The following is a 55893-nucleotide window of genomic DNA, read 5'->3' as shown; positions in this document are numbered from 1 at the left end:
CGCTCCCACAGGGTGGTGCGTCGTGCTCACATGCTGGGTACACCAGCAATTCTTGTGGGAGCGGGCTTGCTCGCGAAGAGGCCGGTGCATTCAACATCCTCTTTGCCTGACACTCCGCCATCGCGAGCAAGCCCGCTCCCACAGGGGGGGGTTACGCGTTAGAGGCGTAGCGTTCGCAATGGAAATCCCGATCGCCCAGGCTGCTCTGCGCCACGCGCACGCGCTTGAGATACAGGCCGACATCCAGTTCGTCGGTGACGCCAATGCCGCCGTGCATCTGCACCGCTTCGTTGGCGACCTTGATCGCCGTGTCGCCGGCCTTCCATTTCGCCAGGCTGACCAGTCGGGCGCGTGCCCCGGCGTCGAGGCTGGCGTCGTCCAGGGTCGCCAGCGCGGCCATCAGGGCGCTGCGGCTCAGCGCCAGGTCGACATAAAGTTGCGCGGCGCGGTGTTGCAGGACCTGGAAGGTGCCAATCGGCGTGTCGAATTGCACGCGGGTCTTGAGGTACTCCAGGGTGGTTTCGAACAGTTGCTCGGCCATACCCAACAGCTCTGCAGCCAGGCAGGTGCGACCACGGTCCAGCGCGGTTTCCAGCGCGGCCCAGCCTTCGCCCAAGGTCCCCAATAGCGCATCGCTGCCCAGTTGCACGCCGTCCAGTTGCAGGCGTGCGCTGTTGCGCGAATCGATCAGCGCCAGGGCGCTGACGGTCAAACCCTTCGCATCGGCCGGCACCAGGAACAGGCTGATGCCCTGGGTCTCACCCGACTGCCCGGACGTGCGCGCCGCCACCACATAGGCGTCGGCACCGAGGCCATCGACCACCCAGAACTTTTCTCCGTGCAGGCGATAGCCCTGCCCTTCGGCCTTGGCCTCGAGGGCAATACGACGCGGGTCGTGGCGCGACTGTTCGTCCACGGCCAGGGCCAGGCGCTGTTCGCCACCGATCAGCGCCGGTAACCACTGCGCCTGCTGCGCCGAATTGCCTGCAACTTGCACCAGCGAACCACCCAGTACCACGCTGGACAACAGCGGCGTGGCCGACAGGTTGCGGCCCATGGATTCGAAGATCGGCCCGAGGCCCTTGCAACCAAAATCCAGGCCACCGAACGTTTCGGGAAAGGCGATCGCGCTCCAGCCCAGCCCCACCGCGTCACGCCACAGTTGCGGGTCGAAACCCAGGGCTACTGCCTCATCGCGCAGTCGACGCTGGGCACTCACTGGGCTGCGGGCGGCGAGAAAGTCCCGGGCGCTGTCGGCCAGCAGGCGCTGGTCATCGTTATAACGCAGGCTCATGGGGTGACTCCTTTTTTTGCGTCGGGCAAGCCCAGCACACGCTTGGCGATGACGTTCAACTGGACCTCCGAAGACCCACCGGAAATGGTCAGCGCATAGCTGTTCAACCAGGAGCGGGTCACCGCCAGTTGCTGCTCGCTGAACGTCGCACTTTCCCAACCGAAGGCATGCCCGGCCATGGCATCGAGCAGCACTTCGAACTTGTCGCGCTCCTGTTCGGTGTGCGTAAGCTTCATGATCGACATCAGGCCGCCGATGTCATCGCCGGCCCGCGCCTCTTCACCCATGCGCTGTACAGTCAGGTTGTAGGCCTGCTCGTTCATCGCACAGGCCGTGGCCCGCGCCTGCAAAGCGTGCTCGCTCTGACTCTGTGGCGCCGGCACGTACTCGCGCATCAGGGCCAGCAGGTCGAAGTGCGACGGCAGGCTGAATTCGCCGAATTTCGACATCGCCTTGCGTTCGTGCTGCAGCAGGTACTTGGCCAGGTTCCAGCCACCGTTCAACGGCCCGATCAACTGGCTCTTGGGCACCTTCACGCTGTCGAAGAACACCTGGCAAAACGCCGACTTGCCGCTGATCAGATCGATCGGTTGCGGCTTGACGCCGGGACTGCGCATGTCCAGCACGATCAGGCTGATGCCCTCGTGTTTCGGCGCGCTGAAGTCGGTGCGTACCAGGGCGTACATCCAGTCGGACTTGTCGCCGTAGGAGGTCCAGATCTTGCTGCCGTCCACCACGAAATGGTCACCGGCATCGCGGGCGGCCATTTTCAGGCTGGCCAGGTCGGAGCCGGCGTTCGGCTCGGAGAAGCCCTGGCACCAGCGCACTTCACCGCGGGCAATCGGCGGCAGAAGATCGCGCTTCTGTTGCTCGCTGCCGTAAGCCAGCAGCACCGGACCGAGCATCCAGATGCCCAGGTTGATCTGCGGCGGTCGGCACTTGAGGCGGCGCATCTCGCTTTCCAGCACCGCCAGTTGTTCGTCACTCAGGCCGGCGCCGCCGTATTCCTCGGGCCACTCAGGGCAGAACCAGCGCTTGTCGCGCATGCGTTCAAACCAAAGGCGTGCGTCTTCACAGGGAAACTGCGGGTTCTGGCTGCCCCACACCACATCGCCTTCAGCCATGCCGGTGCGCATCGACGGCGGGCAGTTGGCCTCCAGCCAGGCACGAGTGTCCTGGCGAAATTGCTCGATAGTGCTCATGAAAGTCCCCTTCGACCCGCCCCGGATCCGGGGCGAGTGCGGTTCTTGTTGTTGATGGACGAGCGTCAGCGTTGGGTGCGCGGCATACCGAGGCCAAACTGGGCGATCAGTTCGCGCTGGATTTCATTGGTGCCGCCGCCAAAGGTCAGAGTCGTTGCAGAGCGCAATTCATACTCCAGGTCACCTTCCAACAGCGTCGCCGCCGAACCGCTGCGCATCGAGCCATTGGCACCGACGATCGCCGCCAGCTTGCGCAGGATCTCGATGGCCGACTCCGAGCCGAACACCTTGGTGGTCGAACTCAGCGCGACGCTCATGCGGTCGAGCTCAAGGTCGGCGGCAATGCGCATGTTGATCAGGCGCATCGCCTCCAGGCGCGCATAACACTCGGCCAGCGAGCTGCGCACCCAGGCCTTGTCCATCGCCCGACGGCCCTGTTCATCGCGAGCCCGCGCCCACAGGTAAACCCGGCGAAACAGCGCCACCACCTTGTCCGACCAGGTACCGAGGCCCAGGCGTTCGTGGTTTAACTGCGAGGTGATGAGTTTCCAGCCACCGTGCAACTCGCCCACCAGCATGTCGTTGGGCACCCGCACGTTGTCGTAGTAAGTGGCCGCCGTCGGATTGCCCACGGTGTGGATCAGGGTGTGGGAGAAACCCAGCGTCGTGGTATCGACGATCAGCAGCGAGATGCCTTTGTGCCGCGCCTGGGTCGGATCGGTACGGGCCGCCAGCCAGACGAAATCGGCCGATTCGGCTCCCGAGGTCCACAGCTTGTTGCCATTGACCACGAAGCCTTCTTCGTCCTGGCGCGCACTGGTTTTCAGCACCGCCAGATCGCTGCCGGCATCGGGTTCGGAATAACCGATGGCGAACATGATTTCGCCCGCGGCGATCCCGGGCAGGAAGCGCTCTTTCTGCAGCTCACTGCCATGGGCCATCAAGGCCGGGCCCACGGTGCTGATGGTCACGAACGGCAGCGGCGCGCCGGCGATGTTGGCTTCTTCGAAGAAGATCAACTGTTCGGTGGCGGCATAGCCCTGGCCGCCGTGGGCCTTGGGCCAGCCGACCGCGAGCCAGCCGTCGCGGCCCATCTGGCGGATGGTCTGGCGATACAGCTCGCCGCCTTCCTTGCCGCGCAGCTGCTCGCGCATGTCCTTGGTCATCAGGGCCTGGAAATAGTCCCGCACCTTGTGGCGCAGGGCATGTTGTTCGGGAGTGAGGTCGACGAACATCTGCTGCTCCTTAGGCTGCGCCGAGAATCAGGCCGCTGGTGGGTACGCCGGTGCCGGCGGTGACCAGCACGTTCTGCACATCTGCCACCTGGTTGACCGCCGTGCCACGCACCTGGCGCACCGCTTCGGCGATGCCGTTCATGCCGTGGATGTAGGCCTCGCCCAGTTGCCCGCCGTGGGTGTTGATCGGCAGTTTGCCGCCACGGGCGTGGTGCCCGGCGCGGATGAACTCCTTGGCTTCGCCGCGTTTGACGAAGCCGAACTCTTCCAGCTGCGGCAGCACGAACGGGGTGAAGTGGTCGTAGATGATCGCGGTCTGGAAAGATTCGGGACCTAGGCCCGACTGGCGATACAGCTCGCGGGCGACCACGCCCATTTCCGGCAGCCCGGTAATGTCGTCGCGGTAGAACGAAGTCATGCTCTGCTGGCCGTGGCTGATGCCCTGGGAACCGGCCTTGATGGTTACCGGTTTCTGCCGCAGGTCACGGGCGCGCTCGGCCGAGGTGATGACCATCGCTACCGCGCCATCGGACTCCTGGCAGCAATCGAGCAGGTGCAGCGGTTCGCAGATCCAGCGCGAGGCCTGGTGTTCTTCCAGGGTGATCGGCTTGCCGTGGAAAAACGCCTGGGGGTTGGTCGCGGCGAAATCCCGCGCGGCCACCGCGATCCGGCCGAAGTCTTCGCTGGTGGCGCCATAGGTGTGCATGTAGCGCTGGGCGAACATGCCGACCCAGGCGGCCGGCGTATGGAAGCCGTGGGGCATGTACCAGCCATAGTTGACGTTGTCGAAGATCGGCGAAGCCGCGAAGCCGTAGTTGCCGGTGCCGAAGCGGTACCAGGAACGCTCGTTCATGGCCCGGTACACCACCACTACTTTCGCCACGCCGGTGGCCACCGCCATCGCCGCGTGCATCACCGGCCCGCAGGCCGCGCCGCCGCCATGGGGCACCTGGGAGAAGAACTTGACGTCCTTGCAGCCGAGCAGGCGGGCAATTTCGTACTCCGGGACCTTGTCCACCGAGTAGGAGCTGAAGCCCTCTACTTCGGAGGGGTCGATGCCGGCATCCTTGAGCGCACTCAAGGTGGCCTCCATGGCCAGGCGCAATTCGGTGCGTCCGGAGTTCTTGGAAAATTCGGTCGCGCCGAGGCCAACGATCGCGGCGCGCCCGGAAATCGATGAATCAGTCATCTGTGTCTCTCCGGCTGTCAGGGCAGGATCAGCGCGACCGTGCCGGTCACGTGGTTGCCCATGGAATTTTTGCCGCTCAAGGTGATTTCCACCGAGCGGGTTTCGGCGTCGAGTGCGCTGACGCTGCCGTTGAAGGTCATGCAGTCGCCGGGATAATTCGGCGCGCCGAGCTTGATTTTCAGCGCGGTGAACTGCGCCAGTGGCCCGGCCCACTGCTCGATGAACCGCTGCACCAGCCCGTTGGTGGTGAGGATGTTCATGAACACGTGGGGCGAACCCAGGGCACGGGCCGCCTCGGCGTCGTGGTGACCGGGGAAGTAATCACGGGTGGCAATCGCGCCGCCGTTGATCAGGGTCACCGTGATCGGCACCGCAAGCTCCGGCAGTGCTTCGCCGGGGCGCACGTCTTCAAAGCGCTTTGTGTTCTTCGAGGTCATATTTCCATCCCAGCTTGTCGTTATCGTTGAGCCAGTCGCCCAGGCGTTCCAGGCTTGCCGCCGAGCCACCCAAGGCAAGGGACAGGCCGCGACTCCAGTAGAGAAAACGGTGGATCGGGTACGTCAGGTCGACGCCGATGCCGCCATGCACGTGTTGTGCGATATGGCCGATGCGGTGCCCCGCTTCACAGGCCAGCCAGGCCGTGGCCAGTGCCTCGCTGGGTGCCGTCAAGCCGGCATCGATGCGGTAGGCCAGTTGCCACAGCGTGGTGCGCAAGGCTTCGACGGCGATATGGGTGTCGGCCATGCTCATCTGCACCGCCTGGAAGCTGCCGATGACGCGCTCGAACTGCCGGCGCTCGCTGACATAGGCCACGGTGCGGCGGATCTGCTCTTCGCTGACCCCCAGTTGCAGGGCCGCCAATGCCGCTGTGCAACGCTGCTCCAGCCAGGCGACGGCCTCGGCCGGCAGTAGCGCGGTGGCGTTCACGGTCAAGCCTTCGATGTGCAGGTCCGTGGCGGCTTCGCCATGGGTCAGCACTGCCGACACCCGCCGAATTTCAGGCGCCGCCAAGTCGAGCAGGAGCAAGCGCGGCTGCCCTTCGGCCTGTACCAGCACCAGTGCGGCACTGGCCTGGTCACCCAGGGACAAGGCCGCGACCCGGCCACTGATCGACCAGCCCCCGGTGTTCGTCTGCGCCTGCAACTCAATGCCCCGAGCACTGCTCAAGCCATCCAAAGAAAGGCTTAGCAATGCCTCGCCGGAAGCCGCTTTGGCCACCCACCCGGCACTGTCGCCGGCGTCGAAACGGGCCAGGGTCGCGGCCGCCAATTGATGACGCCACAACGGCACCTGGGCCAGGGCCTTGCCTTGGGCCTGCAGCACCAGCATCAGTTCGGTCATGCCCAGGCCGCTGCCACCGTGCTCTTCGGGAATCGCCAGGGCGTGCAGCCCGGTCTCGATGCACAACGCCCACAGAGGCGCCATCATCGATTCGCCGCTGGTGTCCCACTGGCGCATGTACTCGTCATGGCAATGGTCGACAAACAGGCCGTCGGCCATCTGCGCAATGGCGCGCTGGTCTTCGCTCAATTCGAAATCCATGGGTGGCTCCTATGCCTCTACCGGCCGGAACATCGGCAGGGTCTGTTGGTCATCGAAGGTCTGGAACTCGACCTGCAGGCGCTGGCCGATCTGCAATTGCTCACGCTCGATACCCACCAGCCCGGCGATCAGGCGCACGCCCTCCGCAAGCTCGATCAGGCCGATCGGGTTGGGGTAATCGAACGGCGGCACTTCGGGGTAGTGCATCACCACGAACGAATACAAGGTGGCGCGGCCGCTGGCCTCAAGGGTGTCCCAGTCGAAGCTGTGGCACTCGATGCACACGGGCGCCGGTGGATGGCGCAGGGTCTGGCAGGCGGTGCAACGCTGGATCAGCAGCTGACCCTTGGCGCAGCCTTCCCAGAAGAACCGGGTGTCGTCGCTGATGCCTGGCAGCGGGCGCTTGGCCTTGACCGGCGCCGCTTCAACCTTGGTCGGTGCCTGGGCATTGGCCGCGCGGAACTTGAACACGCGAAACAGCAACTGACCCACCGGCTCGTCGCCGCCGGCTTTTTCGACGAAGTGGCTCATCACCAGGGTGACGAAAAAGCCGGTGCCCAGGGCGGTGGTTTTCTCATCGCCCACCGAATCCAGGCGCGTGGTGTAGTAGAGCTTTTCACCCAAACGCAGCGGGCGGGTGAAGCTCAGTTCGGAGTTCACCGCCACGGTGGAGGCATAGCCGTAGGCTTCCATTTCCTTGAGCACCTCGTACGGGTTCTCGTCGGTGGAGCCAGGCGGATAGTTGTTGGCGTGCAGGCCTTCCATGGTCCACACCTGCAGCATCGCAGGCGGCGCGATCAGGCCCTCGTGCCGGGTGCCCAGGGCAAATTCCGCGTCGGTGTACAGCGGGTTGTCCACGCCCATGACTTCGCACCACTGGCGAATCATCGGGGCATTGACCTCGTCCCAGGCGTACACGCGGCCGTACTCGCGCCCCACCAGGGCGCGCACATTGGATAGCAATTGTGGATCAGCCAAAGTCGTCTCCTTCACATTGAAGGCGGCCACCGAACCCGGTCGCCGCAATAGGTCGATCAGGTGGGCAGCACCTGCGCGGCGCCGAGAAATGCCGGGCGTTCACCACCGCCATGCAGCAACAGGTTGCAACCGCTGGCGTAACCGGCCAGCGGCGATGCGATATAGAGGCAGGCGTTGGCGATGTCTTCGGCCACCGCCATGCGGCCGGCCGGGATACCCGCAGCGACGGCGGCGATACCGGCCTCGGAGCCGTAGTGAAGATGCGCCTGATCGGTCAGCACCAGTCCCGGACTGACCGTGACCACCCGCACCTTGGGCCCCCACTCCACCGCCAGCGATTGCACCAGCGCCAGCACCCCGGCCTTGGCCGCGCCGTAAGCGGCGGTACCCGGCGATGAGCGCAGCGCACTGATGCTGCCAATGAAGACGATGCAACCGCCCTGGGTCTGTGCCTGCATCAGCCGGTTGGCGTGCTGGGCGACGTTGAGCGGCGCGATCAGGTTCAGGCCGATGATGCTTTCGTGGAACCTCGGCGAAGCTGTGGCCGCGTCGGTGGCAGGGCTGCCGCCGGCGTTGTTGATCACCACGTCGAGGCGCCCGAAGTCGCGCTCGATGGTGGCGAACAGGCGTTGCAGGGAATCGTGGTCGCGCACATCGGTGGCGATGAAGGTCGCGCGCTTGCCACCCACTGTCGGCACCTGTTCAGGTTCGCGCCGGGCACAGACGATCACCCGTGCGTTCGCGGCCAGAAATCCAAGCGCGATACCGGCGCCGATGCCCTTGGTGCCACCGGTGATCAGCACCACCTTGCCGCTGTAATCAAGACCCGAATGCAGCTCCATCATGTGCTCCTTTTCTACTGACAAGAGCCACTCTAGGGACGAACCGCGGGCCAAACTACGTCTGAACGGACGATGAAAATTCAACGCCGTGAACAGGACACTGGCGCCTTTCACACCTTGCCTGGTCTTCGAAGATGCCCATGTCCGACTCCTGCGCTGCACCGGTCCTGCTCGAACGCCCACTGCCCGGCGTGGCCCTGCTGCGGCTCAATCGCCCGCAGGCGACCAACGCCTTGAGCCTGGAATTACAGGCGCTGCTGTCGCGCTATTTCAGTGAGCTGGCGCTTGATCCCGAAGTGCGCTGCATCGTGCTGACGGGCGGCGACAAGGTGTTTGCCGCCGGTGGCGACATCAACAGCATGGCCGGGGTCGGCGCCATCGATATCTACAAGCGCCACACCGAACGGGTCTGGGGCCCGATCCAGCACTGTCCGAAACCAGTGATCGCGGCCGTCTGTGGCTACGCCTACGGCGGCGGTTGCGAACTGGCAATGCACGCCGACCTGATCGTCGCCGGGCGCAGCGCGCGCTTCTGCCAACCGGAAATCCGCATCGGCATCATGCCCGGCATCGGCGGCACCCAACGGCTGGTGCGGGCGGTGGGCAAGGTCAAGGCGATGCGCATGGCGCTCACCGGGCAACCGATCAGCGCCGAGGAGGCCTGGGTCGCCGGCTTGGTCAGCGACCTGGTGGACGACGACCAGGTCCAGGCCCACGCCCTGGAGCTGGCACGCGTCATCGCCGCGATGCCGGCCCTGGCCGCCGAGCAGATCAAGGAAGTGATCCTGGCCGGCATGGACGCCCCGCTGGAAGCCGGCCTGGCTTTGGAGCGCAAGGCCAATGCATTGCTGTTCGCGTCACGGGATCAGAAGGAAGGTATGCAGGCGTTTATCGAAAAGCGTCCGGCGCAGTTTGAGGGGTTTTAGCAAAATACCTGTGGGAGCGAGCCTGCTCACGATAGGGCCAGCCATTCAACTTCTCTGCTGACTGACCCGCCGCCATCGCGAGCAGGCTCGCTCCCACAGGGATTTCTACAGGTCTTGCGATCCCCTGTAGGAGCGAACATCAGAAGACGGTTTCAGGAGCCGCTAGATACTCATCACCATCTGCCCACTATCAACACGCAACTCAACACCATTGATCGCCCGCGCCTCGTCGCTGGCCAGGAACAGCACGCTGGCCGCCACATCCTCGGGGCGGCACATGCGGTTCATCGGATCGCTGTCGATGGTCAGGCGGTTGGGGTCGACGCCTTCGGGGAAGCCGCCGCGGGTCATGTTGGTGAGTACGCCGTCGGGGTGCAGGGTGTTGCAGCGGATGCGGTATTTGCGCCGCCGGCACATCACCGCCACCGAACGCGACAACGCCGCCACTGCGCCCTTGGAGGCGCTGTAGGCGAGGTAATCGTCGCGCCCGGCCAGGGCTGCGATGGACGACAGGTTGATGATCGAGCCACCGCTGTCCTTCATCAACGCGATGCCTTCGCGGCAGCCCAGGAACACGCTGTCGGCGTTCACGCGCATTACTTTGTGCCAATCAGCCAGGCTGGTTTCCTCGATCGAGCCGGCGATCAGGATGCCGGCGTTGTTGACCAGGATATCCAGGCGACCGTAGTGCTCGCGCACATGGTCGATGACCTGACGCCACTGGTCTTCGCTGCTGACGTCGTGGCGGATGAAAGCGGCGGTTGGCCCGATTTCAGCGGCCAGGGCCTGGCCGGCCTCGACGTCCAGGTCGCTGATCAGCACCTGGGCACCTTCGGCCGCCAGCAGGCGCGCGCTGGCAGCGCCGATGCCCCTGGCGCCGCCGGTGACCAGCGCAACCTTGCTGTGAACACGCCCGTTCTTCCTGGTTTGCTCGAGGGTCATCATGGGGTCTCCTGTGCGAGGGTTGTTTGCGATTGCTGGCTGCGGGCACGGGCGACGGCGGCACCGGCTCGACGGCCGGAGAACACGCAGTCGGCCAGGGACAGGCCACTGATGTACAGGTGCGAAGGGATGCCCAGGGCACTGCGTCCGGCGGCGTATAATCCAGTGATGGCCTGGCCTTGCTGGTCGAGCACCGCGCCGCTGCGCTCATCCACGCGTAAGCCGCCCAAGGTCAGGGCGCCCAGGGGGAATACTGGATTGGTCACCGAGATATCACAGGCATAGAACGGTCCTTGTTCAAGCACCTGGCGCCCGCCTTCGGACTTGCCGAACGGCTCCGGCGCCTCGCCACGGGCGGCGGCGTTGGCCGCCAGCACCGAGTCGCGCAGCACGGCGGGGGCCATGGACGTTGCACTGGCCAGCTCGGTCAGGCTCTTGCCCTTGCGCACCTTGAACAGCATCAGCGCCAGGGCCGGAAAGCTCTGGAACCACCAGTAGCCGCCGAACAGCGCTTCGCGGATGGCTTTCTTGCGCAGCGGCGCATCCAGCACCAGCCACGCCTTGCCGCCCTGTTCTTCCATCAAGGGTTGGCCGAGGGTGGCGCCGTAGACTTCTTCGTTGCAGAAGCGCCGACCCTCGCGATTGACCACGATGCCTTTGTGCCAACTGTACGGCGGGTTGATAAAGCGCCACGCGGATACCCGCTCAAGCCCCGCACCCTGGCCACCGACACTGGTGCCCAGGCGCAAGCCACTGCCATCGCAGCCGGTGGCGCCGACCTTGAAGTTGCGCCGGAACTTCGGCGCGTGCTGTTCGAGTAGCTGGCGATTGAAGATGAAACCGCCGGTGCTGAGGATCACACCATCGCGCGCCCGCACCCGGCGTGGCTGGGCGAAGTCCCGTTCCAGCTGGCAAACCTTCTTGCGCAGTTTGTTGCAATAGCCAGGGGCGAAGTTCTGCAAGCGTTCGGCGCGGGCCGCCAGTCGTGCATGCAGCTGTGCTTCCTTGCTGCCTTCGGGCATGCACCAGAACTCGGCGCCCAGTACCCGCCCCTGGCGATCGGTCACCAGTCGTCGCGCCGCCGCCTGCAACAGCGTCTTCGCTCCGGCCTTCAGGCACGCGGCCTTGAGGTGGGCAAACAGCACTGCGCCGCCCTGCCCTTTGCCCACGGTGCGATGCCCTCGTGGTGCAGGCGGCAAGGGACCGCCGTGATCAGGCACCAATTCGTTACCCGAGTAATAGAGGAAGTAGCCGTCGGGCGGGTATGAGGTCTTGCCCCCGCCCGGTGGCATCTGGTGGGCGTAGGGTGCGCCGTGGCTTTCCAGCCATTGCAGGTTGCTCACGCTGTCTGTGCAGAAGCGCCAGAGGGTGTCATCGCCGACCACGCCCCGGGTTTCGTGCTTGAGGTAATCGAACATGGCTTCGGGGCTATCGTTGAAACCCGCTGCCTGTTGATGGCGTGTGCCACCACCGGCGTACACCACCCCGCCGCTCTTGGCGCTGGCGCCGCCGCCGGTGAAGCGGTCGGCGATCAACACGTCGGCGCCCTGGGCCCGGGCTTCCAGCGCGGCGCAGGCACCGGCCGCGCCCCAGCCGACGATCACCACGTCGCATTGTTGGTCCCACGTCACACTGTTGCCATCGGCCACTTGCAAGGGTGGCAGCACGTCGGTGCTGGGGAGGTTATCGGACATTGGCATAACCCCTCCTAACGCTGGCTGGCCAGGTGATTGGCGGCGACATAACCGAAGGTCATCGCCGGTCCCAGGGTGCCGCCGGCGCCCGGATAGCTGGTGCCCATCACCGACGCCGAGCAGTTGCCGATGGCGTACAGGCCAGCGATGGTCGAACCGTCATCGCGTACCACCTGGGCATGTTCGTTGGTCAACAGGCCGCCCTTGGTGCCGATGTCCCCGGCGTCCAGGCGCATGGCGTAGTACGGGCCTTTTTTCAAGGGTGCCAGGCAAGGATTGGGCTTGATGTTGCAGTCGCCGTAATAGCGGTCGAAGACGTTGCCGCCACGGGCGAAGTCGAGGTCCACGCCGCTCTCGGCGTAGCCGTTGACCTTGCTGACGGTGGCTTCCAGGCCAGCGCTGTCGACGCCGATCTCCCGGGCCAGGCCGGTAAGTGTGTCGGCCTTCCAGTACAGGTTGTTGAGCCATTCCTTGCGCAGGCGGCTGTCGGGCATGATCTGGCCCGGCATCAGCGGGCCCATGGCGTAGTTGAAACGGAAATGCGCGTCGAAGATTACCCAGGCCGGCACCGATTTGCCGCCGGTTTTCTGGTTGTCCTGGTGCATGGCATCGACGAATTCCAGGTACGGCGCCGCTTCGTTGACAAAGCGTTGGCCCAGGCCGTTGACCACGATGGCACCGGGGAACGCACGCTCGGCGAAGATCCCCCGGGGCTTGTCTTCACCCGGCACGGCAATGGTAGGTGCCCACCAGGCCCAATCCATCAACGCGGTGGCCGCGCCCTGGGCCATGCCAGCTTCCAGGGCTGCGCCGGTGTTGTTGCCGGGAGGCGTCGCGCTCCAGGCCTTGCGGGTCGGCTTGGGCAGGTACTGGTCGCGCAGGACCTGATTTTGTTCGAAGCCTCCGGAGGCCAGGATCACCCCCAGGCGTGCATGCAGTTGCAGCTCGGCGCCGTCACGCCGCACGGTGACGCCGGTGACCCGACCGTTATCGGTGACCAGGCCGCAGAAATCGGTGTTGAGCCACAGCGGCACGTCGCGGTCCATCAGCGAGCGGCGCAGCGAGGCCACCAATGAGTTGCCCAGGGATGCGCGGCGATCCATCTTGCTCTTGCGCCGCCATTTGAAGTCCAGCTTGTAGCGCAGCATCAGCTTCATGATCAGCAGGCGCCAGCCGAAACTGCGGGCCATGGCCTTGTGCGCATCGCGCGCGGTCCAGGCGATGCGCCCCATCAGCAGGGTTGAAGGTGACGGCTTGCGCAGGTTCGCCAGTTCATCACCCAACAGGCTGGTGTCGAACATCTCCGGGTCGAGGGTCCGCCCGCCGGGCAGCGCCCCCGGCAGGTGCGGATAATAATCTGGGTATTTCGCTGCCACCGCGTAGCGCACCCGGCTGATACGGGTGAGCTGTTCGATCATCTTCGGCGCATTGTCGAGGTAGGCACGCAGGCGCGTTTCATCGACATGTTCGCCTGCCGCGGCCTTGAGATAAGTCAGCGCCGTGGCGTAGCTGTCGTTGCCGCGCTGGCGAGCGAAGTAGTGGTTGTTGGGGATCCAGATACCGCCCCCGGAGATCGCCGAAGTGCCGCCGTACTGGTCGCTTTTCTCCAGCACCAGCACGCGCATTCCCTGGTCGGCGAGGAACACCGCCGAAGTCATCGCACCTGCGCCCGAACCAACGACGATCACGTCGTAGTGGGTCTGAGACTGAACTTGAGCCGTCATTGTTGTTATGCCATTAGCTGAGGTCAGGAAGAAACCGCCGACCACGCAGGGTGCGCTGGCGGAGTGCAGCCCCATGATCGGGGCTGCGGGGGGATGGGCTCATCGTCAAAGTGGACTAGGGGCCTGGTCGTACACACCCCCTGTCATTCCATGTGCTCACCCTGTAGCTGCCTTGCCAGCGAAGAGGTCGGCAAATCCAGCATCTCAATCGGCTGACATATCGCCTTCGCCGGCAAGCCGGCTCCTACAAGGGAACCCAATCCCGGCAACACCCAATCACACTGTAGGAGCTGGCTTGCCAGCGATGAGGCCGGCACAGCTAACATCTCCATCGCCTGACACGCCGCCATCATGAGCAGGCCCCCACAGGTATGGGATTAAAGAGCGGCGCGTCTGGCGGCCCACGGATGCGCCTGCTCCAGCTGGCTGGCCAGGCGCAGCAGTACGTCTTCGCCGCCTAAACGCGCGGTGAACATCATGCCCACCGGCAGGCCGTTGTCGCTCTGGCCCAAAGGTAGCGAGATGGCCGGCTGGCCGCTGACGTTGGCCAGCACGGTGAAGCCGGCGCTGCCCATGGCATTGTGGGCGTAGCTGTCCCAGGGCTGGTCGAGGGACAGCAGGCCGAGCTTGGGCGTGAGGCTGCCGGTGACCGGCGACAGGATCACGTCGTAGCGTTCGAAGTGCTGCTCCATGGTCGCGCCGATGTTCTCGAACGATTGGCGGGCGCGGTACAGGTCCTCGCCGCTGGTGCCCTTGGAACGCTCCAGGTTGACCAGGGTGATCTTCTCCAGATCCTGCGCCGTGGCTGCGCGGCCGAGCACCTGTTCACGGTCGTGGATCAGGGTTCGCACCGCCGTCCCGATCACCGTGCCGTGGGCGCCGAACAACTGGCGAGGATCGACCCCGAGGGTCAACTCGTCGATCTCGTGCCCAAGGGCGAGCAGTTGCTTGATGGTCTGTTCCAGGGTGGCGGCAATCGCCGGTTCCAGCGGCGCACCGGTCAGCGATTGGCGCACCACGGCTACCCGCAACTTGCCCGGTTCGCGCTGCAGCTCTTGCACATAAGGTCGTACCAAGGGTGGGCTCCAATAGGCACTTCCCGCTTCATGGCCTTGCCCGACATCGAGGAACAGCGCGGTATCGCGGACCGTGCGCGAGACCACGTTACCCACGCTGGCGCCAAACCAGCCTTCGAAATGCAGCGGTCCGCTGGGGGTGCGATAGCGACTGGGCTTAAGCCCGACCAGGCCGCAATACGAAGCCGGAATGCGGATCGAGCCGCCGCCATCGGTGGCGTGGGCCACGGGCACGATCCCCGCTGCCACCGCCGCCGCCGCGCCACCGGAGGAGCCGCCCGCACTCATGGCCAGGTTCCAGGGGTTATGGGTCTGGCCCCAGGCCAGGGATTCGGTGGTGGTGGTCAGGCCGAACTCGGGGCATGTGGTCTTGCCGAACGGCACCGCGCCGGCCTGTTCATACCGGCTGATCAGGGTACTGGTGCGGGTGGCGGGCGGTGAGTCCTTGAACATCCGGCTTCCGTTGCTGGTGACGGTCCCTTGCAGCGAGGTATTGAGGTCCTTGATCAGCAGTGGCACGCCGGCCAGGGCGCCCTGGTTTAAGGTGCCGGCCGCGCGGCGCTGGGCAAGCATGGCGCGTGCGTAGGCTTCATGCAGCATGTTCACCGCATTGACCCGGGGGTTGACCTCGTTGTAACGGGCCAGTGTCGCCGCCAGCAGGTCCTCGGCACTCAGCTCGCCACTGCGGATCGCCTGGCTCATCGCCCAGGCGTCCATGGCCTGGTAGTCGCTGGCCGAAAGCCCCGCCGCGCGGGCGTCGGCAAACCGCCCAAGAAGGCCGACGCCGACCGCCACGGCACCGGCCTTGAGCACGCTGCGGCGCGGCCAGCCAGTGGCGGAGTTGAGTGGTGCGTTTTCGTGGTTATCCATTGTAGTGATCGCGCCCTGTTTGTGGGTTATTAGAGTGTTCAGGTCTTACGCCCTGTGGGATCGAGCCTGCTCGCGAAAGCGATGGATCAGTCAACATTGATGTTGATTATGCTGGCCTCTTCGCGAGCAGGCTCGCTCCCACAGTGAATGCAGTGTCTGCTCATGCAACATTGAATCGTGCCGACAACTGATCCAGTGCCCGCGCCAGTTGCTCCAGGTCCGCGGCGGCCACCGCGCTGCGCCCGGCATTGGCCGACAGCGCACCGGTGCCGCTGGAAACGCTCTCGACCCTGGCGACCATTTCCCGAGTGACCCGCACCTGTTCGGTGATCACCGTGGCGATGGTGTCCACGCTGCGGATCACATCATCGGTGCCGCTGCGAATCTGCGCCACCGAATCGCCGGCCTCATGGGCCAGGTTGACGCCGTCACGCACCCGGCTGACCACCCGCCCCATGCCGTCGACCACCGCCAGCGTGCCTTCCTGGATGCGCTGCACGGTGAGATCGATTTCGCCAATCGAGCTGGCGGTGCGTTGGGCCAACAGGCGAACTTCGTCGGCGACCACGGCAAACCCGCGCCCCGCCTCCCCTGCCCGCGCGGCCTCGATGGCGGCGTTCAACGCCAGCAGGTTGGTTTGCTCGGCAATGCTGCGAATAACCTTGAGCACGTGGCTGATCTCCCCGGAGAACCCTTCCAGCTGGCGAATGTGCACGGCAGTGTCACTGATCACGTCGCTGATGCGGTTCATCTCCTGGGCCATGTCGCGAATAAATTCCTCGCTCTTGCCCGAGCGCCGCGCCGAATGCTGGGTGATGTCGCGAGACACGCCGACATGGTTTTCCACTTCGCTGATCGACCCCGAGAGGTCCTCCACCGCCCGGGAAATCCCGCGCACCGCGTCCGCCTGTTGCTGGGTGGCCGTAGAAGCCGACTCCGCCGACTCAGCCATGTGCGCCGCTTCGTGACTGACCCGCTGCACCAGCTCGCGCATCTGTGAAATGAGCCCGTGCAGGCCGTCACGCATCAGCGCAATGTCGCGCAGCATCAGCGCGAACTCGTCGCCGCCCTTGATCTCGATTGGTTGCACCAGATCGCCACTGGCGATGGCCCGCACGCAGGCACCGGCCTGGGCAAAGGCACGCTTGAGCCGACGCAGCGTGGAAAACGCGGTGAGGCTGCCCACCAGGCCGCCTACCACCGCCAGTGCCAGGTAAGCCAGCAACGTCGAACGATAGCGGTACTGCGCCGCCTCGTAGGCCTGCGCAGCGCGCAGCTTCTGCAAGGCCTGCAGCTTGCTCAGCTCAGCCACGGCGGCATTGCCCCGGGGCTCGGCCATGCGCAGAAAGGACAGAATGCCCGGCAGGCGAAAATCGCCGACGCGAAAGGATTCCAGAAGGATGCCCAACTCGTCCTGCCATGCCCGGTAATGCTGGTCGAACGCATCAGCCGCCTGCTGCTCTTCGCCACTCAATGAGCGTTGGCGATAGCTCGCCCAAATCTTCGCCAGTGCCACATTGTTACTCTCGATGGCACTCAGGGTGGCTTCCACCGGACGGTCAAACGCCGCCACCAGCGAGCCTTCCGGGTCTTGCTGGATCGCCAGCAGAACCTGGCGACGACTTTCACCGAGGCGATATTCGATGTCACCAAACATCAACAAGGTCGCCAGGTTGTCCTCGTTGATGGCCCGCAGGCTGTCGCGCGCCTGCTGCAAACCGTAGGCGCCGAACAGTACCGCCAGGGCAAACAACAAGGTGGCCAACAGCGCCCAGAGCCACAGGCGCTGGGCGATCGTAATTGCCTTGAACATGATCAATGGCCTGTCCCCTGGAGCGGATGGGGCGCAAGGTACCCCAGCCTGGAATTAGTCGCGAGTGACCCCGGCCAGCATCGCCGCCAGAAAGTGCTCGCCATAGGGCGGCAACAGGCCCCATTCCCGGCGCGGGTCGTGGGCCGAGGCCTTGAACACCGTGCGCAGGTGACTGAATTCGAGAAAGCCTTCGCGGCCATGGTAATGGCCCATGCCCGAGGCACCGATACCACCGAACGGCGCATCGTGCAGGGCGGCATGCATCATCACATCGTTGATCGTGACCCCGCCGGACAGGGTGTGCTCGAGCACATGACGTTGCTCCTGTGCATCCTCGCCGAAGTAGTACAGCGCCAACGGACGTGGCCCTGCGTTGATTTGTGCGATGACCTGATCGAGCTCGTCATAACCCAGCACGACCATGGCCGGGCCAAAGATTTCCTCGTGCATGATCAGGCTGTCCTGGGCCGGATCCACCACCACCCGCAGCGGACGACGCCGATCCTGGGGATCCACCGCGAGGGGTTCGGGCAGGCACTCGATGCGAGTACCGCGCGATTGCGCATCCTCGACCAGGCCCTCGACCCGCTCCAGATGGCGCTGGTTGACCACTGCCACCACATCCGGGTTGCCAGCCACCGTCGGGATGAGATCGCGATAAGCGCCTCGCAATGCATCGAGGAAAGACTCGAGGCGGGCCTTGGGCACAAACACCAGGTCCGGGGTGATACAGATCTGTCCGCCATTGCCGGCCTTGCCTGCGGCGATGCTGAAGGCGGCCTTGTTCAGGTCGGCGCTGGACGAGACGATCACCGGCGACTTGCCACCCAGCTCCAGGGTCACCGGCACCAGGTTTTTCGCGGCATTGCCCATTACCCGCCGGCCAATCGCCGTGCTGCCGGTAAACACCAGATGATCAAAAGGCTGGCTGCTGAACGCCTCGCCCAACTCCGGGCCGCCATTGACCACGGCCACCACCAGCGGGTCGAGGTGTTCGGCGCACAGGCGCGCCACCAGTTCAGCGGTGCGCGGCACCACTTCCGACGGTTTGAGGATGGCCCGGTTGCCCGCTGCCAGCGCCGAGGCCAGAGGACTGAACAAGGTGTACAGCGGGGCGTTCCAGGTGCCGAGGATGCCCACCGTGCCTTTGGGCTGGTGCATGACCCAGGCCCTGGCGCCGAGCTGGTCATAGGGGGCAAACATTTCCCGCGGCTCGTCCTGCATCCACCCTTGCAGATGATCGCGGGCATATTTGAGCGAAGCCAGTGAACCCAGCACGTCATTCATCAGGGAAAAGCCGGCGGGCCGTCCGCCAAAGTCCTGGTCGATCGCCGTGGTCAATGCCCCGTGGTTGTCGACCAGCAGGTCGATCACTTGCTGCAGGCGCTGGCGGCGGGTGTCGACGCTGACACTGCCGGCGCCGGCAAAGGCTTCTTTCTGGCGCGCAAGCAGGCTGGAAAGGTCGTCCGAAGACGTGGCTGAACTCATTGTTATCCCCTTGCAGGTTGGCTCGATGGCCGGTGAGCGCCCGATGCGCCTGGCGCCACCCTAGCCTCGCACACGCCTGCGCCGCCTCGTCCAATCGGACGAGGCGGTGCATTAGCGTTAGTCCGTTGAGACGATGTTCAAGGCCTGCAAACGTCCAATACTGGCCATACGAAAACCTCCACCCCATGAGGCCAGTCATGGCAATGCAAAATATCAGCTTCGATCCCCAGGCATTTCGCGCCGCGCTCGGCACGTTCACCACCGGGGTCACGATCATCACCACCCAGACCGAAGACGGCTCGCCCGTGGGCATCACCGCCAACAGTTTCAACTCGGTGTCGCTCAACCCGCCGCTGGTGCTCTGGAGCCTGTCCAAGCAAGCGCGCAGCCTGCCGATCTTCAGCAGCGGCAAGCACTGGAACGTGCACGTGCTGTCCACGGAGCAGGAGACCCTGTCGGGACGATTCGCCACCCAGGGCGAGGACAAGTTCGCCGAGATCCAACTGGACAATGGCATCAGCGAGGCACCGTTGCTGCAGGATTGCACGGCGCGCTTCCAGTGCCGCACCGCGTTCCAGTACGAAGGTGGCGACCATGTGATTTTCGTCGGCGAAGTCCTCGCCTTCGATCACAGCGACCGCGCGCCGTTGGCGTTCCAGAGCGGCCAATATGCCCTGGCCACGCGCAAGCCCCGCAGCGAACTGCGCCTGGCGACCACGCCGCCACCGCCCGAGTGCAGCTACACAGAGGACTTGCTCGGCTACCTGCTGGGGCGCGGCCATTACCAGGCGCTCAATGCCCTGCGCCAACTGCTGAACAGCCAGCAGCTGGACGAACAGACGTTCTTCGTCCTGTCGATCCTGTGTATCCGCGACAACATGACGCTGGAGGAGATCAACACCTTCGTCACCTACACCGGCCGCGAAGTGACGCTGGCCAGCATGCGTTTTCTCGAGCGCCAGCGCCTGGTGGCCTTCGAAGGGCCGGCACAAGCGCCGCGTTTTGTCCTCACCGCCCAGGGCCGCGAAGTTTCGTTGCATCAGCTGGCGCTGGCCAAGGCCGTGGAAGAAGACCTGTCGGCCAAGCTCGGCGCCGCCGATGCCCAAGCCTTGAAGGTGTTGCTCAAGCGCCTGATTCACGTGAGCGACCCGGGCCTGCCTGACCTGTGGGCGCCGCGATGACCGCTCGCGCAAGTACGCTGCCGGCCGCCACGGTCGGCTGGGGCAGCCATGGCCTGCTGTTGCTGCTGGCCATGGTGTTTGCCGACAACTTTGTCGGGCGCCAGATACTCGCGGTCATGGTCGAACCGATCAAGGCCGAATTCGGCGTCAGCGACACGGCCATCGGCTTGATCTCTGGCTTGGCGTTCGCGGCCGTCTATGCACTCATGGGCCTGCCGGCCGGGCGGCTGGTGGACCGCATGCCGCGTATCCGCCTGCTGGCCATGTCCTGCCTGCTCTGGGCCGTGGCCACCATGGCGTGCGGGCTGGCGGGCAGCTTCCTGGCGCTGGCCGTTGCGCGAATGCTGGTGGCCATCAGCGAATCGCCGACCACTTCGGCCTCGCTTTCGTTGATCGCCGACCTGTATCCGGCCCATCGTCGCTCCTTCGCCATCAGTTGTTTTACCGCGGCGCCGACCTTTTCCTCGATCATCGGTTTGAGTATCGGTGCCTGGGTGGTCGAGCACTATGGCTGGCGCACGGCGTTCATTGCCCTGGGCATGCCGGCCCTGGTGTTTTGCACCCTCCTGGCGTTTTTCGTGCGCGAGCCGCAGCGTGGCCGCTGGGACCTCACGCCACACACCCACACAGCGCCCGCGCTGCTTGGCATGGGCGCCGAAGCCCGCAAGCTCTGGGCATTGCCGGCCTACCGCTGCCTGATTCTCGCGGGCGGCCTGACCACGCTCAGCTCCTATGCCATTGCCATGTGGAACACCAGTTTCCTGGTGCGCTCCCACGGCTTGTCACTGCAACACGCCGGCTTGCTGGCGGGGGTGATCTGCGGGACCTCGGCCGGGATCGGTGGTCTGTTCAGTGGCTGGTTGAGCGACCGCCTGTGCCGTCGCGATCCCCATTGGCAGGTGTCCATTCCCGTAGTGGGCCACCTCGCGGCCACCTGCGCCCTGGTCCCCTATCTACTGTGGTCCGACTCCGTGCTGGTGCATCTGGGCGACGTGCCGATCCCAGACGCCATGCTCTGGTGTGCGCTGTATTCCTTTTTTGCCGTGTGGTGGGTCGCGCCCTCCTACAACCTCGTCACGCAACTGGTGCCAGCGGGTAGGCGCGGTACCGCCATGGCGCTGCAAACCATCGTCAGCACGCTGCTCGGTATTGGCGTCGGCCCCTTGTTGACCGGCTTGTGCAGCGACATGTTGCTACCGCTGTTTGGCCAGGAGTCATTGCGCTATGCATTGCTGCTGGTGAACCTTCCAGTAATTTGTGCGGTGCTGCTGCTGATGCGCACGGCGCACCATGCTCGCGCAACAGGCTATCGCCACGCGGGATAATTTTTCCAGTTGACGGGACATCCATGCCAACCACCAGCGCATCAGCCAATCCAGTACACAGCGCCCGCGATCGACTGCTGGACGCGGCACTCGAACTCTTCGCCACCCACGGCTATCAGGCCATCGGCTTGCGCGACCTGGCGAGCTACCTGGGGTTGCATGCCGGGTCGCTCTACCACCACATCGAAAACAAGCAGGCCTTGTTGTTCGAACTCATCGAGTCGGCCTTGTCGGACCTGCTGCTGGACACGCTGCGGCGAATGAAAGGCGCACGCAACGCTCGTGCACGTCTGCGGCTATTCATCCAGGCTTTCGTCGCTTTCAACTGTAATGAAAAATACAGACTGACGCTGGTCACCCGTGAGTTCACCAACCTGAACGAAGAACAGAAGAAGCAGGTGATCCAGCTGAAAAACCGCTACGCCGCTCTCTTGAACGCCATCATCACTGACAGCTACGGCGAGAAAGGCGCGGCCTGTGCAGACATCTGCCCGACCACCAGTGCTGTCATTGCCATGCTGTTTGGCCAGTCGCAGTGGTATACCCTCGAGACCAGCGAAGCACAGCTGACAGAAACACTGACAGAGGTAGTGGCGTGCATTATCGCCAACAACCAGAAGACCAAAACACCTGCGACGCGGCCAATAACGCGAGGCGCTGTCAATTTTCCCCACCCACCGCCTGATTCGCTTTATCCTTGACGCAAATCGATGACAAGCCTGTAGAGGGCTATTGACTGTTCCCCCATGCGCAAACTTTTGTACCTGACGTTCTCCATGGCGCTTGTCGCCGCTCTTACGACCTACGCAATGTGGGCCGCGGATCGCCCGACGGGGCTGTACCTCTCGGATCTGCGGATCGATGTCGCCGTCGACCAGGGCACGCCCGCCGACCGCGGCAACTTGCTGGGCATCCAGCCCGAGCTGTTTCCCACCGACTACCAAAGCCCCGAACGCTTGCACCGCAAACTCGCCGCCTACTTGCAGAAGGCCCGGGACCAGGGGCTGTTGAATGAAAAAACCATCGTCGTATTGCCCGAACATGTCGGCACCTGGCTGATGGTCAGCGGCGAAAAGGACGAGTTGTACCAGGCCGGCACGTTCAAGGAAGCCATGAACTGGCTGGCCGTGAGCAACCCGCTGAAGTTCGTCCGCGCGCTGATTGGCGCCGAGGGCGAGAGCCGTATCGACGACGCGCACCTGCGCATGAAAGCCAAAGGCATGGCCAAGGATTACCAGGCGTTGTTCGGCGGACTGGCCAAGGAGTTTGACGTCACCCTGGTGGCCGGCTCCATCGTGCTGCCCGAACCCAGTGTCGTCGACGGCACGTTGAAAATCGGCCGTGGCGCGTTGTTCAACAGCAGCGTGGTGTTCGGCCGCGATGGCCTGCCCATCGGCCAACCCCAGCGCCAGATGTATCCGGTGTTCGAACAGCAGGAGGCGATCAAGGCCAACGGCGAACACAGGCTCAATGTCGTCGACACCCCGGCCGGGCGCCTGGGCGTGCTGATCGGCAGCGACAGCTGGTACCCGGACAACTACCGCAAACTCGATACTCAACAGGTACAGCTGGTTGCTGTCCCGGCGTTTGTCTCCGGTCGCGGTACCTGGGACCAGCCGTGGCGTGGCTACAAGGACTCATCGACACCCGCCTCCGTCAGCCTCAAGGCCGGGGAAGTCAGTGAAGGCCAGGCCTGGCAGCGCCTGAACCTGAGCACTCAAGCACCCGCCAGCCAGGCCATCGCCGGCATCAATGTATTCCTGCGTGGACAGTTCTGGGATCAGGGCAGCGCCGGGCAGAGTTTTCTCAGCAGCAACGGCCGGCATTTCGCCGACGGCAAGGCCCGCGGTGCGCGTCTGCTGAATCTTTGGCTGTAGGCCATGAAACCCACCCCCATGCGCCTGGGTGATCTGTCGGTGGGTTTTGTTCACAGCCTGGCCGACGCCGTGCGCAGCCACGGCACAGACCCGCAACCACTGCTCGAGCAATACGGCCTGGATGCGGCCCGGTTGAGTGAAGCCGGTGCCCGTCTCTCGATCCCGCGCTACATGCGCCTGGGCCACGCGGCCATCCAGTTGACCGGCAACCCGGCGCTCGGCTTGCAGATGGGCCTGCTCAGTCGCCTGAGCCAGGCCGGCCTTGCCGGCGTGACTGCCGCCCAGGCGCCGACGGTGCGCGAGGCGGCGCGCTGCCTGATTCGATTCGAAGCCTTGTATGGCTCCAACTATCGCGGTCAATCGAGCTTTCACGAAGATGCCCAGGGTGCCTGGTTGCGCTTCTATTCCATCAGCCCCTACAACAGCTACAACCGCTTCGTGGTGGATTCGATCATCTGTGGCTGGTTGCAGCAATTGTCCAGCGTCAGCCCTGCCCCGCTGCGCGCCGAACGCATCGACATCGAGTTCGAGGATCCCGGTTACCGCGCGGCCTACGAGGTGCTGGGCGACTGCCCGATCCAGTTTGGCGCCGAGCACAATCAACTGCGCCTGAGCCTGGCCAGCCTTGCCCAGCGCAACCCCGAGCATTGCCCGAGCACCTGGCGCCACTTGTTGAAGTTGTGTGAGCGAGAGCTGGAGCAGCTGACACGCACCCGCAGCCTGGGTGAACGCATCACTCAATTGCTGGGGCCGTTGCTCAATGGTGGCCGGGAACCCGACCTGGAAGAAGTGGCGGCACGCCTGAAGCTGCCGGTCTGGACCTTGCGCCGCAAGCTCGCCGAAGAAGGCACGCAGTTTCGTGCGATCCTCAACGACACCCGTCGCGACCTGGCCATGACCTACATCCGCGATACCGAACTGGCGTTCGGCGAAATCGCCTATCTGCTGGGCTTTGCCTCAGCCGAAGCCTTTCAACGCGCCTTCAAGCGCTGGACCGCCCAGACGCCCGGCGAGTTTCGCCGTAGTCGCAGAGAGACAGCCATCAGCAGCAAGCTTTAAGCTGAACGTTAAAGCTCGGTCGCGTCTTCGGCGGGTTCCAGTGGGTCCAGTTCAAACGCCTGATACTCGAGCAGTTCTTCTTGATAATCGTCCATTTTCGAATCCCCCACAGCTCATGAAAAAACGTCTGAATAAATGACCAGCGCCTTGAGCCTAAAGTGCCCACGTGAAAAAAAAATGACGCGGACACGACAGTTCGTCGCTTACAGATAAAACGTAGCAGGCGGGAGGGAATTTATCACAGGATTTTTTTGCTGCAGGCCGCAGGACGACGGTCTGTTTGACGCGGGTCAATCTTTGTAGCGGTGACGGGGCCGGCGCGAAGTCGCCTGGCCCCGTGGCGCAATCACTGGCCAGTGACGGGCATGGCCTGGATCGGCTCCGCAGGTGGCGACATGTCGCTCGGGTTGGCGGGTGGCGTGATGCTTTCCGTGGAAGGCGTTGGCTCAGCGTTTGGGGACGAGGAAATCGGTGCGGCCTCAGGCGGCGGCGCAACCGGCTCGGAAGCGGCTGGAGCGACTTCAGGGGCCTTGGCGGCTTCTGGCGCCGGGGCAGGCTCTGGCGCAGATTCCGGTGCCAACGGCGCTGACGCCGGCGCCGGTGCCGGCTTCGGCTCGGGCACGCCCAGGTCGGTTTTCGGCTTGTCGGGGATGTGCGCCGCGGCTTTCACTTCCTTGGGCAGGAACAGCTCGACCAGGGCGAAGAAACGCTCGTAGAACTTCGCCGAGGTGACGGTTTCGCTCGCGACCTTGACCATCGAATCGTCCGACGAGCCGATCGGCATCGACACCGAGCCCAGCACGCCGACACCGAGGCTGGCCGAGTTGTTGGTTTTCTTCAGCGCGTACTTGTCCTGCAGGGCGTTGGCGAACACGGTGGCATGGTGCTCCGTCGTGCCGTCTTCGGTGCAGACCACGCTGAAACTGATTTCCATGTGGTTTTCGCCGGTCTGCTGGAAGCTCTTGTGCCCACTGACCAGCTTCGGATCACTGCTGGTGATGATATAGCCCTGGCTCAGCAAGGCTCGACGAGCCGCTTCACAGGAGGCCGAATCGGTCACCGGATAGTTGCGGGAAAAGGTTCCGGAATCATCGAAGTTCTCATGCTCGTAGATGGCGGCTTTCTTCGACGAACAACCGGCAGCAGCAGCCAGCACCAAGGCCAGCCCGACAACCCGCATGGGAATTGATTTAAACATTGAACATCCTGAGAGAAACGGTTCGGGGCGTATTGTGCAACAGATCGATGCTTAGCGGCGTACCGATTGTGTCTTAAAACAGTTACAGGGGTGTTGACCCGATGGTCGGGAGAAAATTACCCCGCCTCGTGCAATACAGGCTAAAAAAAACCCCGGCCTAACGGCCGGGGTCTTCATATCACGCGGACTGAGATCAGAAACGCTTGATCTCGGCCTGGCTTTCCAGCTGCTTGCGGTAAGCCGCGAAGTCTTGCTGGCCAACGCGCGAAGCGAGGAAGCGACGGTATTGAGCCTTCTCTTCTTCGGTCGGCGTGGCGGCCTCGTTCACACCGTTCAGACGCACGATCATCAGGCTGCCATCAGGCAAGGTGACGCTGCTGAAAGTCGGTTTGTCCTTGGCGGCAGGCTTGGGCATGCGGAACAGCGCCTGCAGCACAGCCGGGTCAACGCCTTCCTGAGCGCGGGTCGCAGCTTCGGTAACCTTCCAGCTCTGACCGTCGATCGGCTTGTCCAGAGGGGTCTTGCCATCACGCAGGCTGGCAATCAGCTCGTCAGCACGGGTCTTGGCGGCAGCAATGGCGTGCTCCTTGGCCAATTGCATGCGGATCGGACCTTCCACCTTTTCCAGTGGCAGTTGCTCAGGCTTGAGGTGCTCCTTGGCACGCAACACGATCACGGTGTCGGGGTCGAGCTCGATGGCGGTGCTGTTGGCACTCTCATCGAGTACTTCCGGGCTGAACGCTGCGGTGATCACGGCACGGTTGGCCGCAATGCCTTCGCCACCTTCACGGCCGAATGGCGCGGAAGTATGAACGGTCAGCTTCAAGTCCTGCGCAGGCTGGACCAGATCGGAGGCTTCGAACGCGGCGTCTTCCAGTTGCTTGGTCGCTTCGACGAAACGCTGCTCGACCTGCTGAGCCTTCAATTCGCGGGTCAGCTTGTCTTTCAGGCTGGCCAATGTCGGCACTTCAGGCGCTTCCACGCCCAAAAGCTTGATCAGGTGGAAACCGAAGTCGGTGCGAACCGGCTCGGAAACCTGGTCCTGGGCCAACGCATACAGGGCTTTCTCGAACGCCGGGTCATAGACGCCAGGACCTGCGTAGCCCAGGTCACCGCCGTTATTCGCCGAACCCGGGTCCTGGGAGAATTCCTTGGCCAGGGCGTCGAACTGCTCACCCTTGTCCAGGCGGGCCTTGATCTCTTCGATCTTGGCCTTGGCCTGCGCTTCGGTGGTCTTGTCGTTCACTTCGACCAGAATGTGCGCAGCCCGGCGTTGCTCGGACAGGTTCGCGGTTTCCTTCTGATACGCCGCTTGCAGGTCTTCGTCCTTGACGCTGACCTGATCAAAGAAGGAAGCCTTCTTCAACTCCAGGTAATCGATGACCACCTGATCCGGCGTCATGAATTCCTTGGCGTGCTCGTCGTAGTAGGCCTTGACCTCTTCGTCGGTCAGCTTCACGGTCGACGGGTCGACCTTGATGTTCAGGGAAGCGAAATCGCGGGTCTGTTTTTCCAGACGGGCGAAGGCCAGGACCTGGGCATCGGTAACAAAACCGCTACCCGCCACACCGGCGCGCAGTTGCCCGATCAGCATTTCCTGAGCCAGCATCTGGCGGAACTGCATGCGGCTGTAGCCGAGCTGACGAATCACCTGGTCGAAACGCTCAGCGCTGAACTTGCCATCTACCTGGAATTCAGGTGTTTGCAGGATGACCTGGTCCAGCGCCGCTTCGGAGAAAGCGAATTTGGAGTTTTCTGCGCCTTGCAGCAGCAGTTTGCGGTCGATCAGGCCTTTGAGGGCCGATTCGCGCAGCATTTTTTCGTCGAGCAAAGAGGCGTCGAAATCCTTGCCCAGCTGTTGCATGAGTTGACGGCGTTGCATATCGACCGCCTGGCTCAGCTCGTTCTGGCTGATTTCTTCACCATTGACCTTCGCCGCTTCGTTCTTGCTCGTCGTGGCCTGGAAAATGGCGTCGAAACCGGTCAAGGCCATCAGTGCAACGATGACCCCGATAATGGTCTTGGCAATCCAGCCTTGTGAATTGTCCCTGATATTTTGCAGCATGCGTCCCCCATAAACGGTTGAACTTCAAAATTAGGCAACCGTGGAGCGTGGGTAGAATCCGGATAGAAGAAAGGCGCATCCGAGGATGCGCCTTCTCGTAACTGGCGGAGCGGACCGATGACTCGTCTTGACAAGCCTCGGCGTCTCGGACCGGCGAACTGCCGACTGGACTACCGCTCCGCTGCCAGGTCAGGCTTGACCCCGACCCGGATAGGCAAAAACCTGAATGGAACTTAGTTGACAGCTTCTTTCAGTGCTTTACCGGCTTTGAAACCTGGTTTTTTGGCAGCTGCGATTTCCAGCGTCTTACCGGTCTGTGGGTTACGACCGATGCGAGCTGGACGATCAGTTACGGAGAAGGTACCGAAACCAACCAGAACCACGGAGTCGCCAGCCTTGAGAGCGCCAGTGACGGATTCGATTACAGCGTCCAGCGCACGGCCAGCAGCAGCTTTCGGGATATCAGCGGATGCAGCGATAGCATCAATCAGTTCCGACTTGTTCACTCTAAGTCCCCTTATATCTATTTGAGTATGATTCTAAGTTTTTTTGGTGAAAGCAAAAACGAGTGCTGAATGGCCTACAGACACTTAAGAGCCGCTTTATAACAAGGGCTCTAAAAAGCTGTCAAGGAAGCCCCCCAGGCAAATACGTACTAATGCGTGCTAATTCTTTCCTTAGAATCTGCGTCACGTTTCTCATCCTTCGCGACTATCTCCGGAGCCACATCCGGTAAGGGCTCCGGGGCGTATTGCAGCGCAATTTGCAGGACCTCGTCAATCCATTTAACTGGTTTAATCTGAAGATCTTGCTTGATATTGTCCGGAATTTCCTTCAAATCGCGAACATTCTCTTCAGGAATGATCACGGTCTTGATTCCGCCACGATGCGCGGCCAGCAGTTTTTCCTTCAAGCCGCCAATCGCCAATACCTGGCCACGCAGGGTAATTTCACCCGTCATGGCAACATCTGCACGTACCGGGATGCCGGTCAGTGCCGAGACCAATGCCGTGCACATGCCCACGCCGGCGCTAGGGCCGTCTTTCGGGGTCGCGCCTTCCGGCATGTGGATGTGCGTGTCGCGCTTCTCGTGGAAGTCCAGGGGAATGCCCAGGCTCTTGGCCCGGCTGCGCACAACGGTCAGGGCTGCGGTGATCGATTCGACCATCACGTCACCCAGGGAACCGGTCTTGATCAGCTGGCCTTTACCCGGTACGACAGCGGCTTCGATGGTCAGCAATTCACCGCCCACCTGCGTCCACGCCAGGCCGGTCACCTGACCGATCTGGTCCTGCTGCTCTGCCAGGCCGTAGCGGAATTTACGCACGCCCAGGAAGTGTTCCAGATCGTCCGCAGTGACCTTCACAGAGAAGCGTTTTTCCAGCGCATGCTCTTTGACCGCCTTGCGGCAGACCTTGGCAATCTGGCGCTCCAAGCCCCGTACACCGGCTTCGCGGGTGTAGTAGCGGATGATGTCGCGGATCGCTTCGGCGTCGAATTCCAGCTCGCCTTTCTTCAGGCCGTTGGCCGTGATCTGCTTGGGCGAGAGGTACTTGACGGCGATGTTGATCTTCTCGTCTTCGGTGTAGCCCGGCAGACGAATCACTTCCATCCGGTCCAGCAGCGCCGGTGGAATGTTCATGGAGTTGGAGGTGCACAGGAACATCACATCGGACAGGTCGTAATCGACTTCCAGATAGTGATCGTTGAAGTTGTGGTTCTGCTCCGGATCGAGCACTTCCAGCAACGCCGACGCCGGATCGCCACGCATGTCGCTGCCCATCTTGTCGATTTCATCGAGCAGGAACAGCGGGTTGCGCACACCCACCTTTGTCATCTTTTGAATCAATCTTCCAGGCATCGAACCGATGTAAGTACGGCGATGACCACGAATTTCCGCTTCATCGCGCACGCCGCCGAGGGCCATGCGCACGAATTTACGGTTGGTGGCGTGGGCAATGGACTCCGCCAGCGAGGTTTTACCCACCCCGGGAGGACCTACCAGGCACAACACCGGACCACGAATCTTCTTCACGCGCTTCTGCACGGCGAGGTATTCGAGAATGCGTTCCTTGACCTCTTCGAGGCCGTAGTGATCGGCGTCGAGAATGTCTTCTGCGCGAGCCAGGTCAAGGCGCACTTTACTCTGGGCCTTCCACGGCACCTGGACCAGCCAGTCGATGTAGGAACGCACCACAGTCGCTTCGGCGGACATCGGCGACATCTGCTTGAGCTTGTTCAGCTCGGCCGTCGCCTTGGCCAGGGCGTCTTTCGGCAGGCCGGCGGCATCGATGCGCTTTTTCAGCTCTTCGACTTCGTTATGCCCTTCGTCGCTGTCACCGAGCTCTTTCTGAATGGCCTTCATCTGCTCATTCAGGTAGTACTCGCGCTGACTGCGCTCCATTTGCTTTTTGACACGACCGCGGATGCGTTTTTCGACCTGCAGCAGGTCGATCTCGGCATCCAGCAAGGCCAGCACGTGCTCGACACGGGCCGACAAATCGATGATTTCGAGAATTTCCTGCTTCTGCTCGATTTTCAGCGCCATGTGCGCGGCCATGGTGTCGACCAGGCGGCCTGGCTCATCGATGCTGTTGAGCGACGACAGGACTTCAGCCGGGACTTTCTTGCCCAACTGCACATATTGTTCGAACTGCGACAGCAGGCTGCGCACGAACACTTCCGACTCGCGCTCAGGCGCATCGACCTCGTCGATCAACGACACTTCGGCGCGGCAGTGGCCGTCCACTTCGCTGAAGCGCTCCACGGCGCCACGCTGCTCGCCTTCGACCAGAACCTTGACCGTGCCGTCAGGCAGCTTGAGCAGCTGCAGAACGGTCGCAATCGTACCTACGCGATAAAGTGCGTCTTCGCCGGGATCGTCGTCAGCAGGGTTTCTCTGGGCCAGCAGAAGGATCTGCTTGTCGCCCGTCATCGCTGCCTCGAGGGCTTCGATGGATTTCTCGCGCCCCACGAACAGCGGGATAACCATGTGCGGATAAACCACGACATCACGCAATGGCAGGAGAGGCAATTCGATGGTTGTCTTCATGATTTCGCCTCTACGGCGGCCATAAGGCCGGAAACAGATGGATGTAAGCTTGAAACCAAGATGGGGGCTGCCTTGAAAAAAAACAAGCACAAAGACAGTGTTAAAAAGTGCAAAAAGCAAAGGGGCCCGAAGGCCCCTTCTTTGTACCGGCTGCGTGACGCTTAGGCGTCTGGCGCGGCCTTGGCAGCAGGCTCACTGTTTTCATAGATATACAGCGGCTTGGACTTGCCTTCTATAACGCTTTCGTCGATCACCACTTTACTCACCTCGGACTGCGAGGGGATTTCATACATGGTGTCGAGCAGTACACCTTCGAGAATCGAACGCAGGCCACGGGCACCGGTCTTGCGTTCCAGGGCACGTTTTGCGACCGATTTCAGTGCATCGGCACGGAATTCCAGGTCTACGCCTTCCATCTCGAACAACTTGGCGTATTGCTTGGTCAGTGCGTTTTTCGGCTCGGTGAGGATCTGCATCAACGCAGCCTCATCAAGCTCGTCCAGCGTGGCCAGGACCGGCAGACGACCGACGAATTCCGGGATCAGACCGAACTTGACCAGATCGTCAGGCTCGACTTCACGCAGGGATTCACCGACTTTCTTGCCTTCTTCCTTGCTGCGCACTTCTGCACCGAAACCGATGCCGCCTTTGGTGGAACGGTTTTGAATAACCTTTTCCAGACCAGAGAACGCACCACCGCAGATGAACAGGATGTTACGGGTGTCGACCTGAAGGAATTCCTGCTGCGGATGCTTGCGACCACCTTGAGGTGGAACGGAAGCGACCGTGCCTTCGATCAACTTGAGCAGGGCCTGCTGCACGCCTTCACCGGAAACGTCCCGGGTGATCGACGGGTTGTCGGATTTGCGCGAGATCTTGTCGATCTCATCGATGTAGACAATGCCCATCTGGGCTTTTTCCACGTCGTAATCGCACTTCTGCAACAGCTTCTGAATGATGTTCTCGACATCTTCACCCACGTAACCCGCCTCGGTGAGGGTGGTTGCGTCGGCAATGGTGAACGGAACGTTCAGCAAGCGGGCCAGGGTTTCGGCAAGCAGGGTTTTACCCGAGCCTGTCGGGCCGATCAGCAAGATGTTGCTCTTGCCGAGTTCGACGTCGTCGCTCTTCTTGTCACGCTGGTTAAGACGCTTGTAGTGGTTGTACACCGCTACGGCCAGAACCTTTTTCGCACGCTCCTGACCAATCACATACTGATCAAGGATGCCGCTGATTTCTTTAGGCGAAGGCAATTTATGCGCGCTGCTCTCGGCCTGGGCTTCCTGCACCTCCTCACGGATGATGTCATTGCACAGGTCGACGCACTCGTCGCAGATAAAGACCGAGGGGCCGGCAATCAATTTGCGCACTTCATGCTGGCTTTTGCCACAGAAGGAGCAATAGAGCAGCTTGCCGTTGTCCTCGCCGTTGCGGGTGTCAGTCATTCGTTCGATCCAAATCCGATAGGCTTGCAACACAAGATGAAGGCTATTGCGGGCTTTTTCAAGCCCGCTGGTGATCGGACCCGCCGACCACCCCTATTTTGAGCTGCTTATTTTACGCGGGGCGCTGGTTGATCACTTCATCGATCAAGCCGTATTCCTTCGCAGCTTCTGCACTCATGAAGTTGTCGCGGTTGGTGTCGCGCTCGATTTCTTCCAGAGTACGCCCGCTGTGCTTGGCCATCAGCGTGTTCAGACGCTCGCGGATGAAGAGGATTTCCTTGGCATGGATTTCGATATCCGATGCCTGGCCCTGGAAACCGCCCAGTGGCTGGTGAATCATCACACGCGAGTTCGGCAGGCAGTAACGCTTGCCTTTGGCACCGGCCGTCAGCAGGAACGCGCCCATGCTGCACGCCTGACCGATACAGGTGGTCGACACGTTGGGTTTGATGAACTGCATGGTGTCGTAGATCGACATGCCCGCCGTCACCGAACCGCCCGGGGAGTTGATATAGAGATGGATGTCCTTGTCCGGGTTTTCCGCTTCAAGGAACAGCAGTTGCGCACAGATCAGGTTGGCCATGTAGTCCTCTACCGGACCCACCAGGAAGATCACTCGCTCCTTGAGAAGACGCGAGTAGATGTCGTAGGCGCGCTCGCCACGAGCGGACTGCTCGACAACCATCGGGACCAGGCCGCCTGCGGCCTGGATATCAGAGTTCTGCTGAATATACGAATTACGGAACATGCTCTGCAGTCACTCCCAAATAGTTATGTCTTGAATACGCATAAGCCAGCTCGAGAGCTGGCTTATGTGTGTGCTTCTTAGCGCAAAAATGATCAGTCGGCTTGTGGAGCTTCTACCGGCTTGACCGCTTCTTCGTAAGAGACCGATTTGTCGGTCACGCTAGCTTTCTGCAGAACAGTATCCACAACTTGCTCTTCCAGCACAACCGAACGAACTTCGTTCAGTTGCTGGTCGTTCTTGTAGTACCAGGACACAACTTGCTCAGGCTCCTGATAAGCCGAAGCCATTTCCTGGATCATCTCGCGAACGCGGGCTTCGTCAGGCTTCAGGTCGAATTGCTTGACCACTTCAGCCACGATCAGGCCCAGGACAACACGGCGCTTGGCTTGCTCTTCGAACAGCTCGGCCGGCAGTTGGTCAGGCTTGATGTTGCCGCCGAACTGTTGAACAGCCTGCACGCGCAGACGGTCGACTTCGTTGGACAGCAGGGCCTTTGGCACTTCGATCGGGTTGGTGGCCAGCAGACCGTCCATGACCTGATTCTTGACCTTGGATTTGATCGCCTGGCGCAGTTCGCGCTCCATGTTCTTGCGAACTTCGGTGCGGAAGCCTTCCAGACCGGTTTCCTTGATGCCGAATTGAGCGAAGAACTCTTCGTTCAGCTCTGGCAGTTTTGGCTCGGAAACGGTGTTGACGGTCACGGTGAACTCGGCGGTTTTGCCAGCCAGGTCCAGGTTCTGATAGTCCTCAGGGAAGGTCAGGTTCAGAACGCGCTCTTCGCCGGCTTTAGCGCCAACCAGGCCGTCTTCGAAGCCAGGGATCATGCGGCCGGAACCCAGGACCAACTGGGTGCCCTTGGCGGAACCGCCAGCGAACACTTCACCGTCGACCTTGCCAACGAAATCGATGTTCAGCTGGTCTTCGTTTTGAGCGGCGCGATCAGCCACTTCGAAACGGGTGTTCTGCTTGCGCAGGATGTCCAGCATCTTGTCCAGATCGGCGTCAGCCACGTCAGCGCTCAGGCGCTCTACGGCGATACCTTCGAAACCGGCAACGGTGAACTCAGGGAACACTTCGAATACGGCTACGTATTCCAGGTCCTTGCCCGCTTCCAGGGATTTTGGTTCGATCGACGGCGAACCCGCCGGATTCAGCTTCTGCTCAACCACAGCTTCGTAGAAGGAAGACTGGATCACGTCGCCTACAGCTTCCTGGCGAGCGTCAGCACCGAAACGGCGCTTGATTTCGCTCATTGGCACTTTGCCTGGACGGAAGCCAGCAATCTTGGCCTTTTGGGCGGTCTGCTGCAGACGCTTGTTGACCTGGCTCTCGATGCGCTCAGCCGGCACGGTGACGCTCATGCGGCGCTCAAGAGCAGTAGTATTTTCAACAGAAACTTGCATGGATATTCCTCGTTGCACAGACGTTAGCCGGCCGTTTCCGACCCCAGAATCAAGGGCATGCATTCTAGTGGGTCAAACTCAAGAAGTCACCCTACTGAAAACGGGTAAAAACGCAGCAGGCAATTTATAGGTGCGAATGCACGAATGCACCTCGCCCCGATGGCAAATACAACCAATCACGCCAGGGCTCTGCGCCAACCTTTCTATATATAGAGGAGGTCGCCAATCATCTCCCTGGCAGCCGATCTCGCAAGCAAGGCCGGCGGGCAACACGGCATCATCGCGAAACATAAAAACGACGAAACGCCCTGCCCTTGCGACCCGGTACCTGCGGTCGCTGAATCTGCTGAAACAAAAAAGGCGCCAGACTATTAATCTGGCGCCTTTTCGAAATATGGGGTGGACGATGGGGATCGAACCCACGACAACGGGAGTCACAATCCCGTGCTCTACCAACTGAGCTACGCCCACCATATTGCGTAACAAAGAAGCCAAATCACTTCTTTGTTGAACCTCAACCAGGCCAGGCGGCATGGATGAAGTCTTGTTTGGTGCGGATGAAGAGACTCGAACTCTTACGCCTCGCGGCGCTGGAACCTAAATCCAGTGTGTCTACCAATTCCACCACATCCGCGGAATGAAGCCTTTAAAGCAAAGGCGCCAGACTGTTAATCTGGCGCCCTTCGAAATATGGGGTGGACGATGGGGATCGAACCCACGACAACGGGAGTCACAATCCCGTGCTCTACCAACTGAGCTACGCCCACCATATCGCGTTACTTGTGCCAAAGCTGCCTAATGGCGCACCCGGCAGGACTCGAACCTGCGACCATCCGCTTAGAAGGCGGATGCTCTATCCAGCTGAGCTACGGGCGCCTTGTTAATCTGTACTCTTGGAGGACTACAAACTAAGTGCTTTTCAGTCTTGCAGAACCGTAATCCCGCTCAACCTTCTCAACCAGTGCTAGGCTGTGCCCGACAAGTGCGACGAATAGTATAGAGCCCCCCGCAGGTCGTCAAATCCTTTTTGAAAAAAATTCATTTAATTAAAGGGGTTAGCGGAATTTGCAGACCAAGCGCCTTTGCCCTCACCGCATGACATGCGAGAATGCGCTCTCTTTTTTTCCCCTCTCGATGGTTAATCACGCGCAATGACTGCACAACTTATCGACGGCAAATCGATCGCCGCCAGCCTGCGCCAGCAGATCGCCCAACGCGTCAACGAGCGTCGCCAGCAAGGTCTGCGCACGCCGGGCCTCGCGGTGATCCTGGTCGGCAGCGATCCTGCCTCTCAGGTTTATGTCTCGCACAAGCGTAAAGACTGTGAAGAGGTCGGCTTCCTGTCCCAGGCCTATGACCTGCCTTCCGACACCACCCAGCAAGCGCTGGCCGACCTGATCGATCGTCTCAATGACGATCCGGCGATTGACGGCGTCCTGCTTCAGCTTCCTCTGCCGGAACACCTGGATGCCTCCAAATTGCTGGAACGCATTCGCCCGGATAAAGACGTCGATGGTTTCCACCCTTATAACGTCGGCCGCCTGGCCCAGCGCATCCCGCTGCTGCGTCCCTGCACCCCGAAAGGGATCATGACCCTGCTGGAAAGCACCGGCGCCGATCTCTACGGGATGAACGCGGTGGTGGTCGGCGCTTCCAATATCGTCGGACGCCCGATGGCGATGGAACTGTTGCTGGCCGGTTGCACCGTGACCGTCACCCACCGCTTCACCAAGGACCTGGCCGGTCACGTCGGCCGTGCCGACCTGGTGGTCGTCGCCGCCGGCAAGCCGGGCCTGGTAAAAGGTGAGTGGATCAAGGAAGGCGCGATCGTGATCGACGTTGGCATCAACCGCCAGGAAGACGGCAAGCTGGTGGGTGACGTGATCTACGAAACCGCCCTGCCCCGTGCCGGCTGGATCACTCCGGTGCCAGGCGGCGTTGGCCCGATGACCCGCGCCTGCCTGCTGGAAAACACCCTGTACGCCGCTGAAGCCCTGCACAGCTGAGGCGCAGGTAGAGGCAACCAGCGACACAAGGAACCCCGCCCATGGCGGGGTTCTTTTTTGCCCGCGGAACGGGATGACCATCCGCCGGAAAATGACGTTTTTTTCACGTTTCGAGGGTCTTTCACTCTGCCCTCGAACAACCATCGACAGTTATTCAGCCATACTCCAGAATGTCGCGCTTTTCGGGAAATAGCCCGTTACAAAAACGGCTTATCAACACTTTATTGAGTCTGCCAGCGTGAAAATCCGTCTTTCCATCCTGAGCCTATTTTTTGCAGTTACAGGGACTTTCCTCACGCCAATCGCCAGTGCCGACGAGACCACCGCAGCGCCGCGGGATACCAAGTCACTCAAGCTCGCTTCCGGCAGCTCCTTGCTGCTGGACCTGCAGACCAACAAAGTCATCTATGCCAGCAACCCGGACGTCGTCGTCCCCATCGCTTCGGTCAGCAAACTGATGACCGGCCTGGTCGTGGTTGAAGCCCGGCAGAACATGGACGAATACATCAACATCGACATCAGCGACACGCCGGAAATGAAAGGCGTGTACTCCCGGGTAAAACTCAGGAGCGAACTGCCGCGTCGGGAAATGCTGCTGATTGCCCTGATGTCCTCGGAAAACCGGGCCGCCGCCAGCCTGGCCCATCACTATCCAGGCGGCTATGCCGCGTTCATTGCCGCGATGAACGCCAAGGCCCGGGCCCTGGGCATGACCAACACCCATTTCGTCGAGCCGACCGGTCTCTCCGCGCGCAACGTATCGACCGCGCGCGACCTGAGCAAACTGTTGATCGCCGCGCACAAATACCCGTTGCTGACCGAGCTGAGCACCACCAAGGAAAAAACCGTCACCTTTCGTAAACCCGTCTATAGCCTGGGTTTCCGCAATACCGACCATCTGGTGCGCAAGCCGGACTGGGACATCCAGCTGACCAAGACCGGTTTCACCAACGCAGCAGGCCACTGCCTGGTGCTGGTGACCCGGATGAGCAACCGTCCGGTTGCCCTGGTGCTGCTCGACGCTTATGGCAAATACACGCACTTTGCCGATGCCGCGCGCATCCGCAATTGGGTTGAAACCGGCAAGAGCGCTGCCGTGGCTTCCGCCGCATTACAGTACAAATCGGACAAGAACCTCAAGCAGCGCCAGAGTGGCGTGGTCGAAGCTTCGAAGTAAGCCGGCCGCTACAGCAGACAAAAGCCCCGATCTATCGGGGTTTTTTTCGTCAGCGATTAATCGTTGGGCAGTGGCATCTGGTCGTCATCCGGAATGCCATCACCCTTGCTTGGGTCGTGCCATCCCTGCGGATGTTCGGTGGGCACCACCGTTGGCCGCGCCAGCGGATCGCGCATCGGACTCTCCGGATCCATCACCGGGTCGATGTCCTGCTCCGGAGTGGTCGGTACGGTTTCCGGACGCTTGTCGTTGAAACTCGAATCGGTAGACATACGCACCTCCAGGAGGCAATCAGGGTTTCAGGTCACCGAGTGGATCGTAGGGTTTGGCCGGCGCCTTGGAATTGTCATCCGGCTTTACGTCCCTCGGTGCCTTGGCCGGCCCGATGGGATCGACCGCCGGGTCAGCGAGGTCCGGGGAGTCGGGATCGAAGTCCAACTCATCGCCGGACGAATGCTCGGACGAGTGAGGACCGTCGGGGGTATTGGAATGGGCCATGGCGCCTCCTGAGGGCCCGGGAAAATCCGGGCCTTCCCTATAAGAGGCTGGCAATGGGCGCAGGTGCCCGGCGGGTGACGAACGGGCCTACTGCGCGCCCAGCGCTTTTTTCGCCTTGGCGGCAGCCTGTTCCTGGCCTGCCTGGGCGAGATCGCTGGCTGCCTTGAGCCAGCGTTGCTGATCGACCTGGGCAGGCAGTTGGGTCGGATTCTGGATCAACACCGCCCATCCACCGGCATCCTTGAACGCCGATTCGAACGAACCGAAGCTCATCATCAACCGCGGATCCATGCCTGCGCGCAGCAAGACGGTCTGCTTCTGCCGGTTGTAGCCGGTCAAAATCGCGTAACGCGGCTCGGCCCACAGCGCCGAGCCTTCAGTGAAGCGCACCATCACCGGGTACCCGGCCGCGACCTGGGTCAGCAAGGCCGGCAGGTTGCTGTCGAGGGGATAAACCACCATCCCGTATTCGCGGGCGAGGTTCTGCATGTTCTGTTGCAACTGGGCTTCGGCGCCCGGCAAGCGCAGCGGTTTATCGAGGAGCCCCGGGGTAATCACGATGCCCTGCTGCGACAGCATGCTCGCCAAAACCTGCGGCCCGCTTTGGTTCGCCACCCCCTTGTAGAACCGCCCGCTGAGTTCGACCCGCTCCGGCAGGCGCTGGATCTGCGGCGCAACGCTTCCCGCGCATCCCCCCAGACTGGCAACGCACCCGACAATCAGCGCCGCCGATAGCATTCGAGAAATCACTCGCACCATCATCACTCTCTTGATCAGTTGCCTGGCAATCGCATTCCCGGCTTGGCCGTCGATCATAGGATGCCGCACCGCAGCGGTATAGCCTTAACCCGCAGTTGTTTGCATTCGATAGAGCAAACTGGTTGGTGATAGGCGACCTTTGGTCAATAGCCTGAAACACGCCAGCGACTAGACTGTCACTTGGATAGTGAGTGTGCCCGCTGCAGGGCAAAGAGGAGGCCTGGATGAGCCTGGCAATGACAATCGTAATGCTGATTTCCGGCTGGCTGGCGGTGGCCGCCGCCATGTTGTGGGGCGTCCTGCGCATTACCCGCCGGCACCATCACCCTGCTCCGCCAGTACCGCTGACGGAAACCGATAAAGGCGCCGCGCAGCACGCCACCGTCCACTGAATCACAATCTTCGGTCACCCATAAAAAAACGGCCGCCTGGTTTCCAGGCGGCCGTTTCGTTTCAGCGAGGGTCAGGCTTCAGAAGCAACCCGCTTCTGCCTTGCCCGCCGGGACATCATGTTCAACACCTCGATCGCAGCCGAGAACGCCATCGCGGCATACACGTAGCCCTTCGGTACATGGGCGCCAAAACCTTCGGCGATCAGCGTCATGCCGATCATGATCAGGAAGCCCAGGGCCAACATCACGACCGTCGGGTTGTCATTGATGAACTTGGCCAGGGGATCCGCCGCCAGCAACATCACCAGCACCGACACCACCACGGCAATGATCATGATCGGCAAGTGCTCGGTCATGCCGACAGCGGTGATGATGCTGTCGATGGAGAACACCATGTCCAGCATCAGGATCTGGCCGATCGCCGCGGCAAAGCCCAGGGTTACGGTCGAAGTAGCCGACTTCGGATCTTCCGGCGCCGGGTCCATGCTGTGATGGATCTCGGTGGTGGCTTTCCACAACAGGAACAGGCCGCCGGCGATCAGGATCATGTCCTTCCAGGAAAACGCATGGCCGAGAATCTCGATCACCGGCGAAGTCAACTGAACGATGAACGCGATGGTGCTGAGCAAGCCCAGGCGCAGGATCAGCGCCATGCCGATACCGATGCGCCGCGCCTTCTGCCGATGCTGCTCGGGCAGTTTGTTGGTCAGGATCGAAATGAAGATCAGGTTATCGATGCCGAGCACGATTTCCATCACCACCAGGGTGGCCAGGGCGACCCAGGCGGTGGGGCTGGCGGCTAGCTGTAAAAGGTATTCCATGGGTCAGTCCTGACTCGTTGTAAGACGGTTTAGATTTCCTGGGAGGAAGATTCGGATTTTTCCGCTTCTTTTTCCGATGATTCTTTTTTGCTGATCAGCCCGCCGGTGGCTTCGCTGAGCGCTTGCTCGGCGGCTTTGTGCGTATCGTCGATCGCCTGCTTCGCGCTTTCGGCAGCCGCACCCATCAACTGCTGGGCACTTTTTTCCGCCTGGTCGCAACCGGCCAGAACCAGTAAAGACGTGATCAGCAGCGCCGTCGCTTTTAGTTTCATATGATTTTCCTCGATATAACGAACGCGGCCGAAACGAAGGCCCGTTGATAGCGAGGGATTCTAGGGAAATGAATACTTCAGGAAAATTCGTATTTTTAGCGGTTATACTTCGGTTTTTACGAACCGTTGATTCCCATGCTCAACTATCGGCAATTGCATTACTTCTGGGTGGTCGCCAAGACAGGCAGCATCGTGCGCGCCTGCGAGCAACTGAACCTGACGCCACAAACCATCAGCGGGCAGATATCGCTGCTCGAACAGACCTATGGCATTGAGCTGTTCCGTCGGGTTGGTCGGCAGCTTGAGCTGACGGAGGCCGGGCGACAGACCCTGACCTACGCCGAGCAGATGTTTCAGCTGGGGGGCGAACTGGAATTGATGTTGCGGGCGCAGCCCAACGAGCAGCAGATCCTGTTTCGCGTGGGCGTGGCCGACGTGGTGCCCAAGTCCATCGTCTACCGCCTGATCGCGCCGACCATGGAATTGAATGAGCCGCTGCGCATCACCTGCCGCGAAGACAAGCTTGAGCGGCTGCTGGCCGACCTGGCCATCCAGCGCCTCGACCTGGTGATATCCGACAGCCCGATGCCATCGCACCTGGACATCAAGGGCTATAGCCAGAAACTTGGCGAATGCGGGATAAGTTTTTTTGCCACCGCCGAATTGGCCGCGCGTTACGGTCAGGATTTTCCCCGCGGCCTGCATGGCGCGCCCCTGCTGATTCCCGGGCCGGAAACCGTGGTGCGCAGCCGCTTGCAACGCTGGTTCGCCGAGCAGCAGATCCAGCCGCAGATCGTCGGCGAGTTCGACGACAGTGCCTTGATGCAGGCTTTCGGCCAGTCCGGCAGCGGTATTTTCATCGGCCCGAGCGTGATTGCCGACGAAGTGAAACGCCAATACGGCGTGCAGGTGATTGGCCAGACCGACGCAGTCAGCGAGTCGTTCTACGCCATTTCGGTGGAGCGCAAGGTCAAGCACCCTGGCATTGTCGCCATTACCGAAGGTGCCCGACGCGAGTTGTTTACCGAACTGTGACGCCTCAGGCGCAAACTTCGCGGGGTTTGAACGTCATCAGCGCAATCGCCAGCAGGACCGAGGCGAGGATAAGCGCGGCCGCCGCGAAGCCAAGACCCTGCAGCCCTACGCGGTCAATCACCGAGCCGCCGATCATCGCGCCCAGGCCAATGCCCAGGTTGGCGCCGGCAATGTTCAGCGAAGCGGCGAAGGCTGGCGCTTCCGGCGCGGCTTTCATCAAGCGCACGTGACTGACCAGGAACATCGCCGCCTGAGTCACGCCCCAGATGCCCATCGCCGCCGCCAGACCGAGGGGCGAATGAATGTTCGGCACCAGGGCCACCAGGCCGGCAATCATCAACGCACAGAACATCATCGACGCCATCAGCGGGTGACGATCCACCGCACGCCCGCCCAGCGAGTTGCCGATCAACCCCACCGCGCCGAAGCCCATCAGGCACCAGCCGACCACAGTGCCGTTGAACCCGGCCAGGCGCTCGAGGATGTCGGCCAGGTAGGTGTAGGCCGTGAACATGCCGCTGAATACCACCACCGACAGCAACACATGCCCCAGCATCAGCGGGCTGCGCAGGATCTTGAACTGCGAAAGGAAGCTCACCTGATGCTGGTGCAGGTTGGTTTTCGGCAGGTAGATAAACAGCAGCAGCGCCTTGGCAAACGCGATGACCGCCAGGATGGCGAACGCACTGCGCCAGCCGAACGCGTCGGAAATCAAGGTGCCCACGGGAATGCCGAACACCGTGGCGCAGACAATGCCGAAGCCGATCTTGGCGATGGCGCGGCCGGCGTATTCCGGCCCGACGATGTCCACCGCAGTCTCGCTGGCCAGGGCCCAGAACACCGGCAACCCCAGCGCCGGGACCAGCCGGGCAAACGCCATCACCCAGATGTTCGGCGCCAGCGCCGCCAGGGTGTTGGCCAGGCCGAACAGGATCAGCACCGAGATGAACAGCTTGCGCCGCTCGAAGCGGGCGAAATACGCCGTGAGGAACGGCCCGAAGGCGGCGACGGTGAAGGCGAACAGGGTGACCAGCAGGCCGGCTTGCGGGATGCTGACGTCCAGGTCCCGGGCGATGGCCGGCAACAAGCCGACGATGACAAATTCCGTGGTCAGCACCGTGAAACCGGCGGCAGACAACAGAAGAATGGGCAACAGCATGCACAACTCCAGAAAAAACGACGACACCAGCGATAGCCCGAAGGCCCACTGGCAGAGATGAAATGAGGATGGCGAATGTTAACAGAGTGATAACGGATGCGGTTGCACGAACCTGCAAATTGCGTTGCGTAGCCGAGCGGCAGTTCGTCACAGGTCTGAAGGATCGTGCCTACGCTGTGATAAAGTCCGCGCCCTGCAAAACGTAACACCCTGTGTTCATCGATCTTTCATGACGTCGATGGCGCGACCTTCTTCGGTTTCCTGCCTGTGGTCTGCCCCGCAGCAGCGGCGAAACCTTGCACTTATAAAAAAATACGAGATGCCGTTTTATGACCGCTTCATCCCCTTCTCTATTGCAACGCCTGAAACGCCTGAGCCTGGTCACGCAAATCGTGATCGGCCTGGTCGCCGGTATTGCCCTGGCCCTGTTCGCGCCTGAAACGGCGAAGTCCACCGCATTTATCGGCAAAGTGTTCGTCAGCGCGCTGAAAGCGGTCGCGCCGATCCTGGTGTTCGTGCTGGTCATGGCGTCGATCGCCAACCACAAGCACGGCCAGGAAACCCACATCCGGCCGATTCTGTTCCTGTACCTGCTGGGGACTTTCGCCGCCGCCGTGGTCGCGGTGGTTGCCAGCATGATGTTCCCTTCCAGCCTGGTGCTGTCGACCCACGACGTTGCGGTGACCGCACCGGGCGGCATCGGTGAAGTGTTGCAAAGCCTGCTGCTGAGCGTGGTCGACAATCCGGTCAGCGCCCTGATGAACGCCAACTTCATCGGCATCCTGGCGTGGGCCATCGGCATGGGCATTGCCATTCGCCATGCCGGCAACACCACCCGCGAAGTGCTGGGCGACCTGTCCAATGGCGTGACCGTGATCGTGCGCCTGGTGATCAGCTTCGCCCCGCTGGGGATCTTCGGCCTGGTGGCCTCGACCCTGGCCACCTCCGGTTTCGGCGCCTTGATCGGCTACGCGCATCTGCTGGCCGTGCTTCTGGGCTGCATGCTGTTCGTGGCGCTGGTGATGAACCCGCTCATCGTGTTCTGGAAACTGCGCAGTAATCCGTATCCACTGGTGCTGACCTGCCTGCGCGAAAGCGGCATCACCGCGTTCTTCACCCGCAGCTCGGCGGCGAACATTCCGGTCAACCTGGAGTTGAGCAAGCGCCTGGGCCTGCACGAAGACACCTACTCGGTGTCGATCCCGCTGGGCGCCACCATCAATATGGCCGGTGCGGCGATCACCATCACCGTGCTGACCCTGGCGGCCGTGCACACCCTGGGCATCGCCGTGGACATCCCGACCGCCATTCTGCTGAGCGTGGTGGCGGCCATCTGCGCCTGTGGCGCGTCGGGCGTGGCGGGTGGTTCGTTGCTGCTGATCCCGCTGGCGTGCAGCCTGTTTGGCATCCCGAGCGAAATCGCCATGCAGGTGGTGGCGGTCGGTTTCATCATCGGCGTGTTGCAGGACTCGGCGGAAACCGCGCTGAATTCGTCCACTGATGTGCTGTTCACCGCGGCGGCTTGCCTGGGTGAAGAGGCGAAAGCAGAACGTCTGGCCTGACACATCCCCCCTGTAGGAGCCCGGCTTGCCGGCGAAGGCGTACTTCAGATCGCCTTCGCCGGCAAGCCGGGCTCCTACAGAAAGCAGAACGCAAAAAAAGCCCGCCAAGGCGCAAACCTGGGCGGGCTTTTTTGTACCTGGACGGTTTAGAACGCGCCCATGTAGTCGCGCTTGCCCACTTCCACTCCGTTATGACGCAGCAGCGCGTAGGTGGTGGTGACGTGGAAGAAGAACTGCGGCAGGCCGTAGGTCAGCAGGTAAGCCTGGCCGGAGAAGCGCTTCTCTTTCGGCGTGCCTGGACGGGTGACGATCTCGATGCCTTCCTTACCATTGATCTGCTCAGGCGAGAACTCGCCGATGTAGGCCAGGACCTTGGCGATCAGCCCTTGCAGCTCGGCGAAGGTGGTTTCGGTGTCTTCGTACTTCGGCACTTCAACTTCGGCCAGACGCGAAGTAACACCCTTGGCGAAATCAACGGCGATCTGCACCTGACGCACCAGCGGGAACATGTCCGGGTACAGACGGGCTTGCAGGAAGGCGTTCGGGTCGATGTTCTTGGCGGTAGCGTGGGCTTCGGCCTTGTTCAGCACATCGCTCAGGGCGTTGAGCATTTGTTTGAAAACAGGGACGGAAGCGTCGTACAGGGAAATGGTCATGACAGGTCTCTTGTGGTGACAGGAGGGAAACGTGGGCCGATTATAGCCGCGCGCCGCCCTCCCGGAACGGCTCTTTTTCATTTGCCTGGACGCGGCTCTTTGGGCATGCCCAAGGCACGCTCGGCGATGATGTTGCGCTGGATTTCGTTGCTGCCGCCGTACAGGGTGTCGGCGCGGCTGAACAGGTACAGTGACTGCAGGCGGGTCAGTTGATAAGGCGCGGCTTCGAGCAATTCCGCCTCGGCGCCGAGCACGTCCATCGCCAACTTTCCGAGGCTGGCGTGCCAAGTCGACCAGAACAGTTTGTAGATGGTCGCCTCCTTGCGCAGCGAACCGTCCTGGCTACCCGAGAGCATGCGCAGCGAGTTGTAGCGCATGATCCGCAGCCCGCTCCAGGCTTCGGCCAGACGCTGGCGCAGGATTGGATCGCGAGAAGCGCCATTGGCCTTGGCGATGGCGATGATCTCGTTGAGTTCGTTCTGGAACTGCATCTGCTGGCCGAGGGTCGAGACACCGCGTTCGAAACCGAGCAACGCCATGGCGATTTTCCAGCCATCGCCTGGCGCGCCGATGATGTTGGCGGCGGCGGTACGGGCGTCGTCGAAGAACACTTCGTTGAACTCCGAGGTGCCGGTCAGTTGCTCGATGGGGCGCACAGTGATTGCCGCCTGGGCCATCGGCACCAGCAGGAAGGACAAACCGCGATGGCCAACGCTGCCCGGTTCGGTGCGGGCGATGACAAAGCACCAGTCCGACTCATGGGCCAGGGAGGTCCAGACTTTCTGCCCGTTGATCACCCATTGCCCCGTCGCCTCATCCAGCGTCGCGCGGGTCTTGACGTTGGCCAGGTCGGAACCGGCGCCCGGCTCTGAATAGCCTTGGCACCAGAACTCGGTACCGCTGACGATCCCCGGCAGAAAACGCCGTTGCTGTTCGGCCGTACCGAAAGCGGCGATGGTCGGTCCGGCCAGGCCTTCGCCAATATGGCCCATGCGTCCCGGGCCGCCGGCGCGGGCGTATTCTTCATGGAAGATCACTTGACGGGTGATCGACAACCCACGCCCGCCATGCTCGGGCGCCCAGCCGACACAGGTCCAGCCGCCTTCGGCGAGTTTGCGTTCCCAGGCTTTGCGCTCTTCGGGAAACATGTGCTCATCGCCGGGTCCACCGCGAAAACGCAGGGGCTCGAATTCGCCGCAGAGGTTGTTGCTCATCCAATCGGCTACTTCCTGGCGAAAGAGCTCGTCCTGCTCGCTGAAATAGATTTTCATGGCTGCTCTCCCAGAATCACCGAAGCAATGCGCTCGCGATGCCAGGCCGGTAGCCCGAGAAAGCTCTCGCTGGCGCGGGCCCGCTTGAAGTAGAGGTGCGGGTCGTATTCCCAGGTGAAACCGACGCCGCCATGCAACTGGATCGATTCGGATGCGCAGTGGAAAAAGGTTTCCGAGCATTGGGCCTTGGCCAACGCAGCCGCCAGTGGCAGTTCGGACGCGACCTGCGGATCACCCTGCGGATCCAGGACTTCCTGGGCCACGCACGCCGCGTAATAGCTGGCGGACCGCGCGCATTCGACTTGCAGCATCATGTCGGCGGCGCGGTGCTTGAGGGCCTGGAAACTGGCGATGGGGCGACCGAACTGCTGGCGTTCCTGCATATAGGCCAAACTGAGGTCGAGCACCTGCTGCGCGCCGCCGGTCTGCTCGGCAGCCAGGCCGATGCAGGCAAGTTGCAGGACGCGTTCCAGGTGCGGCCAGCCATAACCCAATTCGCCCAGCAGCTCATCCGCTTCGAGGTACAAGCCCTTGAGCTCAATCCGCGCCTGACGCCGGGTCTGGTCCATGGTGGGCAGCAACTGCCGTTCGATGCCCGCACGTACGGCGTTGACGGCAAACAGGCTGATGCCCGTTTCGCCAGCGGTTCCGGGCTGACGTGCGGCAATGATCAACAGGTCGGCGCCGTGTCCATCGAGTACATGCTTGAGGGTGCCGTCGAGGACAAACCCTTCGCCTTCGGCCACCACCGTTGCCTGGACATCGTTGGCCGACCAGCCGTTGGCACTGCTGAACGCCAGGGTCCCGGTCACGCTGCCGTCGGCGATCGACGGCAACCAGCGCTGCTTCTGCTCATCATTGGCGGCCAGCAACAGCGCCGGCGTGGCCAGGCAGGCGGTGGCGAAAAACGGCGAGCACAGCAAGCGCCGGCCCATCTGCTCCAGCAGAATTGCCAATTCGACATAACCGAGGCCGAGGCCGCCATAGGCCTCTGGAATATGAATCGCCGGCCAGCACATTTCCTGGCATAACCGCTGCCAGAGGGCTTCGTCGAAACCCCGGTCGCTGACCATCGCCGCGCGCACGGCGGCGGAATCCGATACATCGGCGAGGAAACCCTCGGCCGACTCGCGGATCATTTCCTGTTCGTCGCTGAATGCAAACTCCATCGCGGCGCCTTCTGCTCGTTTGGCGGGGCGCGCGTGGCGCAACACCCCTTTGAGCATGAAGTTTGGCGCCGCCCGGACGCGACAGAATCGTTAGCCTTGCCTAGTCCGAACGGGCGATGTCAAAGTGCGCCTACGCAAGTGAAAAACATGAATCGGCTAAGGATGCAGAACCATGAGCACTGAGCAAGAGACGACTTTCGACGAGCCGCGGCTCAACACTACGGAAATCCGCATTCTGGGCTCCCTGATCGAAAAACAGGCCACCAGTCCGGAAACCTATCCCCTGACCCTCAATGCCCTGGTGATCGCCTGCAACCAGAAAACCAGCCGCGAGCCGGTGATGAACCTCACCCAGGGCCAGGTCGGCCAGAGCCTGCGCGCCCTCGAAGGGCGCGGCTTCACTCGACTGGTGATGGGCAGCCGTGCCGATCGCTGGGAGCACAAGGTCGACAAGGCACTGGAACTGGTGCCCGCACAGGTGATCCTGACCGGGCTGTTGTTTTTAAGGGGGCCGCAGACGGTCAACGAACTGCTGACCCGCAGCGGGCGCATGCATGATTTCGAGGATGCCGAGCAGGTCGTGCATCAGCTCGAACGCCTGATTGCCCGCGGCCTGGCCGTGCTGATTCCGCGTCAGGCCGGCCAGCGTGAAGATCGTTATACCCACGCGCTGGGTGATCCGGCGGATATCGAAGCGATCCTCGCGGCACGGCAAAATGCGCCGGAGCGCGGTGCTGGCGGCGCCATGTCGGTTGAGCGAATCGAAGAGCTCGAAGCGCGAATCGCCGCGTTGGAAGAGCGTTTGGCACGCCTTGAGTAAAAGCTTGAATCAATAGGCAAGGCTGCTGCGAGCAAACTCCACGGCCTTTTCAAACTGCTCATCGGTCGGGCGCACGCCGGTATAGAGCACAAACTGCTCCAGTGCCTGGATCGCAATCACTTCGAGCCCGGTGATGACATGTTTGCCTTCGGCACGCGCGCGCAGGATCAGCGGGGTTTCCGCAGGAACCGCGACAACATCGAAGACGATATCCGCAGCAGCAATGGCTTGGCCATCGAACGCCAGCTGATCGGCTTGCGGGCCGGTCATGCCTATGGGCGTTACGTTGATGAGCATTTGCGGGCGCCGGTCACCCAGCTCGGCTTGCCAGGGGTAGTTCAGTGACTTGGCCAATGCCTGGCCGGCACGCTCGTTACGGGCCACGATCAGGCCATTGTGGTAACCGCCATCGCGCAAGGCGCTGGCCACCGCCTTGGCCATGCCACCACTGCCCAGCAGGGCAAATGAGGTGTCCTTGGGCACCTGGTGGGTCTCCAGCAACTGGGCTATGGCGATGTAGTCGGTGTTGAAGGCCTTGAGATGGCCGTCGGTATTGACGATGGTATTGATCGACTGGATGGCCGCAGCAGAAGGGTCCAGTTCGTCGACCAGGGCAATGCAGGCTTCCTTGAACGGCATCGATACGCCGCAACCACGAATACCCAGGGCGCGGATGCCACCGACGGCGCCCGGCAGGTCCTGGCTGGAGAACGCCTTGTAGTAGAAATTAAGCCCCAGTTGCTCATACAGATGATTGTGAAATCGCAGGCCAAAGTTCCCGGGCCGTCCGGAGAGGGACATGCACAGCTGGGTGTCTCTGTTGGGGTTCATCTGCATGAGAATCTCCTTGCATTGCACTTTCGGATGGACGGGATTAGCCAGTCCATCGGGTTCTGTTCAATCATGGTCGCACGCCTTGATCGACGCCGCGCGAGCGTAAGTTCGCCGACACAGACCTTACACAAAATTTACCTGGCAGCTGTGCTGATTTTAAAAAAAAAGCTGTCTTAGAAGTATCCCCGCGACATTCCTTGAGTCTATGGCAGACGCAAGCGCCGGGTCGAAGAACCGAGGAATCATCATGATTCGTAGAATCCCCACAGTGGCCTTGCTGATCGGCGCCCTGGCTGTCGCAGGGCAAGCAGAGGCGCATGGCGGCGGTGGTGGCTGGGAAGGACCGGCGGTGTTTGGCGCGATCGTCGGCTCGGCCATCGTTGGCTCGGCAATCATCAACAGCAACCGGCCTGTGTATGTAGCGCCGCAACCGGTCTACGCGCAGCCGGTTTACGCTCAACCGCAACCGGTGTACATGGCGCCTCCTCCACCGGTCTATTACCAGCCCGCACCGGTATATGTGGGGCAACCCATCTACTATCGCCCGGCGCCGGTCTACTACGGTCCACCGCGTGGCTACTACGGCCCGCCTCGTGGCTATTACGGCCCTCCCCACGGTTACGGCCGCTGGTAACCGCGGGTTCCCTGTACCTGTAGGAGCGAGCTTGCTCCGGGCGGCGTTCCGACGATGGACGTGAACGATGACACGCGCTCCAGTGTTCACCAAAGCGTCGTCGCAACGCCGCCCGCAGCGAACTCGCGCTCGTAATTTACCGTTCGTCGTCACAGGTCTGGAAAAATCCTGTCGGTGTCGCTATCGGGACAGTCTCGACCGTTGATGTTGGCAAGATGGGTTCGTACCTGTACGGCCGATAACAACAAGGACGAGCTCATGCCCACACAAAACCCGCACCGCATCAATGGTCTGTGTACCTCCAGCAAGGTCTACAACGCCCTGACCGAACTCAAGCACCTGGAAGGCCATCGCAGCGCCAAATTCCTTTCGCTGCTGACCCAGAACCTGGTGCGCAAAGGCCTGCTCAACGAGCAGGAAGTGGTGCATATGCTCGATCAGGTGGTCGACTGAGCGCCAGCCGCCTGGCAGACCTCACTGGCATCAATGACCACTATTGAAAGCGTTGATTGTTCCTCGAGACGCCCGGACCGTAAGGTGACTTCACAGATTAGTGGAGGTCCTTATGATGTCTCAGGTTCAGATCATGTCCGTTATCGGCAGCGCCGTTCCCGCACCGCTCAGAGCGCTTGGCTTGCTCGCCTGCTGGTACCTGGTCCAGGACGGCGAACAGATCAGCGGCCCGCTCACCTCGCTGCCCGACGCCCAGGCGTTGTCCCAGCGAATCGGCACGGGACAGGCAGGCAAGCTCAGTGCCTAAGGCAGCTGGACCCGCGGTTTGGTCTCGATGAAAATGGCCCAGCTCGACATGAACAGGGCCGCGATCAACGGGCCGATGACAAATCCGTTGAGACCGAACAGCGCCAGGCCACCGAGGGTCGAGATCAGGATCATGTAGTCCGGCATCTTCGTGTCCTTGCCCACCAGGATCGGTCGCAGCACGTTATCCACCAGGCCAATCACGAACACCCCGAACAATCCCAGCACCACGCCCTGCCAGACCTCGCCGGTCAGCAGGAAAAACGCCGCCACGGGAGCCCAGACAATCCCTGCCCCGATCGCCGGCAACAACGACAGAAACGCCATCAACACCGCCCAGACCAGTGCGCTGGGAATGTCCAGGAACCAGAAGATCAAACCGCCCAATGCGCCCTGGGTGATTGCCACCAGCAGGTTGCCCTTCACCGTGGCCCGCACCACGCGATTGAACTTGAGCTGCAGACGGCGCTTCTGGTGTTCCTGCAACGGCACGGCCATGCGCACCTTGCGCGCGAGTTCGGCCCCGTCGCGCAGGAAGAAGAACAGCAGGTAGAGCATGATGAAAAAGCTGACAATGAACTGGAACGTGCCCTGGCCAAGACTGAACACCTGATTCGTCACCTCGCCACCGGCCATCGCGCTCTTGACGATTTTCTCCCGCAGCCCGTTCAACTCACCCACGCCGAACCGATCAAGCAAATGCTGGAAATACGGTGGCAGGTTGTGCTTGAACTGCGACACATAGCCGGCAATGTCCAGCTCACCGCTCTCGACGCTCTTGTACAGCGCCGCGCCTTCCTGAACCAGCAGCATGCTGATGATGATCACCGGCAGAATCGCGATCACCAGACAGATGCTCAAGGTGCACAGCGACGTCAGGTTGCGCTGCCAGCCGAACTTCAGTTGCAACCGGCGCTGCATCGGCGCAAAGACAATCCCCAGGATCACCGCCCAGAACACCGCACCGTAGAACGGCAGCAGGATCCAGATGAACGCAATGCTCACCAACACCAGCAAAACCGCCAGCGATTTATCTTTCAGCGTCTCTTCGTTCATGTCCGACCCATGTCAGTCTACCGGCACGCAACGTTGTGCCCTGATGCTTAGGCCACTGCGGCGCGCGCGAGTGCCGTGCGCTTGGTGAAAAAGCATGGCAAGGGAGGTGTCGAAGAGATCAGTCGTCAAATTCCAGGCAAAAAAAAAGGGGAGCACATGCCCCCCCGAGGTTTAAAGCGTTGTATCGCGGCTGTTAACTCAGCCTTCGATCTCGATCAGGATCTCGCCCGGGTTCACCCGGTCGCCCTTGGCCACGTGGATGGCGGTGACTTTGCCGGCGATGGCGGCCTGGACTTCGGTTTCCATCTTCATCGCTTCGGTGATCAGCACAGCCTGGCCCGCCTTGACGGTGTCGCCCTCCTTGACCAGCACATCGACGATGTTGCCTGGCATGGTGGTGCTGACGTGGCCCGGGGCCGACGCCTGCTTGCGTTTGCTGCTGCCGCCGCTGACGAACTCATTGAGCGGTTCGAACACCACTTCTTCCGGCATGCCATCGATAGACAGGTAGAAGTGGCGCTTGCCTTCGGCCTTGACGCCAACACCGGTGATGTCGACGCGGTAGGTTTCGCCGTGGACGTCGATGACGAACTCGGTCGGCACGCCTTCACCGCCGGCCGAGGCGACGCCACCGGCTTCAGGAATCGGCAGCAGCACTTCAGGGGTCAGGGTGCCTGCTGCACGCTCTTCGAGGAACTTGCGCCCGATGTCCGGGAACATGGCGTAGGTCAGCACGTCTTCTTCAGACTTGGCCAGGGCACCTATGTCGGCGCGCAGCTTGGCCATTTCCGGCTTGAGCAGGTCGGCTGGGCGAACGTCGATCACTTCTTCGCTGCCAATGGCCTGGCGACGCAGTTGCTCGTTCACCGGGGCCGGCGCCTTGCCGTAGCCGCCTTGCAGGTACAGCTTCACTTCGTTGGTGATGGTCTTGTAGCGCTCGCCGGCCAGCACGTTGAAAAACGCCTGGGTGCCGACGATCTGCGAAGTCGGGGTCACCAGTGGCGGGAAGCCGAGGTCTTCACGAACCCGCGGGATCTCTGCCAGCACTTCGCCCATGCGGTTGAGGGCGCCCTGCTCTTTCAACTGGTTGGCCAGGTTGGAAATCATCCCGCCCGGTACCTGGTTGACTTGAACGCGGGTATCGACGGCGGTGAATTCGCTTTCGAACTGGTGGTACTTCTTGCGCACGGCGTAGAAGTACAGGCCGATTTCCTGCAGCAGCTCCAGGTTCAGGCCGGTGTCGAACTCGGTGCCCTTGAGCGCAGCAACCATCGACTCGGTGCCCGGGTGGCTGGTGCCCGAGGCGAAACTGGAGATCGCGGTGTCGATGTGGTCGGCGCCGTTTTCGATGGCCTTGAGCTGGCACATGGTCGCCAGGCCGGCGGTGTCATGGGAGTGAATGAACACGGGCAGCGACTGTTCGGCTTTCAATGCCCGAACCAGTTCGCCGGTGGCGTACGGGGTCAGCAGGCCGGCCATGTCCTTGATCGCCACCGAGTCGCAACCCATGGCTTCCATTTGCTTGGCTTGCGCCACGAACGCGTCAATGGTGTGCACCGGGCTGGTGGTGTAGGCGATGGTGCCCTGGGCGTGCTTGCCGGCGGCTTTCACCGCTTCGATGGCCACGCGCAGGTTACGCACGTCATTCATGGCGTCGAAGATGCGGAACACGTCGATGCCGTTGACCGCTGCCTTGGCGACGAAGGCCCTGACCACGTCGTCGCTGTAGTGGCGATAACCCAGCAGGTTCTGGCCACGCAAGAGCATTTGCAGGCGGGTGTTAGGCAACGCGGCGCGCAGCTGGCGCAAACGCTCCCACGGATCTTCCTTGAGGAAACGTACGCAGGCGTCAAACGTCGCGCCGCCCCAGCATTCCAGCGACCAGTAGCCAACCTTGTCGAGCTTGTCGCAGATCGGCAGCATGTCTTCGGTGCGCATGCGGGTCGCGAGCAGCGATTGGTGGGCGTCGCGCAGGATGGTGTCGGTTACATGAATCTTCTTGGACATTGTTCTATTCCTCACAGGCCTGCGTGGGCGGCGATGGCGGCGGCGATGGCCAGGGCCAGCTCTTCGGGTTTGCGCTTGATCGAGTAGTTGGTCAGTTCAGGGTGGCTTTCGACGAAGCTTGTATTGAACTGGCCGCTACGGAATTCCGGGTTACGCAGGATTTCCTGGTAGTAGGCGGCGGTGGTCTTGACGCCTTGCACACGCATGTCGTCCAGCGCGCGCAGGCCACGGTCCATCGCTTCTTCCCAGGTCAGCGCCCAGACCACCAGTTTCAGGCACATGGAATCGTAGAACGGTGGAATGGTGTAGCCGGTGTAGATCGCCGTGTCGGTACGTACGCCCGGACCGCCGGGTGCGTAGTAACGGGTGATCTTGCCGAAGCTTGGCAGGAAATTGTTTTTCGGGTCTTCGGCGTTGATCCGGAACTGCAGGGCGAAACCGCGGTGCTGGATGTCTTCCTGTTTCACCGAGAGCGGCAGGCCGGACGCAATGCGGATCTGCTCGCGGACGATGTCGATGCCGGTGATTTCTTCGGTGATGGTGTGTTCCACCTGCACCCGGGTGTTCATTTCCATGAAGTACACCTCGCCCTCGGCGAGCAGGAACTCCACGGTACCGGCGTTCTCGTAACCCACGGCCTTGGCTGCACGCACCGACAGGTCGCCGATGTAGGCGCGCTGTTCCGGGGTCAGTTGCGGGCTCGGGGCGATTTCGATGAGCTTCTGGTTGCGGCGCTGGATCGAGCAATCACGCTCGAACAGGTGCACCACGTTGCCAAAGCTGTCGCCGAGGATCTGCGCTTCGATGTGCTTGGGATTGACGATGCACTTTTCCAGGAACACTTCCGCGGAACCGAACGCCTTGGTGGCTTCGGAAATGACTCGCGGGAATGCCTGTTCGAGTTCTTCACGGCTGTTGCAGCGACGGATACCGCGACCGCCACCACCGGAAGTGGCCTTGAGCATCACCGGGTAACCGATGCGGTCGCCTTCGGTCAGGGCTTCTTCAATACCAGCGACGTTGCCTTCGGTACCCGGCGTGACCGGAACACCTGCCTTGATCATGCTGCGGCGGGCTTCGGTCTTGTCACCCATGCGGCGAATGACTTCAGCCGATGGACCGATGAACTTGATCCCGCGTTCGGCGCAGATGTCTGCCAGTTCGGCGTTTTCCGAGAGGAAACCGTAGCCTGGGTGCAAGGCATCGCAACCGGTTTCCACAGCCAGGTTCACCAGCTTGCGCGGGTTGAGGTAACCGGCCAGTGGCTCGGCACCAATACTGTGGGCCTCATCCGCACGCTTGACATGCAGGGCATGGCGATCGGCGTCGGAATAGATCGCGACCGAGCGAATGCCCATTTCGGCACAAGCGCGTACGATTCGTACGGCAATCTCACCACGGTTGGCGATCAGGATCTTTTTTATCACTTGGAGTTTCCCTTGATCCGGTGGTACCCACGACCTGTTGACAGGTCGACGCGTGACCAAATGTTTCAGTTTGGTCGCAACGCCACACTAGCGCTCACAAGGAATTAACAAAAATGAATAATTATTGGGTCATGCATAAGTAAAGACTTATAGTTGACACATTCGCCAGTGGCCAGAGTGTGCAAGAAATGCGTAAGTCCTTGATGCGTATGACATTGCGTCAGTTGCAAATCTTCAACGAGGTCTGCGACCTGAGGTCCTACAGCCGCGCAGCCGACGAAATGTCACTCACGCAACCAGCCGTCAGCCTGCAGATTCGTCAACTTGAAGAGCTGGTGGGCCAGCCGCTGTTCGATTATGTCGGCAAAAAACTCTACATGACCGAAGCGGCGGAAGCCTTGCAACGTGCGAGCCGGGACATCTTCGGTCGCCTGGAAAACCTCGACATGCAGCTGTCGGACATGCAGGGCTCGCTGCAAGGCCAACTGAAACTGGCGGTGGAATCCAGCGCCAAGTATTTCGTACCGCACCTGTTTGCCGCCTTCAAGCGCCAGCATCCGGAAGTAAACCTGCAACTGACGGTGGTCAATCGCGCCCAGGTGATTCGGCGGCTGTCGGACAACCGCGACGACCTGGTGATCATGTCCATGGTACCGCAGGACATGGGGCTGGAGTTCCTGCCGTTCCTGAACAATCCGATCGTTGCGGTCGCACCGCCGGATCACCCGCTGTGCCACCTGGGGCCATTGCGCCTGCAGGATCTTGAGCCTTACACCCTGCTGATGCGCGAGGTCGGGTCGGGAACGCGAATGGCCTGCGAGGAATACTTCAAGGAAAAGCGCGTGCACTTCAACCAGACCCAGGAGGTTTCTTCAGCCGAAGCCCAGCGTGAATGCGTGCTGGCGGGTCTGGGCGTGGCACTGTTGACGCGCCACGCCCTGAACCTTGAGTTGGCCACCGGCGGCCTGATCGAGTTGCCGATCGAGGAACTGCCGCTCTACCGCAGCTGGTGTCTGGTACAGGCCAAGGCCAAACGCCTGTCACCGGTGGCTCACGCTTTCCTTGCGTTCATTCGTAGCGAAAGGATTCAGATCAGCGCGCTGGTTGAGCGCTTCGACGGGAAGTTGTCGGCGCCGCCTGCCAGTAATTGAGTTCCAGTTCAGCAAAATCGGCAATCTCGGCGAGAAGCTGGCGCTGTTCGCAGCGATCTTCGATTGCACGGCGGAACGCCATGCGGCGCTGGTCTTCCTGCTGACGACGGGTTTTGACGGCGCTGTTGCGTTCTTCGTAGGGCTGGGCCATTTCGAGTCTCCCAAGTCGAGTACGGGAGTTTCAAGATAGGCGCGAGGGATGACGGTTTGGCGGCGGGCGGGTTACAGGAACATGAAATTCAAAAGATCGCAGCCTGCGG

Annotated in this window: 51 protein-coding genes and 4 tRNA genes; 16 read left to right on the top strand and 39 right to left on the bottom strand. The window is 61.7% G+C overall.

What is annotated here, in order from left to right; all coding sequences use genetic code 11:
* Positions 1–151: 151 nt before the first annotated feature.
* The 8 genes from NPS56_RS11115 to NPS56_RS11080 all read right to left on the bottom strand — a co-directional run bounded on the left by NPS56_RS11115 (position 152) and on the right by NPS56_RS11080 (position 8282).
* Complete coding sequence (locus NPS56_RS11115; protein ID WP_274074651.1) at positions 152–1294, bottom strand: acyl-CoA dehydrogenase family protein; 1143 nt, start codon at positions 1292–1294, stop codon at positions 152–154.
* On the bottom strand, positions 1291–2496 hold the full coding sequence (locus NPS56_RS11110) for an acyl-CoA dehydrogenase family protein (RefSeq protein ID WP_046817043.1): 1206 nt from the start codon (positions 2494–2496) through the stop codon (positions 1291–1293). Before NPS56_RS11110 ends, NPS56_RS11115 begins: the two co-directional genes overlap by 4 nt.
* A gap of 65 nt (positions 2497–2561) precedes the next feature.
* Entirely contained in the window at positions 2562–3731 is a 1170-nt protein-coding gene (locus tag NPS56_RS11105; RefSeq protein ID WP_274074650.1) for an acyl-CoA dehydrogenase family protein, read from the bottom strand.
* Between the two features lie 10 nt (positions 3732–3741).
* On the bottom strand, positions 3742–4920 hold the full coding sequence (locus tag NPS56_RS11100; protein ID WP_274074649.1) for a lipid-transfer protein: 1179 nt from the start codon (positions 4918–4920) through the stop codon (positions 3742–3744).
* 17 nt (positions 4921–4937) lie between these two features.
* Positions 4938–5357, bottom strand: coding sequence for a MaoC family dehydratase (locus NPS56_RS11095; protein ID WP_274074648.1), 420 nt, complete (start codon positions 5355–5357; stop codon positions 4938–4940).
* Positions 5329–6462 carry an acyl-CoA dehydrogenase family protein gene (locus NPS56_RS11090; protein ID WP_274074647.1) on the bottom strand — a complete coding sequence of 378 codons (1134 nt, stop codon included), beginning with the start codon at positions 6460–6462 and terminating at the stop codon, positions 5329–5331. The genes NPS56_RS11095 and NPS56_RS11090 overlap by 29 nt, the downstream gene beginning before the upstream one ends.
* Before the next feature lie 9 nt (positions 6463–6471).
* Entirely contained in the window at positions 6472–7440 is a 969-nt protein-coding gene (locus tag NPS56_RS11085; RefSeq protein ID WP_274074646.1) for a bifunctional MaoC family dehydratase N-terminal/OB-fold nucleic acid binding domain-containing protein, read from the bottom strand.
* A gap of 56 nt (positions 7441–7496) precedes the next feature.
* Positions 7497–8282, bottom strand: coding sequence for an SDR family oxidoreductase (locus tag NPS56_RS11080; protein ID WP_046817037.1), 786 nt, complete (start codon positions 8280–8282; stop codon positions 7497–7499).
* Positions 8283–8422: 140 nt separating this feature from the next.
* Here NPS56_RS11080 and NPS56_RS11075 point away from each other — a divergent pair, with 140 nt between their 5' ends.
* Entirely contained in the window at positions 8423–9208 is a 786-nt protein-coding gene (locus NPS56_RS11075; RefSeq protein WP_274074645.1) for an enoyl-CoA hydratase, read from the top strand.
* Positions 9209–9370: 162 nt separating this feature from the next.
* Here the strand turns inward: NPS56_RS11075 and NPS56_RS11070 are convergent, their stop codons facing one another.
* The 6 genes from NPS56_RS11070 to NPS56_RS11045 form a co-directional block, all read right to left on the bottom strand.
* Positions 9371–10153: an SDR family oxidoreductase gene (locus tag NPS56_RS11070; protein ID WP_274074644.1), complete on the bottom strand. Its 783-nt coding sequence runs from the start codon at positions 10151–10153 to the stop codon at positions 9371–9373.
* A complete protein-coding gene (locus NPS56_RS11065) occupies positions 10150–11850 on the bottom strand; it encodes an FAD-binding protein (protein ID WP_274074643.1) in 1701 nt (566 codons plus the stop codon). Before NPS56_RS11065 ends, NPS56_RS11070 begins: the two co-directional genes overlap by 4 nt.
* Positions 11851–11858: 8 nt before the next feature.
* The gene (locus NPS56_RS11060) at positions 11859–13568 is read right to left on the bottom strand and encodes an FAD-binding protein (RefSeq protein ID WP_274074642.1); all 1710 of its coding nucleotides are present in this window, start codon (positions 13566–13568) and stop codon (positions 11859–11861) included.
* A 377-nt stretch (positions 13569–13945) separates the two neighbouring features.
* On the bottom strand, positions 13946–15514 hold the full coding sequence (locus NPS56_RS11055; protein ID WP_274074641.1) for an amidase: 1569 nt from the start codon (positions 15512–15514) through the stop codon (positions 13946–13948).
* A 160-nt stretch (positions 15515–15674) separates the two neighbouring features.
* Positions 15675–17327 (bottom strand): methyl-accepting chemotaxis protein, encoded by a 1653-nt coding sequence (locus tag NPS56_RS11050; protein WP_274074640.1) that lies wholly within the window; start codon positions 17325–17327, stop codon positions 15675–15677.
* 54 nt (positions 17328–17381) lie between these two features.
* Positions 17382–18815 (bottom strand): coniferyl aldehyde dehydrogenase, encoded by a 1434-nt coding sequence (locus NPS56_RS11045; protein ID WP_274074639.1) that lies wholly within the window; start codon positions 18813–18815, stop codon positions 17382–17384.
* A 197-nt stretch (positions 18816–19012) separates the two neighbouring features.
* On the opposite strand from NPS56_RS11045, the gene NPS56_RS11040 reads away from it, so the two are divergent.
* Genes NPS56_RS11040 through NPS56_RS11020 form a run of 5 tightly spaced genes read left to right on the top strand, consistent with a single transcriptional unit; the run spans position 19013 to position 24257 of the window.
* Positions 19013–19996: a flavin reductase family protein gene (locus NPS56_RS11040; RefSeq protein WP_274074638.1), complete on the top strand. Its 984-nt coding sequence runs from the start codon at positions 19013–19015 to the stop codon at positions 19994–19996.
* Entirely contained in the window at positions 19993–21321 is a 1329-nt protein-coding gene (locus tag NPS56_RS11035; protein ID WP_274074637.1) for a spinster family MFS transporter, read from the top strand. The genes NPS56_RS11040 and NPS56_RS11035 overlap by 4 nt, the downstream gene beginning before the upstream one ends.
* A 23-nt stretch (positions 21322–21344) precedes the next feature.
* Complete coding sequence (locus NPS56_RS11030; protein WP_274074636.1) at positions 21345–22022, top strand: TetR/AcrR family transcriptional regulator; 678 nt, start codon at positions 21345–21347, stop codon at positions 22020–22022.
* Positions 22023–22067: 45 nt separating this feature from the next.
* Positions 22068–23198, top strand: a complete 1131-nt coding sequence (locus NPS56_RS11025) for a carbon-nitrogen hydrolase family protein (RefSeq protein ID WP_274074635.1) — start codon at positions 22068–22070, stop codon at positions 23196–23198.
* A gap of 3 nt (positions 23199–23201) precedes the next feature.
* The gene (locus tag NPS56_RS11020; protein ID WP_274074634.1) at positions 23202–24257 is read left to right on the top strand and encodes an AraC family transcriptional regulator; all 1056 of its coding nucleotides are present in this window, start codon (positions 23202–23204) and stop codon (positions 24255–24257) included.
* 346 nt (positions 24258–24603) lie between these two features.
* Here the strand turns inward: NPS56_RS11020 and NPS56_RS11015 are convergent, their stop codons facing one another.
* From NPS56_RS11015 to NPS56_RS10965, 11 genes are all read right to left on the bottom strand, one after another.
* Positions 24604–25455, bottom strand: coding sequence for a DUF2242 domain-containing protein (locus NPS56_RS11015; RefSeq protein WP_274074633.1), 852 nt, complete (start codon positions 25453–25455; stop codon positions 24604–24606).
* 193 nt (positions 25456–25648) lie between these two features.
* Positions 25649–27520 carry a SurA N-terminal domain-containing protein gene (locus NPS56_RS11010; protein ID WP_274074632.1) on the bottom strand — a complete coding sequence of 624 codons (1872 nt, stop codon included), beginning with the start codon at positions 27518–27520 and terminating at the stop codon, positions 25649–25651.
* A 233-nt stretch (positions 27521–27753) separates the two neighbouring features.
* Complete coding sequence (locus tag NPS56_RS11005) at positions 27754–28026, bottom strand: HU family DNA-binding protein (protein WP_002552737.1); 273 nt, start codon at positions 28024–28026, stop codon at positions 27754–27756.
* Between the two features lie 149 nt (positions 28027–28175).
* Positions 28176–30572: an endopeptidase La gene (gene lon / locus NPS56_RS11000; protein WP_046817997.1), complete on the bottom strand. Its 2397-nt coding sequence runs from the start codon at positions 30570–30572 to the stop codon at positions 28176–28178.
* Between the two features lie 161 nt (positions 30573–30733).
* Entirely contained in the window at positions 30734–32017 is a 1284-nt protein-coding gene (gene clpX / locus NPS56_RS10995) for an ATP-dependent Clp protease ATP-binding subunit ClpX (protein WP_046817996.1), read from the bottom strand.
* Positions 32018–32129: 112 nt separating this feature from the next.
* Positions 32130–32765 carry an ATP-dependent Clp endopeptidase proteolytic subunit ClpP gene (clpP, locus tag NPS56_RS10990; RefSeq protein WP_274074631.1) on the bottom strand — a complete coding sequence of 212 codons (636 nt, stop codon included), beginning with the start codon at positions 32763–32765 and terminating at the stop codon, positions 32130–32132.
* A gap of 92 nt (positions 32766–32857) precedes the next feature.
* Positions 32858–34168, bottom strand: coding sequence for a trigger factor (gene tig, locus NPS56_RS10985; RefSeq protein WP_274074630.1), 1311 nt, complete (start codon positions 34166–34168; stop codon positions 32858–32860).
* A gap of 395 nt (positions 34169–34563) precedes the next feature.
* Positions 34564–34639, bottom strand: a tRNA-His gene (locus NPS56_RS10980).
* A gap of 78 nt (positions 34640–34717) precedes the next feature.
* Positions 34718–34802 (bottom strand) — tRNA-Leu (locus NPS56_RS10975).
* 57 nt (positions 34803–34859) lie between these two features.
* Positions 34860–34935 (bottom strand) — tRNA-His (locus NPS56_RS10970).
* Between the two features lie 32 nt (positions 34936–34967).
* Positions 34968–35044: transfer RNA gene (locus NPS56_RS10965), tRNA-Arg, on the bottom strand.
* 275 nt (positions 35045–35319) lie between these two features.
* On the opposite strand from NPS56_RS10965, the gene folD reads away from it, so the two are divergent.
* Together folD and pbpG are read left to right on the top strand one after the other, a co-directional pair.
* Complete coding sequence (gene folD, locus NPS56_RS10960) at positions 35320–36174, top strand: bifunctional methylenetetrahydrofolate dehydrogenase/methenyltetrahydrofolate cyclohydrolase FolD (protein ID WP_274074629.1); 855 nt, start codon at positions 35320–35322, stop codon at positions 36172–36174.
* 238 nt (positions 36175–36412) lie between these two features.
* Positions 36413–37351 (top strand): D-alanyl-D-alanine endopeptidase, encoded by a 939-nt coding sequence (pbpG, locus tag NPS56_RS10955; RefSeq protein WP_274074628.1) that lies wholly within the window; start codon positions 36413–36415, stop codon positions 37349–37351.
* Between the two features lie 56 nt (positions 37352–37407).
* On the opposite strand, the gene NPS56_RS10950 is transcribed toward pbpG, so the two are convergent.
* The 3 genes from NPS56_RS10950 to NPS56_RS10940 form a co-directional block, all read right to left on the bottom strand.
* Entirely contained in the window at positions 37408–37623 is a 216-nt protein-coding gene (locus tag NPS56_RS10950; RefSeq protein WP_274074627.1) for a hypothetical protein, read from the bottom strand.
* 19 nt (positions 37624–37642) lie between these two features.
* Positions 37643–37849 carry a DUF6021 family protein gene (locus NPS56_RS10945; RefSeq protein ID WP_274074626.1) on the bottom strand — a complete coding sequence of 69 codons (207 nt, stop codon included), beginning with the start codon at positions 37847–37849 and terminating at the stop codon, positions 37643–37645.
* Positions 37850–37936: 87 nt separating this feature from the next.
* A complete protein-coding gene (locus tag NPS56_RS10940) occupies positions 37937–38665 on the bottom strand; it encodes a peptidase C39 family protein (protein ID WP_274074625.1) in 729 nt (242 codons plus the stop codon).
* A 179-nt stretch (positions 38666–38844) separates the two neighbouring features.
* Here NPS56_RS10940 and NPS56_RS10935 point away from each other — a divergent pair, with 179 nt between their 5' ends.
* Entirely contained in the window at positions 38845–39000 is a 156-nt protein-coding gene (locus tag NPS56_RS10935; protein ID WP_274074803.1) for a hypothetical protein, read from the top strand.
* 71 nt (positions 39001–39071) lie between these two features.
* On the opposite strand, the gene NPS56_RS10930 is transcribed toward NPS56_RS10935, so the two are convergent.
* Complete coding sequence (locus NPS56_RS10930) at positions 39072–39821, bottom strand: TerC family protein (protein WP_274074624.1); 750 nt, start codon at positions 39819–39821, stop codon at positions 39072–39074.
* Positions 39822–39850: 29 nt separating this feature from the next.
* On the bottom strand, positions 39851–40093 hold the full coding sequence (locus tag NPS56_RS10925) for a hypothetical protein (protein WP_274074623.1): 243 nt from the start codon (positions 40091–40093) through the stop codon (positions 39851–39853).
* Positions 40094–40228: 135 nt separating this feature from the next.
* Here NPS56_RS10925 and nhaR point away from each other — a divergent pair, with 135 nt between their 5' ends.
* Positions 40229–41128: a transcriptional activator NhaR gene (gene nhaR, locus NPS56_RS10920; RefSeq protein WP_274074622.1), complete on the top strand. Its 900-nt coding sequence runs from the start codon at positions 40229–40231 to the stop codon at positions 41126–41128.
* A 4-nt stretch (positions 41129–41132) separates the two neighbouring features.
* On the opposite strand, the gene NPS56_RS10915 is transcribed toward nhaR, so the two are convergent.
* The gene (locus NPS56_RS10915; protein WP_274074621.1) at positions 41133–42287 is read right to left on the bottom strand and encodes an MFS transporter; all 1155 of its coding nucleotides are present in this window, start codon (positions 42285–42287) and stop codon (positions 41133–41135) included.
* A 329-nt stretch (positions 42288–42616) separates the two neighbouring features.
* On the opposite strand from NPS56_RS10915, the gene sstT reads away from it, so the two are divergent.
* Positions 42617–43849 carry a serine/threonine transporter SstT gene (gene sstT / locus NPS56_RS10910; RefSeq protein ID WP_274074620.1) on the top strand — a complete coding sequence of 411 codons (1233 nt, stop codon included), beginning with the start codon at positions 42617–42619 and terminating at the stop codon, positions 43847–43849.
* 146 nt (positions 43850–43995) lie between these two features.
* Here sstT and NPS56_RS10905 read toward each other — a convergent pair whose 3' ends face one another.
* The 3 genes from NPS56_RS10905 to NPS56_RS10895 form a co-directional block, all read right to left on the bottom strand.
* Positions 43996–44505 (bottom strand): DUF1993 domain-containing protein, encoded by a 510-nt coding sequence (locus tag NPS56_RS10905; protein ID WP_274074619.1) that lies wholly within the window; start codon positions 44503–44505, stop codon positions 43996–43998.
* A 77-nt stretch (positions 44506–44582) separates the two neighbouring features.
* Complete coding sequence (locus tag NPS56_RS10900) at positions 44583–45776, bottom strand: acyl-CoA dehydrogenase family protein (protein WP_274074618.1); 1194 nt, start codon at positions 45774–45776, stop codon at positions 44583–44585.
* Positions 45773–46945, bottom strand: a complete 1173-nt coding sequence (locus tag NPS56_RS10895) for an acyl-CoA dehydrogenase family protein (protein ID WP_274074617.1) — start codon at positions 46943–46945, stop codon at positions 45773–45775. Before NPS56_RS10895 ends, NPS56_RS10900 begins: the two co-directional genes overlap by 4 nt.
* A gap of 172 nt (positions 46946–47117) precedes the next feature.
* Here NPS56_RS10895 and NPS56_RS10890 point away from each other — a divergent pair, with 172 nt between their 5' ends.
* Positions 47118–47765, top strand: coding sequence for a YceH family protein (locus tag NPS56_RS10890; RefSeq protein WP_274074616.1), 648 nt, complete (start codon positions 47118–47120; stop codon positions 47763–47765).
* 9 nt (positions 47766–47774) lie between these two features.
* Here NPS56_RS10890 and NPS56_RS10885 read toward each other — a convergent pair whose 3' ends face one another.
* The gene (locus tag NPS56_RS10885) at positions 47775–48602 is read right to left on the bottom strand and encodes a shikimate 5-dehydrogenase (RefSeq protein WP_274074615.1); all 828 of its coding nucleotides are present in this window, start codon (positions 48600–48602) and stop codon (positions 47775–47777) included.
* Positions 48603–48846: 244 nt separating this feature from the next.
* Between NPS56_RS10885 and NPS56_RS10880 the strand changes: the two genes are divergently transcribed.
* The 3 genes from NPS56_RS10880 (at position 48847) to NPS56_RS10870 (ending at position 49993) form a co-directional block, all read left to right on the top strand.
* Positions 48847–49233: a hypothetical protein gene (locus tag NPS56_RS10880; RefSeq protein ID WP_274074614.1), complete on the top strand. Its 387-nt coding sequence runs from the start codon at positions 48847–48849 to the stop codon at positions 49231–49233.
* 258 nt (positions 49234–49491) lie between these two features.
* Positions 49492–49686 (top strand): hypothetical protein, encoded by a 195-nt coding sequence (locus tag NPS56_RS10875; protein WP_274074613.1) that lies wholly within the window; start codon positions 49492–49494, stop codon positions 49684–49686.
* 115 nt (positions 49687–49801) lie between these two features.
* A complete protein-coding gene (locus NPS56_RS10870) occupies positions 49802–49993 on the top strand; it encodes a hypothetical protein (protein WP_274074796.1) in 192 nt (63 codons plus the stop codon).
* Here the strand turns inward: NPS56_RS10870 and NPS56_RS10865 are convergent.
* The 3 genes from NPS56_RS10865 to NPS56_RS10855 all read right to left on the bottom strand — a co-directional run bounded on the left by NPS56_RS10865 (position 49990) and on the right by NPS56_RS10855 (position 54482).
* Entirely contained in the window at positions 49990–51048 is a 1059-nt protein-coding gene (locus tag NPS56_RS10865; protein ID WP_274074612.1) for an AI-2E family transporter, read from the bottom strand. The two genes, NPS56_RS10870 and NPS56_RS10865, sit on opposite strands and share 4 nt — an antisense overlap.
* A 198-nt stretch (positions 51049–51246) precedes the next feature.
* Positions 51247–53055 carry a sodium-extruding oxaloacetate decarboxylase subunit alpha gene (gene oadA / locus NPS56_RS10860; RefSeq protein WP_274074611.1) on the bottom strand — a complete coding sequence of 603 codons (1809 nt, stop codon included), beginning with the start codon at positions 53053–53055 and terminating at the stop codon, positions 51247–51249.
* 11 nt (positions 53056–53066) lie between these two features.
* Positions 53067–54482, bottom strand: coding sequence for an acetyl-CoA carboxylase biotin carboxylase subunit (locus NPS56_RS10855; RefSeq protein WP_046817975.1), 1416 nt, complete (start codon positions 54480–54482; stop codon positions 53067–53069).
* A 188-nt stretch (positions 54483–54670) separates the two neighbouring features.
* Here NPS56_RS10855 and NPS56_RS10850 point away from each other — a divergent pair, with 188 nt between their 5' ends.
* Positions 54671–55633: a LysR family transcriptional regulator gene (locus NPS56_RS10850; RefSeq protein WP_274074610.1), complete on the top strand. Its 963-nt coding sequence runs from the start codon at positions 54671–54673 to the stop codon at positions 55631–55633.
* On the opposite strand, the gene NPS56_RS10845 is transcribed toward NPS56_RS10850, so the two are convergent.
* Positions 55575–55784, bottom strand: coding sequence for a PA3496 family putative envelope integrity protein (locus tag NPS56_RS10845; protein ID WP_274074609.1), 210 nt, complete (start codon positions 55782–55784; stop codon positions 55575–55577). The genes NPS56_RS10850 and NPS56_RS10845 overlap by 59 nt on opposite strands.
* Positions 55785–55893 lie beyond the last annotated feature (109 nt).

Origin of the sequence: Pseudomonas putida (assembly GCF_028682635.1) — a bacterium.
GTDB classification, from domain to species: Bacteria; Pseudomonadota; Gammaproteobacteria; order Pseudomonadales; family Pseudomonadaceae; genus Aquipseudomonas; species Aquipseudomonas putida_AE.
Note: the sequence above shows the minus strand (reverse complement) of the source record. Positions and strands in the feature narration are given on the sequence as shown.

What these genes read in the sequence shown, in the direction of transcription:
- NPS56_RS10850 (WP_274074610.1), top strand. Translation starts at nt 54,671, where the DNA reads ATGCGTAAGTCCTTGATGCGTATGACATTGCGTCAGTTGCAAATCTTC.
- NPS56_RS11110 (WP_046817043.1), bottom strand. Translation starts at nt 2,496, where the DNA reads ATGAGCACTATCGAGCAATTTCGCCAGGACACTCGTGCCTGGCTGGAG.
- NPS56_RS11055 (WP_274074641.1), bottom strand. Translation starts at nt 15,514, where the DNA reads ATGGATAACCACGAAAACGCACCACTCAACTCCGCCACTGGCTGGCCG.
- tig (WP_274074630.1), bottom strand. Translation starts at nt 34,168, where the DNA reads ATGCAAGTTTCTGTTGAAAATACTACTGCTCTTGAGCGCCGCATGAGC.
- NPS56_RS11090 (WP_274074647.1), bottom strand. Translation starts at nt 6,462, where the DNA reads ATGGATTTCGAATTGAGCGAAGACCAGCGCGCCATTGCGCAGATGGCC.
- folD (WP_274074629.1), top strand. Translation starts at nt 35,320, where the DNA reads ATGACTGCACAACTTATCGACGGCAAATCGATCGCCGCCAGCCTGCGC.
- NPS56_RS11065 (WP_274074643.1), bottom strand. Translation starts at nt 11,850, where the DNA reads ATGCCAATGTCCGATAACCTCCCCAGCACCGACGTGCTGCCACCCTTG.
- NPS56_RS10895 (WP_274074617.1), bottom strand. Translation starts at nt 46,945, where the DNA reads ATGGAGTTTGCATTCAGCGACGAACAGGAAATGATCCGCGAGTCGGCC.
- NPS56_RS10870 (WP_274074796.1), top strand. Translation starts at nt 49,802, where the DNA reads ATGTCTCAGGTTCAGATCATGTCCGTTATCGGCAGCGCCGTTCCCGCA.
- NPS56_RS11070 (WP_274074644.1), bottom strand. Translation starts at nt 10,153, where the DNA reads ATGATGACCCTCGAGCAAACCAGGAAGAACGGGCGTGTTCACAGCAAG.
- lon (WP_046817997.1), bottom strand. Translation starts at nt 30,572, where the DNA reads ATGAAGACAACCATCGAATTGCCTCTCCTGCCATTGCGTGATGTCGTG.
- clpP (WP_274074631.1), bottom strand. Translation starts at nt 32,765, where the DNA reads ATGTTCCGTAATTCGTATATTCAGCAGAACTCTGATATCCAGGCCGCA.
- NPS56_RS10940 (WP_274074625.1), bottom strand. Translation starts at nt 38,665, where the DNA reads ATGATCGACGGCCAAGCCGGGAATGCGATTGCCAGGCAACTGATCAAG.
- NPS56_RS10925 (WP_274074623.1), bottom strand. Translation starts at nt 40,093, where the DNA reads ATGAAACTAAAAGCGACGGCGCTGCTGATCACGTCTTTACTGGTTCTG.
- NPS56_RS11040 (WP_274074638.1), top strand. Translation starts at nt 19,013, where the DNA reads ATGGCAATGCAAAATATCAGCTTCGATCCCCAGGCATTTCGCGCCGCG.
- NPS56_RS10885 (WP_274074615.1), bottom strand. Translation starts at nt 48,602, where the DNA reads ATGCAGATGAACCCCAACAGAGACACCCAGCTGTGCATGTCCCTCTCC.
- NPS56_RS10890 (WP_274074616.1), top strand. Translation starts at nt 47,118, where the DNA reads ATGAGCACTGAGCAAGAGACGACTTTCGACGAGCCGCGGCTCAACACT.
- NPS56_RS10865 (WP_274074612.1), bottom strand. Translation starts at nt 51,048, where the DNA reads ATGAACGAAGAGACGCTGAAAGATAAATCGCTGGCGGTTTTGCTGGTG.
- NPS56_RS11100 (WP_274074649.1), bottom strand. Translation starts at nt 4,920, where the DNA reads ATGACTGATTCATCGATTTCCGGGCGCGCCGCGATCGTTGGCCTCGGC.
- NPS56_RS11030 (WP_274074636.1), top strand. Translation starts at nt 21,345, where the DNA reads ATGCCAACCACCAGCGCATCAGCCAATCCAGTACACAGCGCCCGCGAT.
- NPS56_RS10875 (WP_274074613.1), top strand. Translation starts at nt 49,492, where the DNA reads ATGCCCACACAAAACCCGCACCGCATCAATGGTCTGTGTACCTCCAGC.
- NPS56_RS11080 (WP_046817037.1), bottom strand. Translation starts at nt 8,282, where the DNA reads ATGGAGCTGCATTCGGGTCTTGATTACAGCGGCAAGGTGGTGCTGATC.
- NPS56_RS11010 (WP_274074632.1), bottom strand. Translation starts at nt 27,520, where the DNA reads ATGCTGCAAAATATCAGGGACAATTCACAAGGCTGGATTGCCAAGACC.
- NPS56_RS11050 (WP_274074640.1), bottom strand. Translation starts at nt 17,327, where the DNA reads ATGTTCAAGGCAATTACGATCGCCCAGCGCCTGTGGCTCTGGGCGCTG.
- NPS56_RS11115 (WP_274074651.1), bottom strand. Translation starts at nt 1,294, where the DNA reads ATGAGCCTGCGTTATAACGATGACCAGCGCCTGCTGGCCGACAGCGCC.
- NPS56_RS11020 (WP_274074634.1), top strand. Translation starts at nt 23,202, where the DNA reads ATGAAACCCACCCCCATGCGCCTGGGTGATCTGTCGGTGGGTTTTGTT.
- NPS56_RS10930 (WP_274074624.1), bottom strand. Translation starts at nt 39,821, where the DNA reads ATGGAATACCTTTTACAGCTAGCCGCCAGCCCCACCGCCTGGGTCGCC.
- NPS56_RS10935 (WP_274074803.1), top strand. Translation starts at nt 38,845, where the DNA reads ATGACAATCGTAATGCTGATTTCCGGCTGGCTGGCGGTGGCCGCCGCC.
- NPS56_RS11035 (WP_274074637.1), top strand. Translation starts at nt 19,993, where the DNA reads ATGACCGCTCGCGCAAGTACGCTGCCGGCCGCCACGGTCGGCTGGGGC.
- nhaR (WP_274074622.1), top strand. Translation starts at nt 40,229, where the DNA reads ATGCTCAACTATCGGCAATTGCATTACTTCTGGGTGGTCGCCAAGACA.
- NPS56_RS10880 (WP_274074614.1), top strand. Translation starts at nt 48,847, where the DNA reads ATGATTCGTAGAATCCCCACAGTGGCCTTGCTGATCGGCGCCCTGGCT.
- NPS56_RS11060 (WP_274074642.1), bottom strand. Translation starts at nt 13,568, where the DNA reads ATGACGGCTCAAGTTCAGTCTCAGACCCACTACGACGTGATCGTCGTT.
- NPS56_RS11045 (WP_274074639.1), bottom strand. Translation starts at nt 18,815, where the DNA reads ATGAGTTCAGCCACGTCTTCGGACGACCTTTCCAGCCTGCTTGCGCGC.
- NPS56_RS10950 (WP_274074627.1), bottom strand. Translation starts at nt 37,623, where the DNA reads ATGTCTACCGATTCGAGTTTCAACGACAAGCGTCCGGAAACCGTACCG.
- NPS56_RS11105 (WP_274074650.1), bottom strand. Translation starts at nt 3,731, where the DNA reads ATGTTCGTCGACCTCACTCCCGAACAACATGCCCTGCGCCACAAGGTG.
- NPS56_RS10945 (WP_274074626.1), bottom strand. Translation starts at nt 37,849, where the DNA reads ATGGCCCATTCCAATACCCCCGACGGTCCTCACTCGTCCGAGCATTCG.
- NPS56_RS11015 (WP_274074633.1), bottom strand. Translation starts at nt 25,455, where the DNA reads ATGTTTAAATCAATTCCCATGCGGGTTGTCGGGCTGGCCTTGGTGCTG.
- sstT (WP_274074620.1), top strand. Translation starts at nt 42,617, where the DNA reads ATGACCGCTTCATCCCCTTCTCTATTGCAACGCCTGAAACGCCTGAGC.
- oadA (WP_274074611.1), bottom strand. Translation starts at nt 53,055, where the DNA reads ATGTCCAAGAAGATTCATGTAACCGACACCATCCTGCGCGACGCCCAC.
- NPS56_RS11095 (WP_274074648.1), bottom strand. Translation starts at nt 5,357, where the DNA reads ATGACCTCGAAGAACACAAAGCGCTTTGAAGACGTGCGCCCCGGCGAA.
- NPS56_RS10900 (WP_274074618.1), bottom strand. Translation starts at nt 45,776, where the DNA reads ATGAAAATCTATTTCAGCGAGCAGGACGAGCTCTTTCGCCAGGAAGTA.
- NPS56_RS11075 (WP_274074645.1), top strand. Translation starts at nt 8,423, where the DNA reads ATGTCCGACTCCTGCGCTGCACCGGTCCTGCTCGAACGCCCACTGCCC.
- NPS56_RS10915 (WP_274074621.1), bottom strand. Translation starts at nt 42,287, where the DNA reads ATGCTGTTGCCCATTCTTCTGTTGTCTGCCGCCGGTTTCACGGTGCTG.
- NPS56_RS10905 (WP_274074619.1), bottom strand. Translation starts at nt 44,505, where the DNA reads ATGACCATTTCCCTGTACGACGCTTCCGTCCCTGTTTTCAAACAAATG.
- NPS56_RS11025 (WP_274074635.1), top strand. Translation starts at nt 22,068, where the DNA reads ATGCGCAAACTTTTGTACCTGACGTTCTCCATGGCGCTTGTCGCCGCT.
- clpX (WP_046817996.1), bottom strand. Translation starts at nt 32,017, where the DNA reads ATGACTGACACCCGCAACGGCGAGGACAACGGCAAGCTGCTCTATTGC.
- NPS56_RS10845 (WP_274074609.1), bottom strand. Translation starts at nt 55,784, where the DNA reads ATGGCCCAGCCCTACGAAGAACGCAACAGCGCCGTCAAAACCCGTCGT.